This window comes from Nocardioides sp. SRI_004, assembly GCF_057586415.1.
This window is the reverse complement of record NZ_JBYCZV010000004.1, coordinates 165,491-220,750: the sequence shown is the minus strand read 5'-3', so window position 1 is coordinate 220,750 and position 55,260 is coordinate 165,491. Positions and strand designations below refer to the sequence as shown.

At 71.7% G+C, this 55,260-nt stretch carries 53 protein-coding genes and 1 tRNA gene (2 of these 54 only partly in view); 18 read left to right on the top strand and 36 right to left on the bottom strand.

The genetic code is table 11. The features are described from left to right. Nucleotides 1-288: the beginning of an FKBP-type peptidyl-prolyl cis-trans isomerase gene (locus tag AC2YHB_RS06955; RefSeq protein WP_179651296.1), read on the bottom strand. 828 nt of this gene lie to the left of the window's left edge; 288 of the gene's 1,116 nt are visible here — the first part of the coding sequence; the start codon lies at nt 286-288; its stop codon lies beyond the left edge, outside the window. A gap of 44 nt (nt 289-332) precedes the next feature. Continuing rightward, nucleotides 333-1,694: a Pup--protein ligase gene (gene pafA, locus AC2YHB_RS06950; RefSeq protein ID WP_487353694.1), complete on the bottom strand. Its 1,362-nt coding sequence runs from the start codon at nt 1,692-1,694 to the stop codon at nt 333-335. Nucleotides 1,695-1,738: 44 nt separating this feature from the next. Between pafA and AC2YHB_RS06945 the strand changes: the two genes are divergently transcribed. Further along, nucleotides 1,739-3,166 carry an FAD-dependent oxidoreductase gene (locus AC2YHB_RS06945; protein WP_487353693.1) on the top strand — a complete coding sequence of 476 codons (1,428 nt, stop codon included), beginning with the start codon at nt 1,739-1,741 and terminating at the stop codon, nt 3,164-3,166. A gap of 39 nt (nt 3,167-3,205) precedes the next feature. On the opposite strand, the gene prcA is transcribed toward AC2YHB_RS06945, so the two are convergent. The 4 genes from prcA to dop form a co-directional block, all read right to left on the bottom strand. Further along, nucleotides 3,206-4,039: a proteasome subunit alpha gene (gene prcA, locus AC2YHB_RS06940; RefSeq protein ID WP_179651300.1), complete on the bottom strand. Its 834-nt coding sequence runs from the start codon at nt 4,037-4,039 to the stop codon at nt 3,206-3,208. Then, a complete protein-coding gene (gene prcB / locus AC2YHB_RS06935) occupies nt 4,036-4,890 on the bottom strand; it encodes a proteasome subunit beta (RefSeq protein WP_036545746.1) in 855 nt (284 codons plus the stop codon). Before prcB ends, prcA begins: the two co-directional genes overlap by 4 nt. Nucleotides 4,891-4,896: 6 nt before the next feature. Continuing rightward, nucleotides 4,897-5,094 (bottom strand): ubiquitin-like protein Pup, encoded by a 198-nt coding sequence (locus AC2YHB_RS06930; RefSeq protein ID WP_036545748.1) that lies wholly within the window; start codon nt 5,092-5,094, stop codon nt 4,897-4,899. 92 nt (nt 5,095-5,186) lie between these two features. After that, the gene (dop, locus tag AC2YHB_RS06925; RefSeq protein ID WP_179651302.1) at nt 5,187-6,695 is read right to left on the bottom strand and encodes a depupylase/deamidase Dop; all 1,509 of its coding nucleotides are present in this window, start codon (nt 6,693-6,695) and stop codon (nt 5,187-5,189) included. 112 nt (nt 6,696-6,807) lie between these two features. Between dop and AC2YHB_RS06920 the strand changes: the two genes are divergently transcribed. Next, a complete protein-coding gene (locus AC2YHB_RS06920; protein WP_179651304.1) occupies nt 6,808-7,626 on the top strand; it encodes a DUF1206 domain-containing protein in 819 nt (272 codons plus the stop codon). Nucleotides 7,627-7,860: 234 nt separating this feature from the next. Here the strand turns inward: AC2YHB_RS06920 and arc are convergent, their stop codons facing one another. The 3 genes from arc to AC2YHB_RS06905 all read right to left on the bottom strand — a co-directional run bounded on the left by arc (nt 7,861) and on the right by AC2YHB_RS06905 (nt 11,926). Then, nucleotides 7,861-9,621 (bottom strand): proteasome ATPase, encoded by a 1,761-nt coding sequence (gene arc / locus AC2YHB_RS06915; protein ID WP_051932283.1) that lies wholly within the window; start codon nt 9,619-9,621, stop codon nt 7,861-7,863. 205 nt (nt 9,622-9,826) lie between these two features. Then, the gene (locus AC2YHB_RS06910) at nt 9,827-10,768 is read right to left on the bottom strand and encodes a tRNA (adenine-N1)-methyltransferase (RefSeq protein ID WP_277987704.1); all 942 of its coding nucleotides are present in this window, start codon (nt 10,766-10,768) and stop codon (nt 9,827-9,829) included. A 9-nt stretch (nt 10,769-10,777) separates the two neighbouring features. Further along, nucleotides 10,778-11,926 carry a site-2 protease family protein gene (locus tag AC2YHB_RS06905; protein WP_308645675.1) on the bottom strand — a complete coding sequence of 383 codons (1,149 nt, stop codon included), beginning with the start codon at nt 11,924-11,926 and terminating at the stop codon, nt 10,778-10,780. A gap of 82 nt (nt 11,927-12,008) precedes the next feature. Between AC2YHB_RS06905 and AC2YHB_RS06900 the strand changes: the two genes are divergently transcribed. Further along, nucleotides 12,009-12,908: a RecB family exonuclease gene (locus tag AC2YHB_RS06900; protein ID WP_179651306.1), complete on the top strand. Its 900-nt coding sequence runs from the start codon at nt 12,009-12,011 to the stop codon at nt 12,906-12,908. Here AC2YHB_RS06900 and AC2YHB_RS06895 read toward each other — a convergent pair. Together AC2YHB_RS06895 and metH are read right to left on the bottom strand one after the other, a co-directional pair. Next, nucleotides 12,880-13,521, bottom strand: a complete 642-nt coding sequence (locus AC2YHB_RS06895) for an HAD family hydrolase (RefSeq protein ID WP_308645676.1) — start codon at nt 13,519-13,521, stop codon at nt 12,880-12,882. The genes AC2YHB_RS06900 and AC2YHB_RS06895 overlap by 29 nt on opposite strands. A 95-nt stretch (nt 13,522-13,616) precedes the next feature. Further along, a complete protein-coding gene (metH, locus tag AC2YHB_RS06890) occupies nt 13,617-17,393 on the bottom strand; it encodes a methionine synthase (protein WP_179651308.1) in 3,777 nt (1,258 codons plus the stop codon). Nucleotides 17,394-17,534: 141 nt separating this feature from the next. Between metH and AC2YHB_RS06885 the strand changes: the two genes are divergently transcribed. Beyond that, nucleotides 17,535-18,380: a PAC2 family protein gene (locus AC2YHB_RS06885; RefSeq protein ID WP_218865313.1), complete on the top strand. Its 846-nt coding sequence runs from the start codon at nt 17,535-17,537 to the stop codon at nt 18,378-18,380. A 103-nt stretch (nt 18,381-18,483) separates the two neighbouring features. On the opposite strand, the gene mshC is transcribed toward AC2YHB_RS06885, so the two are convergent. The 4 genes from mshC to AC2YHB_RS06865 are packed head-to-tail and all read right to left on the bottom strand — an operon-like array spanning nt 18,484 to nt 21,806. Further along, nucleotides 18,484-19,722, bottom strand: coding sequence for a cysteine--1-D-myo-inosityl 2-amino-2-deoxy-alpha-D-glucopyranoside ligase (gene mshC / locus AC2YHB_RS06880; RefSeq protein ID WP_179651310.1), 1,239 nt, complete (start codon nt 19,720-19,722; stop codon nt 18,484-18,486). A 56-nt stretch (nt 19,723-19,778) separates the two neighbouring features. Further along, on the bottom strand, nt 19,779-20,522 hold the full coding sequence (locus tag AC2YHB_RS06875) for an SCO1664 family protein (RefSeq protein WP_179651312.1): 744 nt from the start codon (nt 20,520-20,522) through the stop codon (nt 19,779-19,781). Between the two features lie 7 nt (nt 20,523-20,529). Then, nucleotides 20,530-21,084, bottom strand: a complete 555-nt coding sequence (locus AC2YHB_RS06870; RefSeq protein WP_036545774.1) for a DUF3090 domain-containing protein — start codon at nt 21,082-21,084, stop codon at nt 20,530-20,532. Between the two features lie 23 nt (nt 21,085-21,107). Next, complete coding sequence (locus AC2YHB_RS06865) at nt 21,108-21,806, bottom strand: histidine phosphatase family protein (protein WP_179651314.1); 699 nt, start codon at nt 21,804-21,806, stop codon at nt 21,108-21,110. Between the two features lie 50 nt (nt 21,807-21,856). Here AC2YHB_RS06865 and corA point away from each other — a divergent pair, with 50 nt between their 5' ends. Further along, nucleotides 21,857-22,837, top strand: a complete 981-nt coding sequence (gene corA, locus AC2YHB_RS06860) for a magnesium/cobalt transporter CorA (protein WP_036545779.1) — start codon at nt 21,857-21,859, stop codon at nt 22,835-22,837. Between the two features lie 85 nt (nt 22,838-22,922). Here corA and AC2YHB_RS06855 read toward each other — a convergent pair whose 3' ends face one another. Then, entirely contained in the window at nt 22,923-23,765 is an 843-nt protein-coding gene (locus AC2YHB_RS06855; protein ID WP_179651316.1) for an undecaprenyl-diphosphate phosphatase, read from the bottom strand. Between the two features lie 90 nt (nt 23,766-23,855). Between AC2YHB_RS06855 and AC2YHB_RS06850 the strand changes: the two genes are divergently transcribed. Both AC2YHB_RS06850 and AC2YHB_RS06845 read left to right on the top strand, forming a co-directional pair. Further along, nucleotides 23,856-24,809, top strand: a complete 954-nt coding sequence (locus tag AC2YHB_RS06850; protein WP_179651318.1) for an aldo/keto reductase — start codon at nt 23,856-23,858, stop codon at nt 24,807-24,809. Further along, nucleotides 24,806-25,039 (top strand): DUF5703 family protein, encoded by a 234-nt coding sequence (locus AC2YHB_RS06845; protein WP_051932284.1) that lies wholly within the window; start codon nt 24,806-24,808, stop codon nt 25,037-25,039. Before AC2YHB_RS06850 ends, AC2YHB_RS06845 begins: the two co-directional genes overlap by 4 nt. Before the next feature lie 44 nt (nt 25,040-25,083). Here AC2YHB_RS06845 and AC2YHB_RS06840 read toward each other — a convergent pair whose 3' ends face one another. Next, nucleotides 25,084-26,385, bottom strand: a complete 1,302-nt coding sequence (locus AC2YHB_RS06840; protein ID WP_179651320.1) for a M20/M25/M40 family metallo-hydrolase — start codon at nt 26,383-26,385, stop codon at nt 25,084-25,086. A gap of 40 nt (nt 26,386-26,425) precedes the next feature. On the opposite strand from AC2YHB_RS06840, the gene AC2YHB_RS06835 reads away from it, so the two are divergent. After that, a complete protein-coding gene (locus tag AC2YHB_RS06835) occupies nt 26,426-27,091 on the top strand; it encodes a hypothetical protein (protein ID WP_179651322.1) in 666 nt (221 codons plus the stop codon). On the opposite strand, the gene AC2YHB_RS06830 is transcribed toward AC2YHB_RS06835, so the two are convergent. Both AC2YHB_RS06830 and AC2YHB_RS06825 read right to left on the bottom strand, forming a co-directional pair. Then, entirely contained in the window at nt 27,069-28,766 is a 1,698-nt protein-coding gene (locus tag AC2YHB_RS06830) for a GMC oxidoreductase (RefSeq protein ID WP_487353692.1), read from the bottom strand. The genes AC2YHB_RS06835 and AC2YHB_RS06830 overlap by 23 nt on opposite strands. Then, nucleotides 28,763-30,232, bottom strand: a complete 1,470-nt coding sequence (locus AC2YHB_RS06825; protein WP_487353691.1) for a flavin-containing monooxygenase — start codon at nt 30,230-30,232, stop codon at nt 28,763-28,765. Before AC2YHB_RS06825 ends, AC2YHB_RS06830 begins: the two co-directional genes overlap by 4 nt. 69 nt (nt 30,233-30,301) lie before the next feature. Here AC2YHB_RS06825 and AC2YHB_RS06820 point away from each other — a divergent pair, with 69 nt between their 5' ends. Then, complete coding sequence (locus AC2YHB_RS06820; protein WP_487353690.1) at nt 30,302-31,327, top strand: AraC family transcriptional regulator; 1,026 nt, start codon at nt 30,302-30,304, stop codon at nt 31,325-31,327. 3 nt (nt 31,328-31,330) lie between these two features. On the opposite strand, the gene AC2YHB_RS06815 is transcribed toward AC2YHB_RS06820, so the two are convergent. The 5 genes from AC2YHB_RS06815 to AC2YHB_RS06795 form a co-directional block, all read right to left on the bottom strand. Continuing rightward, nucleotides 31,331-31,810 (bottom strand): aminoacyl-tRNA deacylase, encoded by a 480-nt coding sequence (locus AC2YHB_RS06815; protein WP_487353689.1) that lies wholly within the window; start codon nt 31,808-31,810, stop codon nt 31,331-31,333. A 28-nt stretch (nt 31,811-31,838) separates the two neighbouring features. After that, nucleotides 31,839-32,831, bottom strand: a complete 993-nt coding sequence (locus tag AC2YHB_RS06810; RefSeq protein ID WP_487353688.1) for a hypothetical protein — start codon at nt 32,829-32,831, stop codon at nt 31,839-31,841. An 81-nt stretch (nt 32,832-32,912) separates the two neighbouring features. Continuing rightward, nucleotides 32,913-34,148 (bottom strand): phospholipase D-like domain-containing protein, encoded by a 1,236-nt coding sequence (locus AC2YHB_RS06805; protein WP_487353687.1) that lies wholly within the window; start codon nt 34,146-34,148, stop codon nt 32,913-32,915. 118 nt (nt 34,149-34,266) lie between these two features. Beyond that, nucleotides 34,267-36,681: a family 16 glycosylhydrolase gene (locus AC2YHB_RS06800; protein ID WP_487353686.1), complete on the bottom strand. Its 2,415-nt coding sequence runs from the start codon at nt 36,679-36,681 to the stop codon at nt 34,267-34,269. Between the two features lie 288 nt (nt 36,682-36,969). Beyond that, nucleotides 36,970-37,055: transfer RNA gene (locus AC2YHB_RS06795), tRNA-Leu, on the bottom strand. Nucleotides 37,056-37,249: 194 nt separating this feature from the next. On the opposite strand from AC2YHB_RS06795, the gene AC2YHB_RS06790 reads away from it, so the two are divergent. Beyond that, nucleotides 37,250-37,525, top strand: a complete 276-nt coding sequence (locus tag AC2YHB_RS06790; RefSeq protein WP_036545804.1) for a Fe-S cluster assembly protein HesB — start codon at nt 37,250-37,252, stop codon at nt 37,523-37,525. A gap of 79 nt (nt 37,526-37,604) precedes the next feature. After that, entirely contained in the window at nt 37,605-38,198 is a 594-nt protein-coding gene (locus AC2YHB_RS06785) for a LysR substrate-binding domain-containing protein (protein ID WP_487353685.1), read from the top strand. Between the two features lie 2 nt (nt 38,199-38,200). On the opposite strand, the gene AC2YHB_RS06780 is transcribed toward AC2YHB_RS06785, so the two are convergent. Further along, entirely contained in the window at nt 38,201-38,749 is a 549-nt protein-coding gene (locus tag AC2YHB_RS06780; protein ID WP_308645677.1) for a nucleosidase, read from the bottom strand. A gap of 131 nt (nt 38,750-38,880) precedes the next feature. Here AC2YHB_RS06780 and AC2YHB_RS06775 point away from each other — a divergent pair, with 131 nt between their 5' ends. Together AC2YHB_RS06775 and AC2YHB_RS06770 are read left to right on the top strand one after the other, a co-directional pair. Further along, entirely contained in the window at nt 38,881-39,525 is a 645-nt protein-coding gene (locus AC2YHB_RS06775; protein WP_487353684.1) for a hypothetical protein, read from the top strand. An 80-nt stretch (nt 39,526-39,605) separates the two neighbouring features. Then, nucleotides 39,606-40,628: a galactokinase gene (locus tag AC2YHB_RS06770; RefSeq protein WP_487353683.1), complete on the top strand. Its 1,023-nt coding sequence runs from the start codon at nt 39,606-39,608 to the stop codon at nt 40,626-40,628. 68 nt (nt 40,629-40,696) lie between these two features. Here AC2YHB_RS06770 and AC2YHB_RS06765 read toward each other — a convergent pair whose 3' ends face one another. Further along, entirely contained in the window at nt 40,697-41,914 is a 1,218-nt protein-coding gene (locus AC2YHB_RS06765) for an acyl-CoA dehydrogenase family protein (protein WP_036545814.1), read from the bottom strand. Continuing rightward, nucleotides 41,914-43,278 (bottom strand): acyl-CoA dehydrogenase family protein, encoded by a 1,365-nt coding sequence (locus tag AC2YHB_RS06760; protein WP_051932288.1) that lies wholly within the window; start codon nt 43,276-43,278, stop codon nt 41,914-41,916. The genes AC2YHB_RS06765 and AC2YHB_RS06760 overlap by 1 nt, the downstream gene beginning before the upstream one ends. Before the next feature lie 97 nt (nt 43,279-43,375). On the opposite strand from AC2YHB_RS06760, the gene def reads away from it, so the two are divergent. Together def and AC2YHB_RS06750 are read left to right on the top strand one after the other, a co-directional pair. Beyond that, nucleotides 43,376-43,996 (top strand): peptide deformylase, encoded by a 621-nt coding sequence (gene def / locus AC2YHB_RS06755; protein WP_487353682.1) that lies wholly within the window; start codon nt 43,376-43,378, stop codon nt 43,994-43,996. 29 nt (nt 43,997-44,025) lie between these two features. Continuing rightward, nucleotides 44,026-44,940 (top strand): alpha/beta hydrolase, encoded by a 915-nt coding sequence (locus AC2YHB_RS06750; RefSeq protein WP_487353681.1) that lies wholly within the window; start codon nt 44,026-44,028, stop codon nt 44,938-44,940. A 13-nt stretch (nt 44,941-44,953) separates the two neighbouring features. Here the strand turns inward: AC2YHB_RS06750 and AC2YHB_RS06745 are convergent, their stop codons facing one another. The 4 genes from AC2YHB_RS06745 to cobA all read right to left on the bottom strand — a co-directional run bounded on the left by AC2YHB_RS06745 (nt 44,954) and on the right by cobA (nt 48,700). Then, nucleotides 44,954-45,445, bottom strand: a complete 492-nt coding sequence (locus AC2YHB_RS06745; RefSeq protein ID WP_487353680.1) for a carboxymuconolactone decarboxylase family protein — start codon at nt 45,443-45,445, stop codon at nt 44,954-44,956. Nucleotides 45,446-45,450: 5 nt separating this feature from the next. Next, entirely contained in the window at nt 45,451-46,560 is a 1,110-nt protein-coding gene (locus AC2YHB_RS06740; protein WP_487353679.1) for an NAD(P)H-dependent amine dehydrogenase family protein, read from the bottom strand. A gap of 87 nt (nt 46,561-46,647) precedes the next feature. Then, nucleotides 46,648-47,451 carry a TrmH family RNA methyltransferase gene (locus AC2YHB_RS06735; RefSeq protein ID WP_179651345.1) on the bottom strand — a complete coding sequence of 268 codons (804 nt, stop codon included), beginning with the start codon at nt 47,449-47,451 and terminating at the stop codon, nt 46,648-46,650. Nucleotides 47,452-47,461: 10 nt separating this feature from the next. Further along, complete coding sequence (gene cobA / locus AC2YHB_RS06730; protein WP_179651347.1) at nt 47,462-48,700, bottom strand: uroporphyrinogen-III C-methyltransferase; 1,239 nt, start codon at nt 48,698-48,700, stop codon at nt 47,462-47,464. A gap of 70 nt (nt 48,701-48,770) precedes the next feature. On the opposite strand from cobA, the gene AC2YHB_RS06725 reads away from it, so the two are divergent. Further along, on the top strand, nt 48,771-49,298 hold the full coding sequence (locus AC2YHB_RS06725; protein ID WP_487353678.1) for a YbhB/YbcL family Raf kinase inhibitor-like protein: 528 nt from the start codon (nt 48,771-48,773) through the stop codon (nt 49,296-49,298). 119 nt (nt 49,299-49,417) lie between these two features. Here AC2YHB_RS06725 and AC2YHB_RS06720 read toward each other — a convergent pair whose 3' ends face one another. The 4 genes from AC2YHB_RS06720 to AC2YHB_RS06705 form a co-directional block, all read right to left on the bottom strand. Then, complete coding sequence (locus AC2YHB_RS06720; protein WP_036545829.1) at nt 49,418-50,569, bottom strand: acyl-CoA dehydrogenase family protein; 1,152 nt, start codon at nt 50,567-50,569, stop codon at nt 49,418-49,420. A 67-nt stretch (nt 50,570-50,636) separates the two neighbouring features. Then, nucleotides 50,637-51,287 (bottom strand): FMN reductase, encoded by a 651-nt coding sequence (locus AC2YHB_RS06715; protein ID WP_179651351.1) that lies wholly within the window; start codon nt 51,285-51,287, stop codon nt 50,637-50,639. Next, nucleotides 51,284-52,426, bottom strand: coding sequence for an LLM class flavin-dependent oxidoreductase (locus AC2YHB_RS06710; protein WP_179651353.1), 1,143 nt, complete (start codon nt 52,424-52,426; stop codon nt 51,284-51,286). The genes AC2YHB_RS06715 and AC2YHB_RS06710 overlap by 4 nt, the downstream gene beginning before the upstream one ends. A gap of 61 nt (nt 52,427-52,487) precedes the next feature. Further along, nucleotides 52,488-53,216 (bottom strand): PP2C family protein-serine/threonine phosphatase, encoded by a 729-nt coding sequence (locus AC2YHB_RS06705; RefSeq protein WP_487353677.1) that lies wholly within the window; start codon nt 53,214-53,216, stop codon nt 52,488-52,490. A gap of 110 nt (nt 53,217-53,326) precedes the next feature. Between AC2YHB_RS06705 and AC2YHB_RS06700 the strand changes: the two genes are divergently transcribed. Continuing rightward, nucleotides 53,327-54,304, top strand: coding sequence for an alpha/beta hydrolase (locus AC2YHB_RS06700; RefSeq protein WP_036545840.1), 978 nt, complete (start codon nt 53,327-53,329; stop codon nt 54,302-54,304). Nucleotides 54,305-54,313: 9 nt separating this feature from the next. Further along, on the top strand, nt 54,314-54,679 hold the full coding sequence (locus tag AC2YHB_RS06695) for a hypothetical protein (protein ID WP_179651357.1): 366 nt from the start codon (nt 54,314-54,316) through the stop codon (nt 54,677-54,679). A 27-nt stretch (nt 54,680-54,706) separates the two neighbouring features. On the opposite strand, the gene AC2YHB_RS06690 is transcribed toward AC2YHB_RS06695, so the two are convergent. Then, nucleotides 54,707-55,260 carry the 3' portion of a sulfite exporter TauE/SafE family protein gene (locus AC2YHB_RS06690; protein ID WP_179651359.1) on the bottom strand. The gene runs 250 nt beyond the window's last position, so the window shows 554 of its 804 coding nt (coding positions 251-804); its start codon lies off the right edge, out of view — the gene reads right to left on this strand; its stop codon occupies nt 54,707-54,709.

Below are 55,260 nucleotides of genomic sequence, written 5' to 3'. Positions count from 1 at the left end.
GTTGACCTTGTGGGTGTAGCCGTTGGCGATCGTGAAGTTCAGCAGGACCACGTCGTCCTTGGCGACCTCGTCGCCATCGCCCTTGGCGATGACCTTGCTGGTCGCGTCGCCCGGGGCGAGGGTGCCCTTCCAGTCGATCTTGGGCGCCTCACCCACGTCGCCGCTGACCGAGACGGCGTCGAAGCCCTTCAGCTCCTCGTCGCTGCTGCCGCAGGCGGCCAGCGTGAGGGAGGCCGGCAGCAGCGCGGTGACGAGCAGGGTCGCGGGACGAGGCAGGCGCTTCAGCACGCGCAAACCTTACCCAGTCGGCCTGAGCCCGGGTGTCAGGTGGGCTACATGCCGTCGATCAGGCGCTGGACCCGCTCGTCGTACGCGCGGAACGGGTCCTTGCAGAGAACGGTGCGCTGCGCCTGGTCGTTGAGCTTGAGGTGCACCCAGTCGACCGTGAAGTCGCGCCGGCGCTCCTGCGCCTTGCGGATGAACTCGCCGCGCAGTCGGGCGCGGGTGTTCTGGGGCGGCACCGACTTCGCCTCGAAGATCTTGAGGTCGCTGGTCACCCGGGTGACGGCGCCACGCTTCTCCAGGAGGTAGTAGAGCCCGCGGTTGCGGTGGATGTCGTGGTAGGCGAGGTCGAGCTGGGCGATGCGGGGGTGGCTCATCGGCAGGCCGTGCTTCGCGCGGTAGCGGTCGATCAGCTTCCACTTGATGACCCAGTCGATCTCCCGGTCGACGAGGCCCAGGTCGTCGGACTCGACCGCCTTGAGCGTGCGCTCCCACAGGTCGAGCGAGCGCTCGATCACGGGAGTGGCGATGCCGCGGCGGTCCACGAAGTCGCGTGCCTTGGTGAGGTACTCGGCCTGGATGTCGAGCGCGCTCGCCTCGCGGCCGTTGGCCAGCCGGACCTTGCGCCTGCCGGTGACGTCGTGGGAGATCTCGCGGATCGCCCTGATCGGGTTCTCAATCGTGAGGTCGCGCATCACCACGCCCTCCTCGATCATCCGGAGCACCAGGTCGCACGACGCGACCTTGAGCATCGTGGTCGTCTCGCTCATGTTCGAGTCGCCGACGATGACGTGGAGGCGGCGGTACTTCTCGGCGTCGGCGTGCGGCTCGTCGCGCGTGTTGATGATCGGGCGGCTGCGGGTGGTGGCGCTGGAGACGCCCTCCCAGATGTGCTCCGCGCGCTGGCTGACGGCGTACGACGTGCCGCGCGGCGTCTGCGTCACCTTGCCTGCACCGACGATGACCTGCCGGGTGACGAGGAACGGGATCAGGACGTCGGCGAGGCGGCTGAACTCCCCTGCCCTGCTGACCAGGTAGTTCTCGTGGCAGCCGTAGGAGTTGCCGGCCGAGTCGGTGTTGTTCTTGAACAGGTAGATCTCGCCGGCGATGCCCTCGTCGTGCAGCCGCTGCTCGGCGTCGAGCAGGAGGCCCTCGAGGACCCGCTCCCCCGCCTTGTCGTGGGTGACCAGGTCGACGACGTCGTCGCACTCCGGGGTGGCGTACTCCGGGTGGCTGCCGACGTCGAGGTAGAGCCGGGCACCGTTGCGCAGGAAGACGTTGCTGCTGCGTCCCCAGCTGACGACCTTGCGGAACAGGTAGCGCGCGACCTCGTCGGGGCTGAGCCGGCGCTGGCCGCGGAACGTGCAGGTGACGCCGTACTCGTTCTCGATACCGAAGATGCGCCGGTCCATGTATGCACATTACTGGCCCGGGCGGCATCGGGTACCGGACGCGCATGAACAGCTCCGCGAACTTCGCGACCCGACCCGCCGACAGCATGCCGGTGTGGTTCACCCGCGCACGCCCGGGGCCGTTCCCGCCCCCGCCCGGACGGTCGGTGTGTGACGTCGCGGTCGTCGGCGCAGGTGTGGCTGGGCTGCTCACCGCCCTGCTCCTGGCTCGGGCCGGACGGTCGGTCGTGGTGCTGGAGGCGCGCCGTGTCGGCGACGGGACGTCGGGGCACACGACCGGGAAGGTGAGCCTCCTGCAGGGCACCAAGCTCAGCCGGGTGCTGCGGTCCAACCCGCCGTCGGCGGCGCGAAGGTACGTCGAGGCGGGGCGCGAGGGCCAGGCGTGGCTGCGGCGGTACTGCGACGACCACGGACTGCTGGCCGAGAGTCGCCATGCGACGACGTACGCCGGCACCCGCGTCGGCGAGGTCCGGGCGCGGGCCGAACTGCTGGCCGCCCGTACGGCGGGGCTGCCGGTCGAGTGGACCAGCTCGGTCGAGCTCCCCTACGAGGTGCGCGGCGCCGTACGACTCGAGGACCAGTTCCAGGTCGACGCCATGGAGCTGCTCGCGGCCTTGACGGCCGACGTCGTCGCGGCCGGCGCCGGACTCCACGAGGGGGCGCGGGTGGCCACGGTGGTCCGCGACGGGGACGGGGTGACCCTGACGACGGACGCCGGCGCCGTGGTGGACGCCGGGCGGGTGGTGCTCGCGACGAACCAGCCGATCCTCGACCGCGGAGCGTTCTTCGCGCGCCTCCAGCCGCAGCGTTCGTACGCCGCCACGCTCACGTCGTCATGGCAGCCGGCCGGGATGCACCTGTCGGCCGACCACGCCGTCCGCTCGGTGCGGTCGGTCAGCGGCGCCGACGGAGAGGAGCTGCTGATGGTCGGCGGCTCGGGCCACGTCACCGGCCGCAGCACCCCGGAGCGGCACGTCGAACGGCTCCTGCAGTGGGCGGAGCACTGCTTCCCCGGCAGCGAGGTGCGGCACGTCTGGTCCGCCCAGGACCAGTCGCCCGTCACCGCGCTCCCCTACGTCGGCCCGCTCCTCCCCGGCGACCACCGCATCCAGGTCGTCACGGGCTTCGACAAGTGGGGGCTCAGCACCGCGCCCGCAGCGGCACTCGTGCTCGCGGCCGACATCCTCGGCGGCGCGGTACCGTCGTGGGGATCGGCGCTGCGCAGCTGGACGCCCCGCGAGGTGCTCGCCGCCGGCCGCGCCGCGCTGATCAACGCGGAGGTCGGCTGGCAGCTGGCCTGCGGGTACGCCGCCCGCCCGTTCCGTGACGACGCACCCCGCTGCACCCACCTCGGTGGGGTGCTGTCGTGGAACGGCGCCGATCAGTCGTGGGACTGCCCGCTGCACGGGTCGCGGTTCGGGGTGGATGGGGGTGTTCTGGAGGGGCCGGCGACGCGGTCGCTCGAGCCCTGAGTGCTGCGGTTCGGGCCGAACCGCAGCAATCCCAACCCGCTACAGCGGCGGCGCCACCGGCGGCTCGCCCGAACCGTTCCCACCGTTGTCGCCGGATGCCGGCGTGGGCGGGAGGTCGGTGGGCGTCTCGGAGGTGTGTGCCGCGGGGGCGGTCTCGGCCGGTCCCCGCTCGCCCAGCAGCTCCGCCAGCCGCGCCGGGAGGATCCGGCGGAACTTGCGGGGCTGGATGCGGGTGCGGTCGAGCACCGCGACCTCGAGGTCCTCGACCGGGATCACCCGGTCCTGGACCTGCCCACCGTCGGCGCTGTGCCCCAGGGCGGCCACCGCGACCTTGAGCGCGGAGGCGAGGTCGGCCCCCTCCGCGTAGTTGTCCCGGAGGTACGACGACACCGTCTCCGCGTCGCCGCCCATCACCGCGTAGCCGTGCTCGTCGGCGACACGGCCCTCGTAGGTGAGCCGGTAGATCTGGTCGTCGGCGGCGCTCTCGCCGATCTCGGCGACGAAGATCTCGACTTCGTAGGGCTTCTCGCCGCCCGAGGAGAAGATGGTGCCGAGGGTCTGGGCGTAGGCGTTGGCGAGGCCGCGGCCGGTCACGTCGCGACGGTCGTAGGCGTAGCCGCGCATGTCGGCGAGGCGGACCCCGGCGATGCGGAGGTTCTCGAACTCGTTGTAGCGGCCGACCGCGGCGAAGGCGAGGCGGTCGTAGAGCTCGGACACCTTGTGCAGCGCCTGCGAGGGGTTCTCGGTGACGAGGAGCACGCCGTCGGCGTACTGGACGGCTGCGAGGGACCGGCCGCGGGCGATGCCCTTGCGGGCGAAGTCGGCCCGGTCCTTCATCAGCTGCTCGGGCGAGACGTAGAACGGGGTGCTCATGCCTGGGCCTCCTCTCCGCCGCCGGGAAGCGGGGCCACCGGTCCGTCGGGCCTCACCATCCGGGCTCCGACGAGCTGGTCGGCGAGCGCGGACAGCGTCTCCTCGGGCAGGCGCAGGACGCCGTCGGCGGTGACCACCCACACGACCGGGAAGATCCGGCGGGTGAGGTCGGGTCCGCCGGTCGCGGAGTCGTCGTCCGCGGCGTCGTACAGGGCCTGGAGGCACACACGCACGGCGTCGTCCTGGCTGAGGTCGTCGCGGTAGAGCTTCTTCAGCGCACCGCGGGCGAAGAGGGACCCGGAGCCGACCGTGAAGAAGGACGCCTCCTCGTGGCGGCCGCCGGTCACGTCGTAGCCGAAGATCCGGCCGACGCCGCGGTCGAGGTCGTAGCCCGCGAACATCGGCACGACGGCGAGGCCCTGCATCGCCATCCCCAGGTTGGCGCGGATCAGCGCGGAGAGGCGGTTGGCCTTGCCGTCGAGGGACAGGATCGTGCCCTCGATCTTCTCGTAGTGCTCGAGCTCGACCTGGAAGAGGCGGACCATCTCGACGGCGAGCCCGGCCGTGCCGGCGATGCCGACCACGGAGTACTCGTCGGCCGGGAAGACCTTCTCGATGTCGCGCTGGGCGATCACGTTGCCCATCGTCGCGCGGCGGTCGCCCGCCATCACCAGGCCACCCGGGAAGGTGGCGGCGACGATGGTGGTGCCGTGTGGGGCGAGCTCGGCCGCGCTGCCCGCAGGGAGCGAGCGGCGCGCCGGGAGCAGGTCAGGGGCGTTCTCGGCGATGAAGTCGCTGAACGAGGAGGTGCCCGGGCGCAGGAACGCACCCGGGATGCGCGCGTCGTTCATGGGCGACTACTCGCCGCCCTTCTGGATGAACGACTTCACGAAGTCCTCGGCGTTGGACTCGAGGACGTCGTCGATCTCGTCGAGGATCGCGTCGACGTCCTCGTCGAGCCCTTCCTTGCGCTCGGCGACGTCGGACTCGGTGACGGCCTCGGTCGTCTCCTCGGTCTCCTCCGCCTTGCGCGGCTGCTTCTGCTCCTGGGCCATGACGCAACCCTATCCACTTGCTGGCTGTGCGCGAGTGACTTGTCAGGTCACGGTTTGGCCATCGGTACGACGACCGGCCGATCGGCCACCACTCAGCGGCTGAGCGCCCGGACCAGCTGCTCGGCGGTCTCGCACGAGTCGATCAGCTCGCCGACGTGCTTCTTCGTACCGCGCAGGGGGTCGATGGTCGGCACCCGTTGCAGCGACTCGCGGCCGGGAAGGTCGAAGATCACCGAGTCCCACGACGCGGCGGCGATGTCGGTGGCGTACTTCTCGAGGCAGCGGCCGCGGAAGTAGGCCCGCGTCTCCGTCGGCGGGTTCGTCATCGCCGACTCGACGTCGTCGTCGGTGAGGAGCCGCTGGATCCGGCCGGCCTTGACCAGGCGGTGGTAGAGGCCCTTCTCCGGCCGGATGTCGGAGTACTGGTAGTCGATGAGCTGCAGCTTCGCGTCGTCCCACGCGAGCCCGTCGCGCGAGCGGTACTGCTCGATCAGCTTCAGCTTCGCGACCCAGTCGAGCTGGTCGGCGAGCGACATCGGGTCGGACTCCAGCCGGTTCAGCACGTCCTCCCACCGGGCGAGGACGTCGACGGTCTGCGGGTCCGCATCGGAGCCATAGCGGTCCTCGACGTACTTCTTCGCGAGGTCGAGGTACTCCAGCTGCAGCTGGATCCCCGTCAGGTGCCGACCGTCGGCAAGGGTCACCTCGTGGCGCAGCGTCGGGTCGTGGGACACCGCGCGCAGCGAGGCGACCGGCAGGTCGACGGTGAGGTCGCGGGAGATGAACCGGTCCTCGATCATCGCCAGCACCAGCGAGGTGGTGCCGACCTTGAGGTAGGTCGCGATCTCGGCGAGGTTGGCGTCGCCGATGATCACGTGCAACCGGCGGTACTTCTCGGGGTCGGCGTGCGGCTCGTCGCGCGTGTTGATGATCGGTCGCTTGAGGGTGGTCTCGAGGCCCACCTCGACCTCGAAGAAGTCGGCGCGCTGGCTGATCTGGAAGCCCTGGCCGCGCCCGTCCTGGCCCTTGCCGACACGTCCGGCGCCGCAGAAGACCTGCCGGCTCACGAAGAACGGGGTGAGGTGCTTGACGATGTCGGCGAACGGCGTCGAGCGCCGCATCAGGTAGTTCTCGTGGGCGCCGTACGACGCACCCTTGTTGTCGGTGTTGTTCTTGTAGAGCACGATCCCGGGGTTGCCGGGCAGGTTCTGCGCCAGACGGGCGGCGTCGAGCATCACCTGCTCCCCCGCCTTGTCCCACCGCACGACGTCGAGTGGCGAGACCACCTCCGGCGTGGAGTACTCCGGGTGCGCGTGGTCGACGTAGAGCCGGGCACCGTTCGTGAGGATGACATTGGCCAGGCCGAGGTCTTCGTCGGTCAGCTGCGACGGGTCGGCTATCTGGCGCGACATGTCGAAGCCGCGGGCGTCGCGCAGCGGCGACTCCTCCTCGAAGTCCCACCGGGCACGCCGGGCACGCACGGTGGCGGTGGCGTACGCGTTGACGACCTGGGACGAGGCGACCATCGGGTTCGCGGTCGGCTGCCCCTGCACCGAGATGCCGTACTCGACCTCGGTGCCCATCACTCGGCGCACGCTCATGACTCCAGCCTACGGCGCAGGGCACGCGCCGCGCTGCTGCCCGTCCGGACGGGCAGCAGCGATCGGGCGGATGCCGGTGCCCCGCGCGGGTAGTGCAGGACGAGGAGGAGCGATGACGGCCACGGGGGAAGCCGCGGGGCGGGCGGCACGGGAGGTCCGCGACCATCCGGTGCTGGACCGGATGGCCCGCATCGGCCTGGTCGTGTACGGCGTCGTCTACGTCCTCATCGGATGGCTCGCCGCCGAGGCCGGCCTCGGCCACCCGTCCGGCTCCGCGTCCGGTTCCGGGGCGCTGGAGGAGATCGCGCAGAAGCCGCTCGGCTCGGCCCTGCTGTGGCTCGTCGCCGGCGGACTGGCTGCCCTGGTGGTCTGGCAGGTCTGCCAGGCGATCGGCGGACACCGCGACGACGACGGCGCCAAGCGCTGGCTCGCCCGGCTCGGCTCCGCCGGCCGCGCCGTCGTACTCGGGGTGCTGTCCGCTCTGGCCGTCCGGACCGCGCTGGGCGACGGTGGTGGCGGAGGAGGGGGTACGACGGGCTCCCTGTTGCGGCTCCCGTTCGGGACCCTCCTCGTGCTGGCTGCGGCGGCCGTCGTCATGGCCGTCGCAGTCACCAGCGCCTGGCGCGGGCTGACCGACCGCTGGCGCAAGGACGTCGAGGTCGAGGGACGCACGGGAGACGTGGGTCGGGTGGTCCAGGTGCTCGCCCGCGCTGGACACCTGAGCCGCGCCGCGGCGTTCGGCGTGATCGCCGTGCTCGTCGGCCGCGCGGCCCTCGAGCACGACTCGCAGCAGAAGGCCGGGCTCGACCAGGCCATCGTCCGGTTCCGCGACGAGCCGCTGGGGCCGTGGCTGATCGTGGTCGTGGCCGTCGGCCTGGCCTGCTACGGCGCGTACCAGCTCGTCCGGGCGTGGTACCTGCGCAGCTCCTGAGGCCGACCCGGCGTGCAGGGATCACGCCACGTCGCCGGGTACGACGACGCCCCGGCACGGAACCGTGCCGGGGCGTGCTGTCAGGGGTGCGTCAGCGGGACTTCGCGACCTTGACCGCGGCGGTGACGCCGAGCGCGACGAGGACGACGAGGGCGAGCTTCTTGACCACAGGGGGCTCCTTCGGGAGTTGTCGATTGCTTGCTGGCCCAGCCTCTCAGGCCGGACCAAGGATTGTCAGAGGTACTGGCCCGTGTCGGACACGGTGTCGATCGACCGGCCCGGCTCGGTGCCCTGCTTGCCGGTGATGAGCGTGCGGATGAAGACGATCCGCTCGCCCTTCTTGCCGGAGATCCGCGCCCAGTCGTCGGGGTTGGTCGTGTTGGGCAGGTCCTCGTTCTCCTTGAACTCGTCGACGCAGGCCTGGAGCAGGTGGGAGACCCGCAGGCCCTTCTGGTCGTGGTCGAGGAAGTCCTTGATGGCCATCTTCTTCGCCCGGTCGACGATGTTCTGGATCATGGCGCCGGAGTTGAAGTCCTTGAAGTACAGGACCTCCTTGTCGCCGTTGGCATAGGTCACCTCGAGGAAGCGGTTCTCCTCGGTCTCGGTGTACATCCGCTCGACGGTCGCCTGGATCATGCCGGCGACGGCGGCCTGCTTGTCGCCGCCGAACTCGGCGACGTCCTCGGTGTGCAGCGGCAGCGACGGCGTGAGGTACTTGCTGAAGATGTCACGCGCCGACTCCGCGTCCGGGCGCTCGATCTTGATCTTCACGTCGAGTCGGCCCGGGCGCAGGATGGCCGGGTCGATCATGTCCTCGCGGTTGGACGCACCGATCACGAGGACGTTCTCCAGCGTCTCGACGCCGTCGATCTCGCTGAGCAGCTGCGGGACGATGGTGTTCTCGACGTCGGAGGAGACCCCCGAGCCGCGGGTGCGGAACAGGGAGTCCATCTCGTCGAAGAACACGATGACCGGCGTACCCTGCGACGCCTTCTCGCGGGCCCGCTGGAAGACCAGCCGGATGTGCCGCTCGGTCTCGCCGACGTACTTGTTGAGCAGCTCGGGGCCCTTGATGTTGAGGAAGTACGACTTCCCCTCGGCGCCCGTCTTCGCGGCGACCTTCTTGGCCAGCGAGTTGGCGACGGCCTTGGCGATCAGGGTCTTGCCGCAGCCGGGCGGGCCATAGAGCAGGATGCCCTTCGGCGGCTTCAGCTCGTGCTCGGCGAACAGCTCCGGGTAGAGATAGGGCAGCTCGACGGCGTCCTGGATCATCTCGATCTGGTTGCCGAGACCGCCGATGGTCTCGTAGGTGATGTCGGGGACCTCCTCGAGGACGAGCTCCTCGACCTCCGACTTCGGGACCTTCTCGTAGACGTAGCCGGCCCGGGAGTCGAGCAGCAGCGAGTCGCCGGCCCGCAGGGTCTCGTCGAGCAGCGGCTCGGCGAGCTTGACCACCCGCTCCTCGTCGGCGTTGGCGATGACCAGGACGCGCTCGCCGTCGGCGAGCACCTCCTTCAGCATCACGACCTCGCCGACCGTCTCGTAGTCGAAGGCGGCGACGACGTTGAGCGCCTCGTTGAGCATGACCTCCTGGCCGCGGCGCAGCGTGTCGAGGTCGACCGCGGGGCTCACCGTCACCCGGAGCTTGCGGCCCCCGGTGAACACGTCGACCGAGTCGTCCTCGTTGCGCTGGAGGAAGGTGCCGAACCCGGCCGGCGGCTGGGCAAGGCGGTCGACCTCCTCCTTGAGCTTCATGATCTGGTCACGCGCGTCGCGCAACGTGCTCGCGAGCCGCTCGTTCTGCGCGGTCACCGCAGCCAGCGAACGCTGCGCGTCCGCGAGCCGCATCTCGAGGGATCGTCCGGCGCCTCCCGGTGCGTCGACCGCCCGGCGGCGCAGGTCGCGGACCTCGTCCTCGAGGTAGCGCACCTGCTCCTCCAGCTCCTCGCGACTCGGAGAGCGGTGGCTACCCGTGCCTTCACCCATGCTCGTCATGTGGCACACCTCCTGTCACGACCCTACTCGCGGGCGTGTTGCACGGAAGTGCTTCGCCACGCTTTCGATGCAACGTTTCGGTTGCGGTGTGCGAGGTCGCGGCCGGTGCCGGGGGTGTCGCGGGGAGTCGTCGGTGGGGCACGAACTGCAGGTGGCCGGCCCGGATCGTTGCGGTTTGGGACCAAACCGCAACACTCCGCGGCGGTCAGTCCTCGGCCGGAGCCTCCGGCACCCCGGGCGGCCGCGGACCCGCGTAGTCCGGTCCGTACGCCCCCGGCGCCGGGCGGCGCTTCTTGATCGGCGCCCGCTCCCCCGGCGCCATCCGCCGGGCGGTGACCAGGAACGCCGTGTGCCCGATCATCTTGTGGCCGGGCCGCACGGCCAGGCCCTCGACGTGCCAGTCGCGGACGAGGGACTCCCACGGCGCGGGCTCGGTGAACCCGCCGTGGACCCGCACGGCCTCGACGAACTTGGACAGCTGGGTCGTGGTGGCGACGTACGCGCAGACGATGCCGCCGGGCAGCAGGGCGTCGGCGGCCGCGTCGAGGCAGTCCCACGGCGCGAGCATGTCGAGGATGATCCGGTCGCACCGCTCGCCGGAGGCCGGCAGCGCCTCGGCCAGGTCGCCGAGCGTGAGCTGCCAGGCCGGGTGGTCGCCGCCGAAGAACTGGGTGACGTTGCGGCGGGCGACGTCGGCGAACTCCTCGCGGCGCTCGTACGACGACACCTTGCCGTGTGGCCCGACGGCCCTGAGCAGGGAGCAGGTCAGCGCACCGGAGCCGACGCCGGCCTCGACGACGTGGGCACCGGGGAAGATGTCGGCCATCGCGATGATCTGCGCGGAGTCCTTCGGGTAGACGACCGCCGCGCCGCGGGGCATCGACACGACGTACTCCGAGAGAAGCGGCCGGAAGACGAGGTACTCGCCGCCCACCGAGGAGGTGATCGTGAAGCCCTCCTCGCGACCGATCAGGTCGTCGTGCTCGAGGTGGCCCTTGTTGGAGAAGAAGCGCTTGCCGGGCTCGAGGGCGAAATTGTGCCGCCGGCCCTTGCCGTCCAGCAGTCGCACCCACTCCCCTGCGCGCAGCGGGCCGCGGTGCACGCCGGACCAGGCGTCCTCGGGTACGTCGGGAGTTGCGTCGTTCACCGGCGCAATCTATCGGTTGCGCATCGCCCGGACGATGTCGGCCGTCGCGAGCACGCCGTGGACGCTGCCGTCCTCGGCGAGCAGGACGTACTCCGACGCCGGAGTACGCCGCAGCGCCGCGAGCAGGTCCTCGCCCGTGATCCCCACCGGCAGGGCGCGGCCGCCGACGAGGCTGCGGGCGACGGTCGACACGGCCAGCCAGGGCATCCGCTCCTCGGGGACCGCGCGCACCGCCTCGTCGGAGACGACGCCGACCGGCCGTCCGTCCGACGTCGTGGTGACGATGCCGGTGGTGCTGCCGGGGACGGAGGCGGCGCCGGCACGTCGTACGGCCTCGGCCAGGGGCAGGTCCTCGGGAACGGTGATGGCGGGTCGGGCGAGCTCGCGCGCCACGACGCCGGACAGGCCCCGGACCACGCCGGCGGCGGCGATCGCCTGGCTCGCGCCGGTCCAGAGGAACATCGCGACGATGACGAGGACGACCGAGTTGACGACCGTGCCGTCGCGACTGCTGAGGAACGCCCAGACGACGACGGCGACCGCCGTGACCCGGCCGCCCCAGCCGGCGACCACGGTGCCGACGTAGACCTTGCCCGTGAGCGCCCACACGCCGGCCTTGAGCACCCGGCCGCCGTCGAGCGGGAGCCCGGGGACCAGGTTGAGCACACCGATGACCAGGTTGGAGCCGGCCAGGCCCTCGACGACCAGCAGGAGCAGGCCCTGCTCCTCGGGAATGGCGAACCAGAGGGCGACCGCCACGGCACCGACCGCCAGGGACGTGATCGGGCCGACCACCGCGATCCAGAACTCCTGCCGGGGTCGGCGGGCCTCGCCGTCGATCGTCGTGGCGCCGCCCAGGAAGTGCAGGGTGATCGCCTCGACGGTGAAGCCGAAGCGCCGTGCGACCAGCGCGTGCGAGGCCTCGTGGAGCAGGATCGCGAGGTAGAGCGCCATCGCGAAGGCGACCCCGACGACGTACTTCCAGGCGCCGAGCCCGGGCTGGACCTGGTCGACGCGCGGTCCCATGATCCAGGCGATCAGCGCGGCGACGAAGAACCACGAGGTCGAGACGAGCACGTCGCTGCCCGCGATCCGGCCGATGCGGACCATGCCGCGGGGCACGGGTGGCCGCTGGGGCGCGGGCGACGGGGAGGACACACGGCGAGGCTATCCGGGCCCCGGCTGTCCGGTGGCGCGTGGGCAGGACCGGAATGTCGGAGGGCTGGCCTACTGTCGTGACATGACCACCTCACCAGCACCCGCCGGCGTCGAGCCGGCCGACCCGGCCGAGCGCGGTGGCACCCGCGTCGACGGCGTCGAGGTGCTGGGCGCGTTGTCCCCGTCCCGGGTCGGCGACTTCCTCAACTGCCCGCTGCTCTACCGCTTCCGCAGCATCGACCGGCTCCCCGAGCCGCCGTCGCCCGCCGCGGTCCGCGGCACGGTGGTGCACCGTGTGCTGGAGCAGCTCTTCGACCTGCCGGCGGCCGAGCGCACCCCGGAGCAGGCCGACACGATGCTGGCGCCGGCCTGGGCGGAGCTGCAGGCGATCGAGCCGGCCGTCAGCTCGATGTTCCCGGCCGACGGTCCCGAGATCGTCGCCTGGCTGGCGTCGTGCAGCGAGGTGCTCGCACGCTACTTCGCCCTCGAGGACCCGCGCCGGCTCGAGCCCGCCGAGCGCGAGCTCTACGTGGAGACGCTGACCGAGAGCAAGCTGCTGCTGCGCGGGGTGATCGACCGGGTCGACATCGCTGCCGACGGCGCGATCCGCGTGGTCGACTACAAGACGGGCAACTCGCCCGTCGAGATGTTCGAGGGCAAGGCCCTGTTCCAGCTCAAGTTCTACGCGCTCGTGCTGTGGCGGATGCGCGGCGTGGTGCCGAAGATGGTCCAGCTGGTCTACCTCGGCAACAGCGAGGTGCTGCGCTACGAGCCAGATGAGCAGGACCTGCTCGCGACCGAGCGCAAGGTGCTCGCGGTGTGGGACGCCATCCGGGCGGCGACCGAGAGGCGGCAGTTCGAGCCGCGCAAGGGTGCCGGGTGCGCGTGGTGCGCCCACCAGGCCATCTGCCCGGCGTGGGGTGGCGAGGCCCCGCCGTACCCGGTCCCCGAGGTCAGAGAGCCCCCAGCTCCTCCGGACTGAGGCCCTCGAGCGACTCCCGGAACACCCGGTTCGGCCCGTCCGGCACCGGCACGTGGTTCGGTACGACGAGCACGCGACAGCCGGCGGCCTCCGCGGAGCGGGCTCCTGTCGGTGAGTCCTCGATGGCCACGCAGTCCGCCGGGTCGACGCCCAGCGCCGCAGCGGCCGTCAGGTAGGCCTCGGGATGCGGCTTGCCCTCGCTCACCATGTCGCCGGTCACGATCACCCGGAAGGTCTCCGGCGGCAGGTGCTCGAGGATCGGCGCCACGAAGCGCTGGTAGGACATCGTGACCAGGCCGCACGGCACCCCGGCCGCGTGCAGCGCCAGCAGCAGCTCGCGGGAGCCGGCACACCACGGCACCGAGTGACGGACCTGGGCGACGACGCCGTCGAGGAGCATCTCGACGACCTCCTCGGGCGACTGGTCCAGGCCGAGCTTGGTCTTGAGGTACGCACCCGACACGAGCAGGTCGTTGCCCACGAGGCTCATCGCGTCCTCGTGGGTCCAGGTGCCGCCGTACTGCTCGGCGATGGCGGTCTCGGTGGCCATCCAGTAGGGCTCGGTGTCGACGAGGGTTCCGTCCATGTCCCACAGGACCGCGGCAGGCTTCACGAAGGGATCCTTTCACGCCTCGCTCGTCGGTCCGCCAGGAGCCACGAGGGCCTCGGCCCCAGATGGAACCGAGGCCCTCGCCGCGTACGTCAGGCTCAGTCGTCCGGGTCGTAGCCGAGGTTCGGCGAGAGCCACTTCTCGGTCTCGACGACGCTCCACCCCTTGCGGGCGGCGTAGTCCTCGATCTGGTCGCGGCCGAGGCGGCCCACGACGAAGTACTGCGCCTCGGGGTGGCTGTAGTAGATGCCGGAGACCGAGGCACCGGGCCACATCGCCATCGACTCGGTGAGCTCCATGCCGGTGTTGGCCTGGACGTCGAGGAGCTCCCAGATGGTGCGCTTCTCGGTGTGGTCCGGGCAGGCGGGGTAACCGGGCGCGGGGCGGATGCCGGTGTACTTCTCGGCGATCAGGTCCTCGTTGGAGAGCTGCTCCTCCGGCACGTGTGCCCAGAACTCGGTGCGCACCCGCTGGTGCAGCCGCTCCGCGAACGCCTCGGCGAGCCGGTCGGCGAGCGCCTCGAGCAGGATCGCCGAGTAGTCGTCGAGCTCCTCCTTGAACGCCGTGATCCGCTCGGTGGTGCCGATCCCGGCCGTGACCGCGAAGGCACCGACCCAGTCGCCGCCACCCGGTGCGAGGTCGGCGCCGATCGGGGCGACGTAGTCAGCGAGCGACCGGTTGGGCACGCCCTCGCGGTGCTGTCCCTGCTGGCGCAGCTGGTGCAGCGTCGTGCGTACCACGGCCCGCGAGTCGTCCTCGTAGACGAGGACGTCCTCGCCGTTGCTGGCCGCCGGGAACAGGCCGTAGACGCCGTTGGCGGTGAGCCACTTCTCCTCGACCAGCCGGTCGAGCATGGCCTGCGCGTCGTCGTACAGCTTGCGGGCAGCCTCGCCGTGCGTGGGGCTGTTGAGGATGTCGGGGAACTTGCCCTTCATCTCCCAGGCGTTGAAGAACGGCTGCCAGTCGATGAAGTCGCGCAGCTCGGTGAGGTCGTAGTCGGCGAGGACGTGGACCCCGGGCGTGCGCGGCTGCGGCGGGGCGTAGCCGGTCCAGTCGATGGGCGACTTGTTGGCCTGCGCGTCCGCGAAGGACAGCTGCGGGCGCTCCGACTTCTGCGCGTGGCGGGCGCGGAGCGCGTCGTAGTCGGCCTGGGTGGCCTCCATCAGCTCGCCGCGCTGGCGCTCGTCGAGCAGGGCGGCGGCGGTCGGCACGGAGCGCGAGGCGTCCTTCACCCAGACGACGGGGCCGTCGTACTTCCGGTCGATCTTGACCGCCGTGTGCGCGCGCGAGGTCGTGGCGCCACCGATGAGCAGCGGGATCTCGAGGCCCAGGCGCTGCATCTCGGTGGCGAAGCCGACCATCTCGTCGAGGCTCGGCGTGATCAGGCCGGAGAGGCCGATGATGTCGGCACCGACCTCCTTGGCCGTGTCGAGGATCTTCTGCGCGGGCACCATCACGCCGAGGTCGATGACCTCGTAGTTGTTGCACGACAGCACGACGCCGACGATGTTCTTGCCGATGTCGTGGACGTCGCCCTTGACCGTCGCCAGGACGATCGTCCCGTTGGTGTCCTTCTGGGTGGCCAGCGCGGGGTTGCTCGCCTTCTCCTCCTCGATGAAGGGGATCAGGTAGGCCACGGCCTTCTTCATCACGCGGGCCGACTTCACGACCTGCGGGAGGAACATCTTGCCCGCGCCGAAGAGGTCGCCGACGACGTTCATGCCGTCCATCAGCGGGCCCTCGATGACCTCGATCGGACGCCCGCCGCGGGCGGCGATCTCCTGGCGCAGCTCCTCGGTGTCGGCCTCGACGAAGCCGTCGATGCCCTTGACCAGCGCGTGCGTGATCCGCTCCCCCACGGGCAGCGAACGCCACTCCTCCGCGGCCGCCTCGACCTTCTCACCCGTGCCGCGGTGCGCCTCGGCGAGCTCGAGCAGGCGCTCGGTCGCCGCCAGGGAGTCGTCGGTGCGGTTGAGGACGACGTCCTCGATCGCGTCACGCAGCTCCGGGTCGATCTCGCTGTAGGGCACCAGGGCACCGGCGTTGACGATGCCCATGTCGAGGCCGGCCTCGATGGCGTGGAACAGGAAGACGGCGTGGATCGCCTCGCGCACCGGGTTGTTGCCGCGGAAGCTGAAGCTCACGTTCGAGATGCCGCCGGAGACCTTCGCGCCGGGCAGGTTCTGCTTGATCCAGCGCGTCGCCTCGATGAAGTCGACGCCATAGGTGGCGTGCTCCTCGATGCCGGTCGCGACCGCGAAGACGTTGGGGTCGAAGATGATGTCCTCGGCCGGGAAGCCGACCTGGTCGACGAGGATCCGGTAGGCCCGCTCGCAGATCTGCTTGCGGCGCTCGAGGTTGTCGGCCTGGCCGTCCTCGTCGAAGGCCATCACGACCGCGGCCGCGCCGTACTTCTTGCAGAGCCGGGCCTGCTCGACGAACTTCTCCTCGCCCTCCTTCATGGAGATCGAGTTGACGATCGGCTTGCCCTGGACGCAGCGCAGGCCAGCCTCGATGACCTCCCACTTGGAGGAGTCGATCATCAGCGGGACCCGGCTGATGTCGGGCTCGCTGGCGATCAGCTTGACGAAGCGGTCCATCGCGGCGACGCCGTCGATCATGCCCTCGTCCATGTTGATGTCGATGACCTGGGCGCCGGCCTCGACCTGCTGCGCGGCGACGGACAGCGCGGTGTCGTAGTCGCCGTCCTTGATCAGGTTGCGGAAGCGCGCGGAGCCGGTGATGTTGGTGCGCTCCCCGACGTTGACGAACAGGCTGTCGTCGGTGATGGTGAACGGCTCGAGGCCCGAGAGGCGCATGGCCGGCTCGTTGACGACGGGCTCGCGCACGGCGCGGCCGTCCATCTGCTTCGCGATCTCCGCGATGTGCGCCGGCGTCGTGCCGCAGCAGCCGCCGACGATGTTGAGGAAGCCGGCGTCCGCGAACTCGACGAGCACCGCTGCCGTGTCCGTGGGCGCCTCGTCGTACTCGCCGAAGGCGTTGGGCAGCCCGGCGTTGGGGTACGCCGAGACGAACGAGTCCGCGAGCCGGGACAGCTCGGCGACGTACGGGCGCATCTCCTTGGCCCCGAGGGCGCAGTTGAGGCCGACGGCGAGTGGCTGGGCGTGGCGCACCGAGTCCCAGAAGGCCTCGGTGACCTGGCCCGACAGGGTGCGGCCGGACGCGTCGGTGATGGTGCCGGAGATGACGACCGGCCAGCGGCGGCCGGCCTCCTGGAACAGCGTCTCGACGGCGAAGATGGCCGCCTTCGCGTTCAGGGTGTCGAAGATGGTCTCGATGAACAGCAGGTCCGAACCGCCGTCGACCAGGCCTCGGGCGGCCTCCAGGTAGGCGTCGACGAGCTGCTCGTAGGACACGTTGCGCGCGCCGGGGTCGTTGACGTCGGGGCTGATCGAGGCCGTGCGCGTCGTGGGACCGAGCGCCCCGGCGACGTACCGCTTGCGGCCGGTCTCGGCGGCGACCTCGTCGGCGATGCGGCGGGCCAGGCGAGCCGACTCGAGGTTGAGCTCGTATGCCAGCGACTCCATGCCGTAGTCGGACAGCGAGACCGAGTTCGAGTTGAACGTGTTGGTCTCGATGATGTCGGCGCCGGCGTCGAGGTACTCGCGGTGGATGCCACCGATGATGGCCGGCTGCGTGATCGAGAGCAGGTCGTTGTTGCCCACGAGGTCCGAGGGCCACTCCTCGCGGCTGGCGAAGCGCTCGCCCCGGTAGCCGGCCTCGTCGGGCCGGTCCCGCTGGATGGCGGTGCCCATCGCGCCGTCGAGGATCACGATCCGCTCCCGCAGGAGCGCCGTGAGCTCGCCGGTCGCGTCAGGCTGCCACTGAGCGTCGTGCGACCTGTCGTGAGCCATCAACCCATCCTTCCAGTGAAATGGAAGGCGCCCTTGGTGTCCCGGCCGAGCGTGGCGGAGATCCCTGGACGGCCCTCCGTTGCAACGCCTCTCGGCTGTTGCACATGTTACTCGTGCTTCGCTGACTAGGCTGGCAGAGTGATGGAGATCGAGACGGTCACCGGTCTGGTGCGGCCCGTGGTCATCGCTGCGTTCGAGGGCTGGAACGACGCTGCCGAGTCGGCGACGGCCGTGGTGGACCACCTGATGAAGGCGTGGAACGCCCGGGTGGTGGCCGCGATCGACCCCGAGGAGTACTACGACTTCCAGGTCAACCGGCCCACCGTCGGCATCGACGAGAACGGCTTCCGCAAGCTGACCTGGCCCAGCACCCACGTCGCCGTCGCCTCACCCCCGAACCTCGACCGCGACGTCATCCTGATCCGCGGCATCGAGCCGAACATGCGCTGGCGGCAGTTCACGACCGAGCTGCTCGAGGTCATCGACGAGCTCGGTGGCGAGCTGCTGGTGACCCTCGGCGCACTGCTCTCGGACAGCCCGCACACCCGCCCGATCCCGGTGTCCGGCTCCTCGACCGAGCCCGACCTGCTGGACCGGCTCGACCTCGAGCAGTCGACCTACGAGGGCCCCACCGGCATCGTCGGCGTCCTCCAGGACGCGTGTACGACGGTCGACCTGCCCGCCGTGTCGTACTGGGCCGCCGTCCCGCACTACGTCGCGCAGCCGCCCTGCCCGAAGGCGACCCTGGCCCTGCTGAGCCGTCTCGACGACCTCTTCGACATCTCCCTGCCGCTCGGCGACCTCCCGGAGGAGGCGCGGGCGTGGGAGCGCGGTGTCGACGAGCTCGCCGAGGAGGACGAGGACATCGCCGACTACGTCCGTTCGCTGGAGGAGTCGCGCGACACCGCGGACCTCCCGGAGGCGTCGGGTGAGGCGATCGCGCGGGAGTTCGAGCGGTATCTCAAGCGGCGGCGCGACGACGACTGAGGCGCTGTCGGGGGTCCGGAATTGCTGCGGTTTGGTCCCAAACCGCAGGAATTCGGCTCCGGATGTTGCGGTTTGGGACCAAACCGCAACCGTCAGGCCGACCTCAGAGGCTGAGGCCGAGCGCAGCGTCGAGCACCGGCAGCAGCGTCACCGCAGCCTCGGCGTCGCTGGTGTCCGCCAGCCCGTCGGTCCCGAGCGTGGCCCGGACCCACCCGTCGACCGCGGCCGTGGCGCGCGGGGCATCCAGGTCGTCGGCGAGCGCCGCGAGGATCTCCTCCACGACCGGCGCGGCGGCGGCACCGGCACCCAGCGCGAGCGCCCGGCGCCAGTCGGCGAGGTCGTCGACGGCGGTCCACAGCTGGTCGTCGGTCCACTCCCAGTCGGTCCGGTAGTGGTGGCGCAGGAGGCTGAGCCGGATGGCCATCGGGTCGATGTCGCTGTTGCGCAGCGCTGAGACGAAGACGAGGTTGCCGAGCGACTTCGACATCTTCTCGCCGTCGTAGGCGACCATGCCGGCGTGCGAGTAGGCCTTCGCGAACGGCTCGCCCGTCGCGACCTGCACGTGGCCGGCGCACATCTCGTGGTGCGGGAAGACGAGGTCGCTGCCGCCGCCCTGGACGTCGAAGGCGCCGCCGAGCTCCTTCAGCGCGATCGCGGCGCACTCGATGTGCCAGCCCGGACGGCCCTTGCCCCACGGGCTGTCCCAGGACGGCTCGCCCTCGCGCTCGCCGCGCCACACGACGCAGTCCAGGGGGTCCTTCTTGCCGGCCCGGTCCGGGTCGCCGCCGCGCTCGCCGAAGAAGCGCAGCATGGTCTCGCGGTCGTAGCCCGACTCCTCACCGAACGCCGGGTCGGCGCTGACCGAGAAGTAGAGGTCGTCCTCGACCCGGTAGATCGCGCCGGCTGCCTCGAGGCGCTGGATCAGCTCGATGACGAGCGGGATCGACTCCACGGCACCGGTGTAGGCCACCGGCGGCAGCACCCGCAGCGCCTCCATGTCCTTGCGGAACAGCTCGGTCTCGCGCTCCGCCAGCTCGACCCAGTCGACGCCGACCTTCGTGGCGCGCTCCAGCAGCGGGTCGTCGACGTCGGTGACGTTCTGCACGAAGCGGACGTCGTGGCCCGCCGTGCGCCAGGCCCGGTTGAGCAGGTCGAAGGCGATGTAGGTGTTGGCGTGGCCGATGTGGGTGGCGTCGTACGGCGTGATGCCGCAGACGTAGAGGCGCGCCGTACCGCCCTCGGGCGAGGTCTCGACGGAGCCGCCCGTCGCGGTGTCGTGGAGGACGACGGGAGGACCGGTCACCGGCAGTACCGGGATCCCCGGGGCGTTCCATGCGCGCATGCCGACGATGCTAGTTGCTGGCGGTGAGACGGTGAGCCGGGAGGGTCCGGGTCGGGTCAGAACGGTGGCCAGGGAATCGGCGGCCAGCCGCCCTGCGGCCCGGGGAGCACGCCGGCGGCGAGCAGCCGTTCGGTACGACGCTCCAGGGCCGCGAGCTCGTGCTGGGCCAGGTGGAAGCCGAGCGCCTCCCCCAGCTCGCCCCGGACGGCGGCGAGCACGGTACGGACGGTCGCGGTCTCGTCGCCGGTCAGCGGCTTGCCCGCCCAGCCCCACAGGACGGTGCGGAGCTTGGGCTCGTGGTGGAACGCGATGCCGTGGTCCACGCCGTACCGGTGGCCTCCGGGCATCGCGAGCACGTGCCCGCCCTTGCGGTCGGCGTTGTTGACGAGGACGTCGAAGACGGCGAGGCGCCGCAGCTCGAGGGTGTCCTCGTGGACGAGGGTCACCGGGTGGTCGCGGTCGTCGAGGCCCTCGACGACCTCGAGCCAGCCCTCGGGCGTCGTACCGGATCGGACCAGGTCGACGGCGTCCTGGTCCGGGTCGACCTCACGCCACTCCTGGAGCATGCCGGGGCCGTGCGGTCCCTCGTCCCACCAGGTCCGGGGCACCAGGTCCCAGCCCGTCGCGGCAGAGACGAGGTACGCCGCCACCTCGCGGTCGGCCAGCGTGCCGTCCGGGAAGTCCCACAGCGGACGCTCGCCGGAGACCGGCTTGTAGACGACCTCGGTGCCGTCGAGGTCGGCCAGGAAGGTCGCATTCGAGGCCGGCATGATCCGGCCCTTGATCGTCAGCTCGGCCATGGGCGGCTCAGGGCTGGCGGCGCTTGAACCCGTTGGCGCGCACGCAGAGGTGGCCGTCGGGGTCGATCGGCTGGCCGCAGAACGGGCAGGACGGGCGGCCGGCACCGACGACGGCCTCGGCACGCTTCACGAACGCACGCGCCTGGCCGGGCTCGAGCCGGACCAGCAGCATCTCGGCCGGCTCCTCGCCGTCGGCGAGCTCGGCCGGCTCCTCCCCGACGGGGAACACCTCGATCACGACGCGCTCGTCACCGGGGTCCCACGACAGGGTCATCGTGCCGGCCCGGAACTCCTCCTCGATCGGCTGCGCCAACGGCGCGTCGTCGGCGAGGCCGAACGGCGCGATCGCGGGGATCACGCCCCGGGCGGTGCCGTCGGCGATCACCTCGTCGAGGAGCTCGTCCACCCGCTCCGACAGCGCCTCGACCTGCTGCTTCTCGAGGGCGACCGAGACCACGCGGTTGCCCTCGACGGCCTGGAGGAAGAACGTGCGGCTCCCGGGCTCGCCGACGGTGCCGGCGACGAAGCGCTCCGGCGGGTCGAATCCGTGGACGATCGGCATGCCGCCACCCTAGCGACGGGCGGCTAGGCCGGCCCGGCGCCTCCTCCGACGACCGCTCCCTTGGCCGTCGGCGGCTTGCGGAGCCAGGACAGGTCACCGTCGTGCGTGTTGCTCGCCAGGACGTAGGGCCGGTCGGCGGCGTACCGGATCACCGAGACCGACGCAGGGTCGACGTTGATCCGCTGGAACAGGTCGAGGTGCATCCCGAGCGCGTCGGCGAGCAGCGACTTGATGATGTCGCCGTGGCTGACCGCGACCCAGACCGCATCGGCGCCGTGCTCGGCGGTGACGGCGGCGTCGATGCGGCGTACGGCGGCCACCGCACGGTGCTGCATCGCCACCATCGACTCCCCGCCGGGGAACGTGACGGCCGACGGCTGCTGCTGCACGGTGCGCCACAGCGGCTCCTTGAGCAGCTTCTTGATCGGCTGGCCCTGCCAGTCGCCGTAGTCGCACTCCGCGAGCGCCTTCTCGGTCGTCGCGCGGGTGACGGTGTGACCGGCACCCCGCTGGCCGTCGGCGACCGCCTTCGCGGTCTGCTTGCAGCGCTCCTGCGGGCTGGTCACGAGGCGCGCGATCGGCACCGCCGCGATCCGTGCGCCCGTACGCGCCGCCTGCTCGGTGCCGGTGTCGTCGAGGAGCACCCCCGGCGTACGACCGGCGAGCACACCGGAGGCGTTGGCGGTGGTCCGACCGTGGCGGACCAGCAGCAGCGTTGCCATGGCGGCGAGCCTAGAGCAGGCGCGGTCGCCCGCACGCTTACCGTGGTGCTGTGATCGTCGACAGCGCCGTCTACCGCCACGGGGTCCGCCTCCCGGTCGACTGCTACCCGCACGACTACGCCGCGCTCCGCGAGGCCGCCAGCCGTGACCACGACTTCGTCTGGGTCGGGCTCTACGAGCCCAGCCACATCGAGCTGTCCGAGATCGCCCAGGCCTTCGAGCTCCACCCGCTCGCGGTCGAGGACGCGGTCGTCGCGCACCAGCGACCCAAGCTCGAGAAGTACGACAACAGCCTGTTCCTCGTCCTCAAGACACTCTGGTACGTCGACGAGGACGACGCTGTCGAGACCGGCGAGATCAACGTCTTCATCGGCCCCGACTTCGTGATCACGGTGCGTCACGGCCGCGGCTCGGCCCTCAGCAACGCCCGCCACGACCTCGAGCAGAAGCAGGCCGTCCTCGACCACGGCCCCTCCGCCGTCGTGTACGCCGTCTGCGACGCGGTCGTGGACGGCTACACCTCCGTCGTGGCCGAGCTGCAGACCGACGTCGACGAGGTCGAGACCTCGGTCTTCTCCGAGGAGCGGACCAACGACGGCAACCGCATCTACATCCTCAAGCGCGAGCTGTCCGAGGTACGCCGTGCCGTGCTCCCCCTGCGCGAGCCGATGCGCCGCTTCGCCACCGGGTCCGTCGACCTGATCGAGGCCGAGGCCGGGCCGTTCTTCCGTGACGTCAGCGACCACCTCTCGCAGGCCGCCGACGAGATCGACACCCTCGACGGCCTCCTGTCGACGGCCTTCGACGCCCACCTGGCCCGGATCGCCGTCCAGCAGAACGACGACATGCGCAAGATCTCCGCGGGGGCCGCGCTGGTCGTCGTACCCACGCTGATCGCGGGGATCTACGGCATGAACTTCACGCACATGCCCGAGCTGGACTGGACCTTCGGGTACCCATTCGCGTTGTTGCTGATGATCGGGACGGCGGGCGGGTTGTGGGTGCTGTTCAAGAAGTCGGGGTGGTTCTAGCCGCGCCGGAGTTGTTGCGGTTTGGGACCAAACCGCAACATCCAGGGCCCGCGAGCTGCAGTTCCTGCCCGATCGGCGGGGTCGTTCAGGCGGTGAGGACGCCGGCTGCGAGCAGCGCCAGCACCCCGCCGCCGAGCAGCACCCGGTAGACCACGAACGGCGTGTAGGACTTGGTGGAGACGTAACGCAGCAGCCAGGCGATGGCGGCGTACCCGACGACGAAGGACACGACCGTCGCGGTGATGGTCGGGCCCCAGCCGTAGTCGGCCTCGCCGGCGTGCGCCTGCCCGACGTTGCCGATCTCCTTGAGCTCGAAGACCCCGGCGCCGACGACGGCGGGGATGGCGAGCAGGAAGGCGAAGCGGGTGGCGGCCTCGCGGTCGTAGCCGAGGAAGCGGCCCATCGAGAGGGTGGCGCCCGAGCGGGAGACGCCCGGGACGAGGGCCAGGGCCTGCGCGCCACCCATCAGGGCGGCGTCGCGCAGGGTCATCTGCTTGATGACCTTGTCGGTGCGCCCGACGCGGTCCGCGATGCCCAGGACGATGCCGAGCACGATCAGGGTGCAGCCGATCAGCCACAGGTTGCGGAAGTGCTCCTCGATGACGTCCTTGAGCAGGACGCCGAGGATCACGATCGGCAGCGACCCGATGATGATGAACCAGCCCATCCGGGCGTCGAGCGCGCCGCGGTACTCCGGCTTGAAGAGCGACAGCACCCAGGCGCGGGCGATGCGCCAGATGTCCTTGCGGAAGTAGATGAGCACCGCGAGCTCGGTGCCGATCTGGATGACCGCGGTGAACGCGGCGCCGGCGTCGCCCCAGCCGAACAGCTCGGGGAAGATCCGCAGGTGCGCGCTGCTGGAGATCGGCAGGAACTCCGTCAGGCCCTGGAGGATGCCGAGGAACACTGCCTGAAGGTAGTCCGCCACGGGAGAGCATCCTAGGCAGAGGCTGGTTGTCGTCCGCGCATCGGCGTGGCCGGACCGGTTCGCTGCGGTGGGGCGGCTACCTTTTCCTCCATGCAGCAGCGGTACGTCGGAGCGAGCGGCCTCCAGGTGTCGCGGCTGGCCCTGGGCACGATGACCTGGGGCAAGGACACCGACGAGCACGAGGCGCGCGACCAGCTCACCGCCTTCGTCGAGGCCGGAGGTACGACGCTCGACACCGCCGCCGGCTACACCGACGGCCGCTCGGAGGAGCTCATCGGCGCGCTGCTCGGCGACGTGGTCCGCCGCGACGAGGTGGTCCTCGCGACGAAGGCCGGCATCTGGCGCCGCGGCGGCGAGCGGGTCACCGACACCTCGCGCGGCGCCCTCCTGCGGGGCCTCGACACCTCCCTCAAGCGGCTCGGCACCGACCACGTCGACCTGTGGCAGGTGCACATCTGGACCGACCAGGTGCCGCTCGAGGAGACGCTGGGAGCGCTCGACCACGCGGTCAGCAGCGGCCGGGCGTCGTACGTCGGCATCTCGAACTACACCGGCTGGCAGACCGCGCGCGCCGTCACGCTGCAGGAGGCGGCGCCGGGGCGGGCGCCGATCGTGTCCACGCAGGTGGAGTACTCACTGGTCAACCGCCGGATCGAGCGCGAGGTGCTGCCCGCGGTCGAGGCGCTCGGGCTCGGCGTCTTCCCGTGGTCGCCGCTGGGGCGGGGTGTGCTGACCGGCAAGTACCGCACCGGCACCCCGTCCGACTCCCGCGCCGCGTCGCCGGTCTTCTCCGGTTTCGTCGAGGCCTACCTCGACGATCACAGCCGCGGCATCGTCGAGGCGGTCTGCCGGGCTGCCGACGGCCTCGGCTGGACGCCGCTCGAGGTGGCGCTGGTCTGGGTGCGCGACTCCCCCGGCGTCACCGCGCCGGTCGTCGGCGCGCGCACCGCCGCCCAGCTCAAGGTCGCGCTCGGGAGCGAGGAGAAGGTCCTGCCCGCGGAGATCCGCGGCGCACTCGACGATGTGTCAGGAGGTGCGGCATGACGGTCTCGATGCTGCGGCCGGGCGTGATGCGCGGCCTGGGGCGCGGGGTGGAGTGGGAGTTCGAGCGGGTGACCTTCGACCGGGAGTTCTCCCGCAACATGGTCGCGAAGCTGCTCGTCGAGCGCGCCGAGCACGGTGGCTGGGAGCTCGACCGGGTGCAGATCGGTCCGGACGGCAAGCGGCGGGTCGTGCTGCGGCGGAAGATCATCCGGGCGGTTCGTACCGCCTGAAAGTGTTGCGGTTTGGGACCAAACCGCAGCAATTCCGGACCCGCTCAGACCTGGTCGAGGAACCGGTCCATCACCCGGGCCCCGAACTCCAGCGACTCCACCGGCACCCGCTCGTCGACCCCGTGGAAGAGCGCGGTGAAGTCGAGGTCCTCGGGCAGTCGCAGCGGCGCGAAGCCGTAGGAGCGCATGCCGAGCTTGGTGAAGTGCTTGGCGTCGGTGCCGCCGCTCATCAGGTACGGCGCCACCAGGGCGTCGGGGTCCTCGGCGAGGAGGCTGCGGGTCATCGCGTCGACCAGCGCGCCGTCGTACGGCATCTCCCACGGCGGCTGGTTGGAGACGTAGTCGATCTCGATGCCCTCGCCGGTCAGCTCGGCCAGGGTGGTGAAGAACTCGTCCTCGAAGCCGGGCAGGAAGCGGCCGTCGACATGGGCGGTGGCCTCGGTCGGGATGACGTTGACCTTGTAGCCGGCGCCGAGCATGGTCGGGTTGGTCGAGTTGCGCAGGACCGCGCCGAGCATGCGGGCCGCTCCCCCGAACTCCTCGACCAGCGCGGGCGCGTTCTCGGGGGTGGCCTCGGTGCCGACGAGCTCGGCGACCGCGGCCAGGAGGGTCTGCATGGTGGGCGTCAGCCGGACCGGCCACTCGTGGGCACCGAGCCGGGCGACCGCGGACGCGAGCCGGGTGACGGCGTTGTCGTCGTTGATCATCGAGCCGTGGCCGGCGCGGCCGCGGGCGGTGAGCCGCATCCAGGCCATGCCCTTCTCGGCAGCCTCGATGAGGTAGAGCCGTCGGCCGCGGACGGTGGTGCTGAAGCCGCCGACCTCGCCGACGGCCTCGGTGCAGCCCTCGAACCAGTCCGCGTGGTGCTTCACGAGCAGCTCGGCGCCCTGGTGGCCGCCGGCCTCCTCGTCGGCGGTGAAGCAGAGGACGACCGGCCGCTCGGGGACCCGCCCGGACCGCTGGCGGGCCCGGACGACCGACAGCAGCATCGCGTCGAAGTCCTTCATGTCGACCGCGCCGCGCCCCCACACGTAGCCGCCGTCGACCTCGCCGCTGAACGGGTCGACCTGCCAGTCCTCCGCAGCAGCGGGTACGACGTCGAGGTGGCCGTGCAGCAGGAGGGCGTCCTGCCGCCCGGACGCGCCGGTGCCGCCCCAGCGGGCGAGCACGTTGGCCCGTCCGGGGGCGGTCTCGATGACCTCGGCGGCGATGCCGACCTCGTCGAGGAGGCCGGCGACGTGCTCGGCGGCCTTGCGCTCGCCGGGCCCCTCCTCGCTGCCGTAGTTGCTGGTGTCGATCCGGATCAGCTCGCGGCACAGGTCGACGACCTCGGTGGATTCGGCCATGTCGCCATCGTTGCACGCCGCACGGCACTAGCCTCCGAACGTGGCTCCCCCGACCTGGAAGCGCTACCGGCCCGACCCGACGCCCGGCGGCGAGCCGGAGCCGGGCACGCCCACGTCGCCGCGGATCAAGGCCTACCAGCCACCGAAGCAGCCGAAGCCGGTCCGCTCCCTCGAGGAGCGCACGGTACGCCGCCGCGGCTGGAAGCTCCCCGCGGCCGGTGCGGTGGTGCTGGGCCTGGTGGTGTGGGGCGTGGTGGCGATCTTCCGCGGCGTCACGGCTCCCGACGAGCCGCAGACGGTCGAGGGCTACGCGGCGATGCTGGACGACCTGCAGGAGGAGACCGGTGGCACCCAGGCGTTCCGTGCGGTGCTCTACCCCGGCTACGCCGTCGTCGACGTGCCCTACGCGGACGACGAGCGGTCGTTGTCCTACTACTGGGACGGTGGGCTGGACGATCCCTCGAAGGGAACCAGCACCGAGACGCCCTTCGACCTCTCCGCGCTCGAGCCGGCGGACTTCGCCGGCATGTGCGAGGCCGTGCGCAGGACCGTCGAGGACCCGGAGACCTGCTACCTGATCCTGGAGAGGCCCGACGAGCCGGCCGGGGGCTGGATCTCGGCCTACACGAGCAACGAGTTCGGCCAGTCGTCGTACATCGTCTTCGACCTCGACGGCACCGAGGTCAGTCGCTACCCAGCCGAATGACGGGCAGGCGGTAGGCACCCGGGGCGGATTCCGGCACCACGGGCCGCAGCGGCGCGACCGGCTGGACGCGCTCGTAGGCACCACCGAGGGCTGGACGGGGGTCGGCATCGCCGCGGTTCGGCCACATCGCGACCGCGCGCTCGGCCATCGCCGTGATGGTGAGCGACGGGTTCAGGCCGAGGTTGGCAGCCACGGCCGACCCGTCGATGACGTGGAGGCCGTCGTACCCGTGCAGGCGGTGGTAGGGGTCGATCACCCCGTCGGTGGGCGACTCCCCGATCGGGCAGCCGCCGATCAGGTGGCCCGTCGCCGGGATGTTCACGAGGTCCGCCCAGGTGCCGCCGGGGATGCCGTCGACCTCTTCGCCGACGCGCCGGGCGACCTCGTGGCCCTGCGGGATCCAGACCGGGTTGGCCTCGCCGGTGCCCTGGCGGGTGGTGAGGGTCCGGCCCCACGGCCGCCTGCGGAGGTACGTCGTCAGGGAGTTGTCGAGGCTCTGCATGACCAGCAGCACGATGGTCTGCTCGGACCAGTGGCGCGGGTCGTGCAGGTGCGGCAGGTCGCGCCGCTGGCGCCACATCTCGCGCAGGCCGGCCACCAGCCGGGAGCGCCCGTCCGGCGGCGCGTCGGTCAGGGTCGCCATCAACAGGCCGAGCAGGTTGCTCCCGCGGCCGTAGCGGACCGGCTCGACGTGGGTGTGGTCGTCGACGTGGATCGACGACGTGATCGCGACGCCCTGCGAGTAGTCGACCTCGTCGCCGCGGGCCCGCACACCGAGGATCGCCTCGGAGTTGGTCCGGGTCAGCTCGCCGAGCCGCGGCGAGATCGCGGGCAGGCTGCCGCCGTCACGGAGCCGGTGCAGCAGGCGCTGCGTGCCCAGCGACGCGGCGCTGAACACGACCTGGTCGGCCGTGAACGTGCGTCGGCCGCGGCGGACCTTGCCCTCGGTGCGACGCGTCGTGACGTCGTACCCACCTCCGGGGCGGGGCCGGACGTCCGTCACCGTCGTCATCGGGTGCACGACCGCGCCCGCGCGTTCGGCGAGGTGCAGGTAGTTCTTCACGGTCGTGTTCTTCGCGCCGACGCGACAGCCGGTCATGCAGGCGCCGCAGTCGGTGCAGGTCGTGCGCGCCGGTCCGGCGCCGCCGAAGAACGGGTCGTCGACCCGCTCCCCCGGTCGCTCGCCGAAGAGCACGCCGACGTCCGTCGGCCCGAACGTGTCGCCCACCCCGAGGTCGTCGGCGACCGCCTTCATCACGTGGTCCGACGGCGACATCCGTGGGTACGACGTCACGCCGAGCATGCGCCGCGCCTGGTCGTAGTAGGGCGCGAGCTCGTCGGCCCAGTCGGTGATCCCGGCCCAGTGCGGGTCGTCGAAGAACGCCCGCGGCGGCTCGTAGAGGGTGTTGGCGTAGACCAGGGAACCGCCGCCCACCCCCGCTCCGGTGAGCACGAGGACGTCCTTCAGGAGGGTCATCCGGAGCAGCCCGTAGCAGCCGAGCGCCGGGTTGAAGACGTAGTCGCGGACCTTCCACGACGAGGTCGGCAGCTCGTCGTCGGCGAAGCGGCGGCCGGACTCGAGGACACCGACCCGGTAGCCCTTCTCGGACAGCCGGAGCGCGGTCACGCTGCCGCCGAAGCCCGAGCCGACGACCAGCACGTCGTAGTGGGTCATCGCGCCGCCACCGCCACGGTCTCGAAGTCGCTCGGGTCGAACGCGGAGGTCCGCTGCTGGTACTCCGCCACGGTGCCCGGCCAGTTCGTCGTGATCCGGCCGCCGGGCTCGCGGTACCAGCTCGTGCAGGAGCTCCACACGCTGCTGTCGAGACGACGCTGCATCTCCTCGTCGTACGCCGCCGCCCGGTCGGCACGCACGACCAGCGGCGCCCGGCGCGCGGCGGTCTCGAGGACCGCCCGGACGACGTACCCGGCCTGCGCCTCGAGCATCCCGATGATCGAGCTGCCGCCGAGGTTGGTGTTCGGGCCGTAGAGCACGTAGAAACCGGGGAAGTCGGGCACGGTGATCCCCAGGTGGGCGCGTGCCCCGCCCGCCCACGCCTCGGCCAGGCGACGTCCGCCGCGGCCGGTGATCTCCATCGGCGCGAGGAACTCGGTGGCGGCGAAGCCGGTGCCGAGGATGACCACGTCCAGCTCGTGCAGCGTGCCGTCCGCGGTGCGGATCCCGCCCGGCTCGACGCCGGCGACGCCGTCGGTCACGACGTCGACGTGGGGCTGGGCGAGCGTCGGGTACCAGTCGTTGGAGAACAGCAGCCGCTTGCAGCCCAGCGGGTAGTCCGGCACGAGCTTCGCGCGCAGGCCGTCGTCCTTGACGTGTCGGCGCAGGTTGAGCTGCCACGCCTTCTCGAGGACGACGGCGAGCCGGCCGTCCGAGTCGAGGGTCCTGTTGAGCTGCTCGGAGAGGTGGAAGACGCCGCGGCGGGTGAGGTGATGCAGTCGCGGGTGGTGGGCGAAGCGGCGCTGCTGGCGGGTGCTGTAGGCGCCGTCCGGCTTCGGGACGACGTACGGCGCCGAGCGCTGGAACACCGTCAGTGAGGCCACCTGACCAGCGATCGCCGGGACGAACTGGATCGCGCTGGCGCCGGTGCCGATGACGCCGACCCGCTTGCCCGTGAGGTCGACGTCGTGGTCCCAGGTCGCGGAGTGGAAGACCGGTCCGTCGAAGTCGTCGAGGCCGGGGATGCGCGGCACGGCCGGTCGGGAGAGCTGGCCGACCGCGGAGACGAGCACGTCGGAGGTGAGCTCCTCCCCGGTCGCGAGGGTGACGGTCCAGCGGGCCGTCGCGTCGTCCCACGCCGCCCCCGTGACCTCGGCGCCGGTCCGGACCAGGTCGCGCAGCCCGCTGCGGGCGGCGTGGTCGCGGATGTAGTCGAGGATCTCCGGCTGGCGGGCGTAGCGGTGCGACCAGTCGGACTTGCGGGCGAAGGACCACGAGTAGAGCACCGACGGCACGTCGCAGGCGGCGCCCGGGTAGGTGTTGTCGCGCCACACGCCGCCCACGTCGTCGGAGCGCTCGAGGAGGGTGATGTCGGTGATGCCGGCCGCGCGCAGGTGGTGGGCGACGGCGAGGCCGCCGAACCCGGCGCCGATCACGATGACACGAGGGGACGTGGGCTGCTCCATGGCAGGACTCTAGGAATCGCCGACGCGGGGATCGAGCGCCCAACGGCCAGAGGATCCATAATTCCGGACATGTTCGAGCCGCCGGTGACCCGCTCCTGGGACTTCCCGCGGCAGGTCGCCGGCACCGCGCTGCTCGTGGCGGCCGGCGCCGATGCCGGGGTCGCGCCGTCGGCGCTGCTGGACGGCAGCGGTCTCGGTCCCCGCGACCTGGCCGACCACCGGCGTGAGGTCACCGCCCAGCAGGAGCTCCGGGTGGTGCGCAACCTGCTCGCCGCGGCGCCCTCGATGACGGGGGTCCGCGTCGGCACCCGCTACCACGCCTCGACCTTCGGACCGCTCGGCTTCGCCCTGATGAGCAGCGCGACGCTCGGCGACGCGGCCAACCTGACCTTCCGCTTCCTCGACCTGAGCTTCACCTTCTGCGTGCCGACGGCCGGCACCGACGGCGACCAGGTCGTCATCGGTGTCGACGACGGAGGCCTGCCGGCGGACGTGCGGGGGTTCCTCGTGGAGCGCGACCTCACGGCGGTCTGGACCGTGCTGCGCGAGATCGCTGGCGGGGCGCCGCTGCTCACCTCGCTGACCCTGCCGTTCGCACCGGGCGAGTCCGGTGCCCTCCGGTCGGCGTTCGGGACCACTCCCTCGCCCGGGGACGGTCGGGCGGAGCTGCGCCTGGACGCCGCCTGGTTCGACCTGCCGCTCCCCCAGGCCAACCCCCACGCGTTCGCGATGGCCGAGGCGCTGTGCCGCGAGCTCGTGGCCAGCCGCCGCAGCCGGACCGGCGTGGTGGAGGAGGTCCGGGTCCTCGTCGCGCAACGGCTCGCCGACGGCGCCCCCATGGGCGCGGTCGCGGCGGTCCTCGGGCTCAGCGAGCGCTCACTCCGGCGCCACCTGACCGAGGCCGGGACGTCGTACCGCACCCTGCTGGACGAGGTACGCCGCAGCGCCGCCGAGGAGCTCCTCGCCCGTCCCGGCCTGAGCGTCGACGACGTCGCGCGGGAGCTGGGCTACGCGGAGGCGACCAGCTTCGGGGCGGCGTACCGGCGCTGGACGGGTCGCTCGCCGCGCGCCGGACGCACACGACCCGGCCGGTGAGGGTCAGGCGGCCGGGTCGGTGACGTCCGCGACCGTCGCGCCCAGCGCCGACACCAGGTCGGCGGCCTCCACGGTCAGCGCGACGCCGTGCGCCCCGCCGCCGATCGAGACCCGGCCCGCGACCCGCTCGTCGGCGATGACCGGCAGGGGCGCGAGCGAGCCCAGCGGCGTGATCGTTCCGCGCACGTAGCCGGTGACCTCGCGGGCCGCGTCCGCCGACGGCATCGAGAGCCGGTTGACGCCGAGCAGGGCGCGCAGCTTCGGCCAGGCGATCTCCCGGTCGCCGGGCACCAGCACGAACCGGTGGTCGCCCTCGGCCACCCGGACGACCATCGTCTTCACGATCTGCCGGGGCTCGACGCCGCGCGCCGCCGCGGCCTCCGCCAGCGAGCGCACCGGGCCGTGCCGGGTCTCGGTGAAGGTGAGGCCCAGGGCCTCGGCGGCCGCGATCGCGCGGGCTGACTGGTCCGTGGGGTCGTCCACGCCAGCAGCCTACGGGCGCCTCCTCGCCTCAGCGCACGGTGAACGAGGTGGTGGAGCTGGAGGCGGCGTAGGTGTTGTTCTGCAGGAAGACCATCCGGATCCGGTGCGTCCCACGGCTGAGGCCGCGCAGGGTGATCGCGCGTCGGCCACCGTCGATGTAGGAGCGGGTGAGCAGGCGCGAGCCGTCGTAGATCCGGACGTTGCCGTAGACCTGCGTCTGGTCGGCCTTGAAGAGGTCCGACCAGGCGTAGGAGACGGCGGTCAGGCGCAGCTGCCCCTTGGCCGGCGAGGTCCCGCGCAGGATCGACCGGGTGGCCCAGCGCACGGGCGGGACGACGCCCCCCACCTTGGCGACGGATCCCCACCGGCGGTCGATCGCGAGCACGTCGTTGGGCGCCGGGAACTGGTGGTAGGCCATGACCAGCAGCGTCACCGGCTTGCCGACGTCGGCAGGACGGGTGCGATAGGTCAGTCCCGTCTCACCGGCGATGTCGCGCATCTCGGAGGTGCCGACACGACCACGTCGCCACTGCGGCTCGACGTCCCAGTCGGAGGTCCAGGACCCGAGGGAGGCGGTCAGCAGCTGGCCGACGAGCGGCTTGCCGCTGATCACCGGCGTCCGCATCTGCCAGAGGATGAAGTTGGTGACGCCGGAGGAGCGCTCCTCGACGACATTGCCGTCCTCGACCGCACGGACCCGGACCTTGAGCCGGTGGTGGTGGTCGTCGGCCGTCATCGTGTAGGTGCTGTCCGTCGCCCCGGGGATCGCCTCGAAGCTGGACGGGGTGTTGTCGATGTCGCCGCGCAGCCACTGGTAGCGCAGCACCGTCCCTGCCGGTGGGGTGCCGTTGATGCCGACCGAGAAGTGGTAGCCGACGACCGGCCCGGCGTAGAGGTCCTCGTGGAGGAACACCACCGACCAGGTCGCCGCGGAGCTGGGGGCAGCGGTCGACAGCAGGCCCGCCACGAGGCCGGCGGCCGCGAGGAGGGCCAGGAGCCCGGTACGGAGACGCGTCATCACGCGTCGACGGTAACCGGAGAGCGGCCCAGGGCTGGTGTCAACGGCGGGCCCGCGGGACTTCGTCCCGGCAAGTCGAACCGGTCAGCCTTCCTTGGGCCGGCACGCGGCGTCGTACACGCCACCGGCGCGGGTGCGGAGGCGCTCGAAGTAGGCGAGGAAGCGGGCGTGCATCGGCCGGCTGCGGATGCCGAGCACCGCCTCGTCGGACGCCATGCCGTCGGTGGTCCAGTTGTCCGAGCCCACCCAGGTCCAGTACCGCCGCCGGCCGCCGGAGAGCCACGACGCCGACATGTCCTTGGAGTGCGTGTACGTGCCGTCGCGGAAGCAGCCGGCGTACACCGCGACCCCGCCGCTGCGCATCGTCGCGCGGACCTCGGGCGCCACCGTGGGACCGGCGACGAGCACCACCCGCGCCCCACGCCGCGCCATCGAGGCCAGCCGGTCGGCGATCCACAGCGCACGGGTGTCCCACATCGAGTACATCGCGATCCGGATGACGGTGCCGTCGCCGACCGGGATGCCCGCCAGGCGCCGCATCACCGGGTCACCGGCCGGCGTCCGTGCAGTGAGCGGCGAGAAGTACGCCGACCAGCCCGGACCACGGAAGGTCCGCAACCGAGGCGCCGCGTCGTGCATCCGCACCTGTGCGGCCCACACGCTCGCGAAGGCGTCGTACACGCCCTCGTCGACCCACTGCCACATCAGCGAGTGGGCGCGGGAGTCGGCGAGGTCGCTGGCGTTGTACGACCCGGTGACGGTGACGAACCGGGCCCCGCCAACCCGGCTGAACCGCCACGTCTTCTGGTGCATCGCGCCGCGGCTGGCACGCGTCGAGCCCGCGGTGAAGCGGACCCACGAGCGATCGGTCGAACGCCTGTCGAGGATCCGGCCGAGGGCGGTCCCCTCCTGGTGGTCCTCGCGGGTGTGCGCCTCGAAGACCGCCCGCACCTCGACGCCCCGGCGGAACGCGTCGACGAGCGCCGCCTCCAGCGCCGGTGAGCCGAGGAAGTAGGTCATCACCTCGATGCTCTCGCCGGGCGGCACGTTGTCGATCAGGCGGACCAGCTGGTCGGTGATCCGGTGCGGCGCCCGCACCGGGTCGCTGGCGATCAGCGTCGACCGCGGCGTGAACGTGTACGCCGCCCCGTCGGCTGCGCGATCGGTCGCGGACGCGGCCACGGTGGTCACGGCCGGCGGTGGAGCCGGCGGTGCGTCGTCATCGGTGAACGCCGAGAGCACCGGGGCCGCGACGAGCAGCAGGGCGACCAGGAGGGTGCGGACGGGACGGACGGGGTGGACCGGGCGGAGTGGACGCATGTCACCTCGGAGCGGGGTGCCGGCAGGGCGGCCTTCGTCGGGCGAGGTCCACGCTGCCCGGTCCCGGCCTACGCCAGGCTGCTCCGAGGTGACAGTGGGTGGTCAGGAAGCGGAACCCTCACGACCAGGCGCGCACGTAGTCCACCGTCATCGTGGCCGGCAGGGGCGTCCCGTCGACCAGCGTGTTGCCGGTCTGCGAGCCGAGGGCCTGGGTCAGCGCCATGATGTAGCGCTTCTTGAAGGCGTCGTTGCCGGAGGTGTTCACCAGGCAGGACCGCCCGTTCACGAAGACCTCGACCCGCTCGGGTGACCACTCGAGGGTGTAGGTGTTGAACTCGCCGCGGGGTGCGGTGCAGCTCCACGTCGTGTTGGCGTCGCTGCCGGTGAGGATCCCGCCGACCGTGTCGAGGGCGGTGTGCAGGTAGGGCACGACGAGGTCGGCGAACTTCGAGTAGGTCTCGGCGATGTCGATCTCACCGTTGGCCGGCCATTCCTGCTGGCCCTCGGGATACCGGTCGTCGGGCCACAGCCAGAAGGCCTCGTGCAGGCCGGGGCTCGTCGTCGCGGTGGTCTTCACCCGCGCCTCGAAGCGGCCGTACTGCTGCGACCACCGGTGGGCCGTCGTGACCATGCCGGAGGTGTACGGCGTCACCAGGCCGCCCTGGCCCTCGCAGGCCCGCCGCTCGCCCTTGCGGACCGTCAGGTGCAGCGCACCGTCGGACACGGCGACGTTGTCGGGTGAGTCGACGTAGCAGGCGACGCTGTCCTCGTGGCCGCTGGCGAAGATGGTCTGCACGTTCCACTTCGCCCGGTCGAGCGTCGTCCCGACGAAGTCGTCGGCGAAGGTGCAGCTCCACGGCGTGCCGTCCGCCTTGAGGACCGTCTCGCCGCAGGCTCCCGCCGCGGGCACCGGGCTGGTGTCGACCGACCAGGTGGCGGTGGCGGTGCTCGCCTGCTGCGTCGCGCTCGGGCGGTAGCGGACCTTGACCCCGAGGGCCCCGCCCACGCGGCTGCCGAGGGCGACCGTCGTACGACCGTCGGTCAGCGTGTGCGTGGTCTGCGCCCGGCCGTCGACCCAGAGGTCCACCGGGTTGGTGGTCGCGCTCCCGTTCGCGGCGACGACCTTGATCGTCGCCGTGCCGTCGGGCAGCACGCTCAGGGTGGTCGTCGTCGCCACCTGGTCGGCCGTCGTGACCGACCACGGCAGGCTCGCCTGGCTCGCGCCGCTGGTGCTGCTCGGGCGGTAGCGGACGGTGACGCGGTGGTCGCCGCCCGGCTGGGGCCCGAGGTCGAAGGTCGCCTGGCCGTTCGTCAGGGTGTACGCCCGCTGCCACGTGCTGTCGATCCACAGGTCGACGGGGTTGGCGAGTGACGCGGACGCGCCCCCGTCGGCGGTGACCTTGATGGTCCCGGTGCCGTCGGCGTTGAGGTCCAGGGTGGTCGTCGTGGGCACCTGCACCGTGCCCGGCGCCGTCCACATCAGCGACGCCTGGCTGGCTCCGGTCGTGGTGCTCGGTCGGTAGCGGACGGTGATCCGGTGGTCACCGAGTGCCTGGGTACCGAGGTTGACGGCCGCCTGCCCGTTGGTGAGCGTGTACGCCTTCTGCCAGGTGCTGTCGACCCACAGGTCGACCGGGTTCGTCGGCGTCGAGCCGCTGGCGGCCGTCACCTTGATCGTGCCCGTGCCGTCGGCGTTGAGCTGGAGCGTCGTGGTCGTGGGGACCTGCACGGTGCCGGGCGCGGTCCACGGGACGGTCACCTGGCTGGTGCCGCTGGTGGTGCTGGGCCGGTAGCGCACGGTGACCTTGTGGTCGCCCACCGCCTGGGTGCCCAGGTTGACCGCGGCCTGGCCGTTGGTCAGCGTGTACGCCTTCTGCCAGGTGCTGTCGACCCACAGGTCGACCGGGTTCGAGGGCGTCGGGCGGCTGGCCGCGATCACCTTGATCGTGCCGGTGCCGTTGGCGTTGAGCTGGAGCGTGGTGGTCGTGGGGACCTGCACGGTGCCGGGGGCGGTCCACGGAACGGTGACCTGGCTGGCCCCGCTGGTGCTGCTCGGACGGTGCCGGACGGTGACCTTGTGGTCGCCCGCGGTCTGGGTGCCCAGGTTGACCGCGGCCTGGCCGTTGGTCAGCGTGTACGCCTTCTGCCAAGTGCTGTCGACCCACAGGTCGACCGGGTTCGAGGGCGTCGGTCCGCTGGCCGCGGTCACCTTGATCGTGCCCGTGCCGTCGGCGTTGAGCTGCAGCGTCGTGGTGGTCGGGACCTGCACCGTCCCCGGTGCCGTCCACATGATCGACGCCTGGCTGGCCGCGTGGGTCGCGCTGTTGCGGTAGCGGACGGTGATCCGGTGGTCACCGGGCGTCTGCGCCCCGACGTCGATCGCGGCCCGGCCATCGGCGAGCGTGAACGTCTGCAACCAGGTGGTGTCGACCCACAGGTCGACCGGGTTCACCGGTGCCGAGCCGTCGGCGGCGTCGACCCGGACCGTCCCGGTGCCGTCGGCGTTCATCGTCAGCGTCGTCGTGGTGGCCACCGGGTCGACGGCAAGAGCCGGTCCCGAACCGGCCAACCCGGCAACGACGGTCAACAGCCCCACGACGACGATGGCCGAACGGCCAAGCGATCGAACCCGAGCACGCACGTATTCCACAGCGGCTCCCCCTCCCAGAAGTCCCACCCCTTGACGCTAGGCGCGCGGGGTGCCGCTGGGCATCGGTGGAAGGGGCGCACCCGGATGCCCACAAAGGACTAGTCCGCGGCGCCCTTCGGTCAACCGGCCGAAATGGCGAAAGGCCCCGGGGATCCCGGGGCCCTTCCTGTGTGTCCGAGGGGGGACTTGAACCCCCACGCCCTAATACGGGCACTAGCACCTCAAGCTAGCGCGTCTGCCAATTCCGCCACCCGGACGAGTGCGGAGAAACCGTAGCAAAGGGTGGCCCGAGATGCCGCATCGGGACCCCGATTCCCGCTCTGCGGCGCTCGGTCCGACGTGGCCCGGGCCCGCCGACCGGGAGACGGCGACACGCCGGGGCGCTTGAACGGGCCCAGCGCCCGTGCAACGGTCGGAAGGGTCACTGACCACGAGAACGAGAAGGCACATCATGCTCACCCTGACTGAGAACGCCTGCACGATCGTCAAGCAGATGACCGACACCCCCGATGCGGCCGAGTCTGCCGGCCTGCGCATCTCCGAGGCCGAGGCCGGCTTCGCCGTCACCGCGACCAACCAGCCACAGGCCGGGGACCAGGTCGTGGAACAGGACGGGGCCACCGTCTACCTCGACAACAACGCCGCCGAGAAGCTGGACACGATGATCCTCGACGCAGGAGTCGACGACGCCGGCGCCGTGCAGTTCGGGCTGCTGGCGCAGGCCTGACACCTCCCCCAGGGCGAAGCCCGGGCGCTGCGGCGCCCGGGCTTCGCCGTACCCGGGCACGGTCCGGGACACTGGTGCCATGGAGCAGCTGAGGATCGCGTTCGTCACGGGCGTCACGCCGGACAAGTGGGCGCGGGTGTGGCGCGAGCGCAACCCGCGGATCCGGCTCGAGCTGCTGCCGATCGAGCAGGCCGACCAGCGCGCGGTGCTCGACGAGGGCCTCGCCGACATGGTGCTGGCGCGACTCCCCGTCGACCTCGACTCCCCCACGCCCCTCCACTGCGTCCGCCTGTACGACGAGCTGCCGGTCGTGGTCGCCGGACGCGAGCACTTCGTGGCCGCCGTCGAGGAGCAGGACGTCGTCGCGCCCGACGACCTCGCCGACGAGCAGCTGGTGCTGCCGCACCCCAGCGGCTGGACGCCGGGCGTGCCGCAGCTCGACTTCCCGGCGATGACGGAGAAGGACGCGATCGAGGTGGCCGCCTCCGGCACCGGCGTGGTCATCGTCCCGATGTCGGTCGCCCGGCTGCACCACCGCAAGGACGTCGTGCACCGGGTCGTCGACCTGCCGCCGACCACGGTCGCCCTGCTCTGGCAGCGCGACGCCGACAGCCCGGTCCACCAGGACTTCGTCGGCGTCGTCCGCGGCCGGAAGCCCAGCAGCAGCCGCTGACCTCAGCCGAGGTTGGCCGCCACCCAGTCCCCGAGGACCCGGGCGCTGCGGTCGACCAGCGTCGCCCACTCGAGGGCGCCCTCGTCGGCGTTGTCGGAGACGTGCTTGACCAGCCGCACGGGCACCCCGAACTCGGCGGCGACGTAGGCGACCGCATAGCCCTCCATGTCGACCAGCTCGGCCTGCTCGGCCAGCCGCGCCCGGACGACCGGGTCGGTCACGAAGACGTCGCCCGTCGCGAGCACGGTGGCCGACGGTCCGACGGTGAGCCGCTCGCGCGGGTCGTAGCCGAGCGCGCGGATAGCGTCGGCGTTGATGTCGTGGTTGAGCACGGTGCCGACCTCGAACAGGCCGTCGACGTGGTCGTGCAGGGCACCGGCGGTGCCGATGTTGACGACCTCGAGGCCCGCCAGGTCGTCGTACGACGCCAGGCGGCGGGCCAGCGCCGTGGCGGCCGCGGTCTTCCCCATGCCGGTGACGAGGACGTCGAGACCGGCGGGCAGGTGGGCCGCCTCGGCCCGGGTGGCGGAGACGATCAGGTGGCGGGGCACGGGCGCCAACCTAGGGCACCGCGGCCCGTGACCTGATCCGGTAACAGTGTGACTCGATGTCGCATTCACCGTTGCACCCACGCAAGGAGGTTCCGTCTCGGGAACCATCACCTCGATGGAAGGACACATCCATGCGCACCATGAAGCGTGCCTCCGCAGCGGCGGCCGTCGCCCTGCTCGCCCTCGCCCTCGGCGCCTGCTCGGACGCCAAGGACGCCGCGGACAAGGCTGCGGACGACGCCAGGGAGAAGGCCGGCGAGGCCGGTTCCTCGCTCGCGGCCGACGCGTCGGACAAGGCCGAGAGCGCCCTCTCCGACGCGACCGCCGGGGACGACAGCTCGGCGACGTCCGGCACGGGCGGCTCCGGCGATGCAGCAGGAGCCGACGACTCCGACGGCTCGGCGGGCTCCGAGGGCTCGGACAGCGCTGACGGGTCCGGCGCGTCCGGCGACGTCGGAGGCGTCGCGCTCGACCTCGGTGAGTTCTCGAAGGACCCCTCGGCGAAGGCGGTCGGCGAGTTCTACAGCGCTCGCGAGGAGGTCCGCGGCGGGGGCGACAGCGCGGCCCTCGAGGCCGTCACCGGCGCCGACCACTTCCAGGACGTGCTGGCGTGGGCCGAGAGCCACCCGTCGACGGGATCCTTCAGCGTCGTCGTGACCGCGGTCGACGGCTCGTCGGTCAGCGCCTGCGTGGGCGAGGACGGCGAGGGCCCACGCGTCCTGACGGTCGAGGACGGCAAGGTCACCGGCAACGCCCGCGGCGACTTCGACTGCTGATCCCCCGACCGCGGCCCGTCACCTTCCTGCTGGTGGCGGGCCGCCGCCGTCGGTCCGCCGCGATCGGTGAGGATGGTCCGATGAGGACCGCACGTGCCGTAGCCCCCGGCCGGGTCAACCTGATCGGCGAGCACACCGACTACAACCGCGGCCTGTGCCTGCCGTTCGCGATCCCGCTCGCCACGACCGCCACGGTGAGCGCCCGGGACGACGACCGGCTGCGCATCGCGAGCGACCGCGGGGAGCCGTGGGAGGGCGTGCGCGGCGAGCGCCCGGCCGGCTGGGCGTCGTACGTCGCCGGGGTGCTGTGGGCGCTCGAGGAGGCCGGCTGGGAGCTTCCGGGCCTCGACATCTCGCTCTCCTCCACCATCCCGCTGGGTGGTGGCTTGTCCAGCTCCGCGGCGCTCGAGTGCGCGGTCGCCGTGGCCCTCGCCGGCCTGCTGCACGAACCGCTCGACCGGGCCGCGCGGCTCGACCTTGCCGAGGCCTGCCGCCGCGCCGAGACCGAGTACGTCGGCGCGCCGACCGGTGGCGTCGACCAGCTCGCCAGCCTCCTCGCCACCGAGGGACACGGCGTCCTCGTCGACTTCGCCGACCCCGCCGCGCCCGCGGCGACGAACGTCCCCCTCGACCTCGCCGCGGCGGGCCTCACGATCCTGGTCACCGACACCGGCGTGCGGCACTCGCTCGCAGACGGCGACGGCGGCTACGCGCAGCGCCGGGCGGAGGCGGAGGCGGGCGATCCGCGGCGGTGGCACCACATCGACTCCGAGAACGAGCGGGTCCGCGCCACCGTGCAGGCCGTCGAGACGGGTGACTGGGCGGCGGTCGGCCGGCTGCTGACGGCCTCCCACGTCTCCCTGCGCGACGACTACGAGGTGTCCTGCCGCGAGCTCGACGTCACCGTCGATGCCGCTCTCGCCGCCGGCGCGCTGGGCGCCCGGATGACCGGTGGTGGCTTCGGCGGCTGTGCGATCTCGCTGGTGCCGACCGGGGGCGCCGCGGCGCTCAGGGCTGCCGTCGACCGGGCCTATGCGGCCCAGGACTGGGCACCGCCGGTCCACCACGAGGTGCAGCCGTCCGCGGGCGCGCGCCTGCTCTGACCCGCGGGGCCCGACGCGAACGGGCCCGCCTCCGGTCGGAGACGGGCCCGTGCGGCGAGCGGGTCAGCTCACTTCAGCTCGGAGCTCGACAGGCCGAGGATCCGGCGCGCCACGATCAGCTGTTGAATCTGCTGGGTGCCCTCGAAGATGTCGAGGATCTTGGAGTCGCGGGCCCACTTCTCGAGCAGCTCCTCCTCGCTGTAGCCCACCGAGGCGCACAGCTCGACGCACGAGAGCGTCACGTCGGAGCCGACGCGGCCGGCCTTCGCCTTGGCCATCGAGGCCTCGAGCGAGTTGGGCTTGCGGTTGTCCGCCATCCACGCGGCCTGGAGGGTGAGCAGGCGGCCCGCCTCCCAGTCCGACTCCAGCTGGAGGAACTTCGCCGCGGCGGCGGACTGCAGGATCGCCGGCTTGTCGTAGTCGACCTCGACACCGGCCTCCTTGAGCAGGTCGCGGGTGAGGTCGAGGGACGCACGGGCGCAGCCCACGGCCATCGCGGCCACGAGCGGACGGGTGTTGTCGAAGGTCGCCATCGCGCCGGCGAAGCCCTGCTCGACGTTGATCTCCGGCGAGCCGAGGAGGTTCTCCTTCGGGACGCGGGCGTCGGTGAAGGTGATGACGGCGGTGTCGGAGGCCCGGATGCCGAGCTTCTCCTCGAGCCTCTCCACCTTCACGCCCGGCGTGCCTTTCTCGACCACAAACGACTTGATCGCCGCGCGGCCCAGGGACTTGTCGAGCGTCGCCCAGACCACGATGCAGTCGGAGCGCTCGCCGGAGGTGACGAAGATCTTCTCGCCGTTGATGACGTACTCGTCGCCGTCGAGCACCGCGGTGGTCGAGATGGCGGCCGAGTCGGAGCCGAACGACGGCTCGGTGATCGCCATCGAGGCCCAGCGGCCCTTGAAGCGCTCGAGCTGCTCGTCGTTGGCGACGGAGGCGATGGCGGAGTTGCCGAGGCCCTGGCGGGGCATCGACAGCAGCAGGCCGGTGTCGCCCCAGCACATCTCGGCGACCGAGGTCACGGACGCGAGGTTGGCGCCGTTCTTGACCTTGCCCTTCTCCTCGTCACCGGCGTCACGACGGACACCGGTCGCGCCGGCACCCTCGCTCGCGCCGGACTCGGAGAGCCCGTCGATCATCGCCGCGAGCATGTCGAGCTCCTTGGGGTACTCGTGCTCGGCGATGTCGTACTTGCGGGAGATCGGTCGCAGCATGTTCATCGCGACCTGGTGGGCCTGGTCGACCAGCGCCCGGTGCTTCTTGGGGACTTCCAGGTTGATCGCCATCAGACGAGCACCGTTCCTTCCATGATCCCGATGGCACGCAGGTCGCGGTACCACCGCTCGACCGGGTGCTCCTTGACGAACCCGTGGCCACCGAGCAGCTGAACGCCGTCGAGGCCGATCTGCATGCCCTTGTCGGTGCAGGCCTTGCGGGCCAGCGCGACCTCGCGCGAGAAGTCCTTGCCGGCCGCGGCGCGCGAGGCGGCGCGGTAGGTCAGCAGGCGCATGCCCTGCAGCTCGATCGCGATGTTGGCGACCATGAAGGCCACCGACTGGCGGTTGGCGATCGGCTCGCCGAACGCCTCGCGCTCCTTGACGTAGGGCGTCACGTAGTCGAGCACGGCCTGGCCGGTGCCGATCGCGAGCGCACACCACGCGAGGCGCGAGAGCCGCACGCACTCGGTGTACGTCGACCCGTCGGTCTCGCCGAGCACGGCGTCCGCCGGGACCTTCACGTCCTCGAGGACCAGCTTGGTCATCGACGCGGCGCGCACACCCATGGCCGGGTCGCCCTCGACGGACAGGCCCTCGGTCGAGGACTCCACGAGGAACAGGACCGGCTTGCCGTCGAGGCTCGCGCCCACGATGAACAGCTCGGCGTGGTCGCCGCGGGCGACCAGGCTCTTCGTGCCGTTGAGGACGTAGCCGTCGCCCGACTTCGTCGCGGTGGTCGACGGGCTGAGCACGTCGAAGAGCACGGTGGGCTCGTTGAGCGCCAGCGCGGCCGCCGGCACCTCGTCACCCGTGAACGCCGGCAGGTAGGTCTGCTGCTGGGCGTCGGTGCCCCACAGGCCGATCGCGGTGGCGACCGAGCCCGGGGCGAGCGTCGCCACGGCGAGACCCATGTCGCCCTTGGCGAGCGCCTCCGCGACGAGCGTGCCGGCCATGGCCGAGCGTTCCTCCGAGACACCGCCGAGCGACTCCGGCACGCCGAGGATCGGCAGGCCGATCTCGAGGCTGGCCTTGAGCAGGTCGTCGGGCGCGGAGCACGCCTTGTCGGCCTCGAACGCTGCGGGCCGCACGACCTCCTCGGCGAACTCGTTGACGACGTCGACGAGCATCTGCTCGTCCTCACCCGGGGTGAGGTCGAAGACGCCGCTCGCGGCGGCCGCGGTCGGGCGCGTGCCCGGCTGGCCCTTCTTGCCGGCCTTGGCGAAGGTCCGGCTCGCGTTGGTCATGGTCTTGAACCCGGTCCGGGTCACGGAGAAGACGGCCTGCTCGGCGGGCTTGCGGAGGCGGACCTTGTCGAGGAGGTCGGTCTGGGCGAGCCGGTTGAGGCCGGCCACCAGGTAGCCGATGGGGTCGCGGCTCTCGGAGCTCGGCACCCCGTGCTTGCCACCCGGCTTGAGGTTGCTGATCAGGGACATGCCCTAAATGTAACTGTGAGTTACACATTGCGCTACACGTGGGGTGACATCGATCCCTGTGATCTGCGTTGCGGCGCTCACACCTAGAGTTGGCGCCATGGCGTGGGGCAAGGCGGATGACCAGGGGACCGACGAGACGGGCGAGGTCGTCCACGCGCCGTACGGGCCTCTCCCCCGGGGCGGCAACGTCCGCCCGATGACCCGGTGGGGCACTCCGGTCATGCACCGGCCGCAGGCGAAGGTCACCGTGTTCGACGAGGCGCTGCGGGCGCTCGCCGCCGACATGGTCGCCACGATGTACGCCGCCGAGGGCGTGGGGCTCGCCGCGTGCCAGATCGGCGAGGACGTCGCCATATTCGTCATGGACTGTCCCGACGCGGCCGGCGAGCGCTGGATGGGCGTCGTGTGCAACCCCGTCGTCCACCTGCCCGAGGGCAGGGACCGGGTGCTCGACGACAGCCCGGAGGGCTGCCTGTCCTTCCCCGGGGCCTTCGTCGACTGCGCCCGCCCCGACCACGCCGTCGTCGAGGGCGTCGGCCTCGACGGCCAGCCGGTCCGCTTCGAGGGCGACGGGCTGCTGGCCAAGTGCCTGCAGCACGAGACCGACCACACGCTCGGCACGGTCTTCGGCGACCGGCTCTCGGCGCGCTCGATGAAGAAGCTGCGCAAGCAGCACGACGCCGCCGCGGAGGACTACCCCGCGGAGTGGCCGACCTGACGCACCCGCGCTGCGGGTAGCGTGCGGCCATGCCCGTGGACGCCCAGCTCGCTCCCCTCCTCCAGATGATCGAGGCGGGGACCCCCATGAACACGCTCACCCCGGCCGAGGCGCGCGACGCGTTCCGCAAGCTGACCGTCGACTTCCGCCCGCCGGGCACGCTGCCCGAGGTCGCGTCGGTCGCGGACGGCACGGTCGCGGGCGCGGAGGGTCCGCTCCCAGCCCGGGTCTACCGGCCGGCGGCCGAGGGACCGGTGCCGACGGTGGTCCTGCTCCACGGCGGCGGCTTCGTGATCGGCGACCTCGACACGCACGAGGCGATGGCCCGCGCGATCTGCAGGGGCACCGACTCCGTCGTCGTCGCGGTCGACTACCGCCTCGCGCCGGAGGCGAAGTTCCCTGCCGCCGCCGAGGACGCCATCGCCGCGGTCCGCGACGTCCAGGCCCGCATCGCCGAGTACGGCGGGAGCGACGTCCTCGCCGTCGCCGGCGACTCGGCCGGCGGCAACCTGTCGGCCGTGGCTACGCAGCACGTGCCCGGCATCGCCGCCCAGCTCCTCGTCTACCCGGCGACGGACGTGCTCGGCGCCTACGCTTCGCGCGACGAGAACGCGACCGGCTACTTCCTCGACCAGCCGACGCTGATCTGGTTCATCGGCCACTACGCCGACACCGCGGAGGACCTGAATGACCCGAAGATCTCCCCGCTGCACGGCACGCTCGAGGGTCAGCCGCCGGCGGTCGTGGTCACCGCCGAGTTCGACCCGCTCCGCGACGAGGGCATCGCGTACGCCGATGCGCTGGCGGCCGCAGGGGTGCCCGTGCGCCAGACGACGTACCCGGGACTGATCCACGGGTTCTTCGACATGGGTCCGTGGTCGGCCGCCTGCCAGCAGGCGATCGACGAGACGATCGCGCGGTTCCGGGAGCTGCTCCGCCCCTGACGGGTGGCGCTGCTCAGCCGCCGGCGGCGTGGCTGGGCAGCACGCAGGCCGCGTCGAGGCCGAGCACGCGGTTGAGCCTCCCGAAGGCCAGCCACGAGCCGAGGCACATCGACAGCTCCGCGATCTCGCGGTCCGAGTAGTGCGTGCGCATCCGCTGCCAGAAGCCGTCGTCGATGCCGTGGTGGTCGAGGGCGTAGCGCTCGGCGTACTCGGCAGCGAGGCGGGTGCGGTCGTCGAAGTCGCGGGTGGTGCGCCACTCGGCGACGGCCTGGTCGAAGGTGTCCTCGACCTTCTGCCCGTCGCGCTCGGTGCGCCAGTCCTGGCAGAAGAGGCATCCGTTGATCTGCGCGATCCGGAGCCGGGCGGCCTCGAACTCGCGCAGGCCGAGCGTGCTGTGCTCGTAGACGCTCATCGCCATCGCGGACGCGGCCGGCCCGATGCCGGGCACCAGCTCGCCCCAGACGTAGAGGATCGGGTCCTTGCCCTCGGGGATCTCGATGAACATCGCCGTCAGCCCTCCCGGCCGCTGAGATAGGTGCTCGGCACGAGCGGCACGTCCAGGCCGTCGTACAGGCCGGGGGTGGCGTCGCGGAGCCACGGGATGGCGTTGACGAGCCGGTTGGCGGCGGTGGCGTTGCCGCCGGCGGCCCGGTTGCCACCCTCGTCGGTGGCCTCGACGTTGATCTCGATGCGCGGGCGGCCCTCGATGATCACGCGGTGCGCGCCGTCACCGCCGTCGGGCGGCATCGGCCAGTCCTGCGCGCAGGCGCCGGTGATCCGGGTGACGTGCTCGATCACGATCCGGGGCTCGCCGCCGACGATGCCCTGCACCTCGAAGCGCAGCGCACCCTGGGTGCCGGCCTCGAAGTCACCGAGCGCGGTCGTGACGGTCGCGTCCAGCGCCCGACGCTCGACGGCCTCGCGGATCTCGTCGACCTCGACACCGAGGGCCCGGGCGATGAGCCGCACCTGGCCGCCCCACACCATCGACGGGATGCCCGGGGCCACCATCATCGGCTCGTAGTCCATGGGCTGGCCCATGCCGACGATGTAGCGGACCGAGTCCTCCGCGTCGTACGTCGAGTAGTCGAAGATCTCCTGGCAGCGCACCTGCTCGATCTCCGAGGCCAGTCCGCTCACCAGGGCCGGCAGGAGGTCGTTGCCCCACCCCGGGTCGATGCCGCTGACGAACAGCGCCGACGCCCCCTCGGCACAGGCCTTCTCCAGGGGCTCGCGCAGCTCCACGGGTGCGCTGCGGTGGTCGTAGAGCGCGTAGACCGACGGCGTCACCACCACCGCCCCGGCTGCGAGGACCCGGGCGAAGTCGGCGCAGGCCTCCTCCGGGCGCAGCTCGCCGGAGGCCATGTAGGCGACGGCTCCCCCACCGCCGAGCGTCGCCAGCGCAGCGTCCACGTCACGCGTCGCGAGCACGCCGGTGGACCGGCCCAGGTCGGCGAGCTCGCCGGCGTCCCGGCCCTCCTTCGCCTCGTCGCTGACGATCACCGCCGCCAGGGTCAGGCCCGGGTGGGCCGTCACCGCGCGGATGGACGCACGTCCCATGTTCCCGGTGCCCCACACCGCCACCGGGATCGTCGAATAGAACGTGTTCTCGTTCGTCATGGTGGGAGCGTAGGCCGACCCGCGCCATTGCGGTAGTGCGACACCGTGTCTTTTTGGTGAGGCCTTGATCTGCCGGCCGAGGGCGGCTCAGCGGCGCGCGGTCACGTAGCAGGCGACGGCGGTCGCGGCGGCGACGTTGAGCGAGTCGATGCCGGCCGACATCGGGATGATCGCGCGGCGGTCCGCGCTCTGCTCCCAGCGCGGCGAGAGACCGTGCCCCTCCGAGCCGAGCACGAGGGCCACCTTGTCGACGCCGGCCACCGCCTCCTCGATCGGTACGGCGTCCGGGGCCAGCGTGAGCGCCACGGTGGTGAAGCCGCGCGCACCGAGGTCGGGCAGGGCGTCGTACCAGTCGGGCAGGCGGGTCCACGGCAGGCTGAACACCGCTCCCATGGCCACCTTGATGGCACGGCGGTAGAGAGGGTCCGCGCAGCGCGGCGCCAGCAGCACGGCGTCGAAGCCGAGGGCGGCGCCGCTGCGCAGGATGGCACCGACGTTGGTGTGGTCGACGAGGTCCTCGAGCACCAGCACCGACCGGGCGCCGGCGAGCACCTCGTCGACCTCCGGCAGCGGTCGACGACGGAGCGAGGCGAGGGCGCCGCGGTGCACGTGGAAGCCGGTGACCTCCTCGGCGAGCACCTCGTCGATCACGTAGCAGGGCGCGTCGGAGCGGTCGAGCACGTCGGCCAGCCCGTCGAGCCAGCGCGGGGCCATGAGGAACGAGCGGGCGTCGTACCCGGCCTCGACGGCGCGGCGCACGACCTTCTCGCCCTCGGCGAGGAAGAGGCCGTGCTCGGCCTCGAGGGCCTTGCGGAGCTCGACGTCGCGCAGGTCGCGGTAGTCGGCCAGCCGGGGGTCGTCGGCCGACGCGATCTCGACGAGCTCCGCCATGCTCGCCGCCTCAGCCCTGGAAGGCGTCCGGGTGGGCGACCGCGACGACCTCGCCGACCACGATGATCGCGGGCGGCTTGACCTCCTCGGCCACGAGCTGCTCGGCCAGCGTGCCGAGGGTGGCGAGCACGGTGCGCTGCGTGGGCATCGTGCCGTCGCAGATGACCGCGACCGGCGTGGTCGCGGGGCGACCGCCCGCCACCAGCGCGTCCGCGATCCGCGGCGCGTTCTCGACGCCCATCATCACCACGACCGTGCCCTGCATCTTCCCGAGCGCGTCGTAGTTGACGAGCGACTCCGGGTGGCCCGGTGGGAGGTGGCCGGAGACGACGGTGAACTCGTGGGTGACGCCGCGGTGGGTGACCGGGATGCCGGCGATGCCCGGCACCGAGACCGGCGAGGTCAGGCCGGGGATGACGGTCACGGCGACGCCCGCCTCCCGGCAGGCGATGATCTCCTCGTACCCGCGCCCGAAGACGAAGTTGTCGCCGCCCTTGAACCGGACGACCCGCTTCCCCTCGAGGGCGCGCTCGACGATGATCCGGTTGATCTCCTCCTGCATCGCGGAGCGGCCGCGGGGCAGCTTCGCCACGTCGACCAGCTCGACGTCGGCGGGCAGGTCGCCGAGCAACTCACGCGGGGCGAGCCGGTCGGCGACGACCACGTCCGCCGACATCAGGGCCTTGTGGCCCGCGACCGAGATCAGCCCGGGGTCGCCGGGGCCGCCGCCGACGAGCGTGACGCCGGGCGTGCGCTCGGGGGTGGCCTCGCGGTGGTGGGGCGCCGCGATGGTGCCGTCGCGCAGGGCGGCGACGATCTCGTCGCGGACCGAGGCCGAGCGGCGCGGGTCGCGGTTGCCCACGACGGCCACGGTGATGCCGGCCTCCCGGCCCACCGCCGGGGTCCAGGCGGTGCCGAGGGTGGCGTCGTCGGAGCGGACGCAGAAGATCCGCTGCTGCTCGCACAGGTCCGACACGTGGTCGTTGACCTCGCGGTCGTCGGTGACGGCGATGACGTACCAGGTGCCATCGAGGTCGGCGTCCGCGAACGGGCGCTCGTGCCAGGTGATCTCACCCGATCCGACGAGGCCCTCGATGGCCGGGGTGACCTCCGGCGAGACGACGTGCACGTCCGCACCGACCGCGATCAGCTGCGGGACCCGCCGCTGGGCGACGTGACCACCACCGACGACGAGGACGCGGCGCCCGGCGAGGCGCAGACCGGAGGGGTACGGCGGGAAGTCACTCACCCGGACATTCTCCCGACATGCCCTCACCGGCCACTGACACGGGCCCACGGAGCGGACTAGCGTCGGTGACATGAGTCTCGATCGCCCGGTGACCCCGGACCCGTACCCGCTCCTGCCCGCCGCGCCGTCCTTCGGCGTCACCAGCGCGGACGTCACCGACGGCCAGCCGCTGAAGGACGACCAGGTCTACGCCCTCGGCAACACCTCGCCCCAGCTGACCTGGGAGCCCGGCCCGGAGGGCACCCAGAGCTATGTCGTGACCTGCTTCGACCCCGACGCCCCGATCCCGAGCGGGTTCTGGCACTGGGTCGTCGTCGACATCCCGGCCGACGTGACCAGCCTCGACACCGGTGCGGGCGCCTCCGACGCCACCCTGCCCGGCGGTGCGTTCCACGTCCGCAACGACTTCGGCACGCCGAACTACGGCGGCGCCGCCCCGCCCGAGGGCGACCAGGTGCACCGGTACTTCTTCGTGGTCCACGCGGTGAAGGAGCCCAGCCTCGGCGTCGACGGCTCGGTCTCCCCCGCCGTCGTCGGGTTCAACCTGGCGTTCAAGACGCTGGGGCGGGCGATCATCACGGGGACGTACCAGCACTGATCACTTGCTGCAGGAATCCCCGCTCGGCCGGGGATTCCTGCGCTTGTTGGGGTTTGCAACGGCCGACAAGTGCATGAATCCCCGGCCAGCCGGGGATTCATGCACGCCCGGGCCAGCCCTCAGAGCCCCATCGACTTCGCGAGGATCAGCTTCATCACCTCGGACGTGCCGCCGTAGATCCGGGTGACGCGGGTGTCGGCGTAGAGCCGGGCGATCGGGTACTCGTTCATGTAGCCGTAGCCGCCGTGCAGCTGGAGGCAGCGGTCGATGACGCGACCGGCGACCTCGGTGCAGAAGAGCTTGGCCGACGCCGCGTCGACCGGCGTGAGCTCGCCGGCGTCGTGCGCCTCCAGCGCCCGGTCGACGACGGCCTGCGCGGCGTCGACCTCGGCACGGCAGGCGGCCAGCTCGAACTTGGTGTTCTGGAAGGACGCCACCGGGGTGCCGAAGACCTGCCGCTCCTCGACGTACGCCTGCGTGAAGCGGATGGCCGCCTCGGCCTGGGCGTAGGCGCCGAAGGCGATGCCGAGGCGCTCCTGCGGGAGGTTCTGGCCGAGGTACGAGAAGCCCTCGTTCTCCTCGCCGAGCAGGTCGGTGGCGGGGACGCGGACGTCGGTGAAGGACAGCTCGGCGGTGTCCGAGGTGCGCAGCCCGATCTTGTCGAGCTTGCGGCCGACCTCGTAGCCCTCCGACTTCGTGTCGACGGCGAACAGCGAGATGCCGAAGCGCCGGTTGCTCTCCAGCGGCGGCGAGGTCCGGGCACAGACGATGACGCGGTCGGCGAGCACGCCGCCGGTGATGAAGGTCTTGGCGCCGTTGAGGACGTAGCTGTCGCCGTCGCGGCGCGCGGTCGACCGCATCCCGGCCAGGTCCGAGCCGGTCCCCGGCTCGGTCATCGCGATCGCCCACATCTCCTGGCCGGAGACGAAGCCCGGCATCCAGCGCTTCATCTGCTCCGGCGTCGCGAGCTTGAGCAGGTAGGGCAGGCAGAGCTCGAGGTGCACGCCGACGCCGCCGAGGTGGACGCCCGCCCGGGCCGTCTCCTCCGTCAGTACGGCCGAGAACTTGAACGAGTGGATCCCCGCGCCGCCGTACTCCTCGGGGACCTCGATGCCCAGGATGCCGAGGTCGCCGAGCTTGGTGTAGAGCTCGCGGTCGACGACACCGGCGTCGTACCACTCCTGGTAGTGCGGGACGACCTCCGACTCCAGGAAGGACCGGAAGGTCTTGCGGAAGTCCTCGTGCTCCTCGGTGAAGACGCTGCGGCGCATGGTGTTCCTCTCACGACGATGGGCGAAGCACCATCATGACACCATCACTGTCACGGTCGCCGCAGGGTCAGCGGACGGAGTCCCCGCCCGCCTCGCGGAGCAGCTGCTCGAAGGGCGTCGGCGCCGCGAACTCGTCCGCGACCGAGCGGCGCTGCGGCGCGGGAGCCGGGGCGCCCGAGCCGGCGCCGAGCAGGGCGGCGAGCTCCCCGGCCGCACGCTGGACGCGCTTGTCCAGACTGCCGTCATCGCTCGCACCGAAGTCCTCGCTGGCGGCGAAGACGCCGGTCGGGACGACCACGGCACGCAGGTAGGCGAACAGCGGCCGGAGCGCGTGGTCGAGCACCAGGCTGTGCCGGGCCGTGCCCGCGGTCGCGGCGATCACGACCGGCTTGCCGTCGAGGGTGCCCGGCTCCAGGACGTCGAAGAAGGTCTTGAAGAGCCCCGAGTACGACGCCGAGAACACCGGCGTGACGACGACGAGCGCGTCCGCGTGGCGGACCTGCTCGAGCGCGCCCGCGAGGTCGCCCGTCGGGAAGCCGGTGAGCAGGTGGTCGGCCAGCGCGTGGGCCAGCGGCCGGAGCTCGACGTGCTGGACGTCGACCTCCTGGCCGCGGGCGCCGACGGCCCGCTCGACCGCGTCGCCGAGCTTGTCGGCGAGCAGCTTCGTCGACGACGGGACGGAGAGTCCCGCCGAGACGACGACGATCCGCTTGGTCATGCGTCCACCTCCTCGCGGTCGGTCGTGCCGGTCATGGTGTCCTCGGCGTGCACGGTGCTGTCCTTCGCGCCACCAGCGGCCGCGACGAGCGAGGCGTGGGTGGGCGCGTCCGGGATGTCGGCCGGGCGTCCCTCGGCGAAGCCCTTGCGCATCTCGGGCAGGATCTCGCCGAGCAGGTCGAGCTGCTCCAGGACGGTCTTGAGCGGGAGTCCCGCGTGGTCGACCAGGAAGAGCTGGCGCTGGTAGTGGCCGGCGTACTCACGGAACGACAGGGTGCGCTCCAGGACCTGCTGCGGGGAGCCGACGGTGAGCGGCGTGTGCTCGGTGAACTCCTCCAGCGACGGGCCGTGGCCGTAGACCGGGGCGTTGTCGAAGTAGGGGCGGAACTGCCGGACGGCCTCCTGGCTGTCCTTGTGCATGAAGATCTGGCCACCGAGGCCGACGATCGCCTGGTCCGCACGGCCGTGGCCGTAGTGCTCGTAGCGCTCGCGGTAGAGGTTGACCATCTGCGCGGCGTGCGAGGGCGGCCAGAAGATGTGGTTGTGGAAGTAGCCGTCGCCGTAGTAGGCCGCCTGCTCGGCGATCTCGGGGCTGCGGATCGAGCCGTGCCACACGAACGGCGCGACACCGTCCAGCGGACGCGGCGTCGAGGTGTAGCCCTGGAGCGGCGTACGGAAGCGGCCCTCCCAGTCGACGACGTCCTCGTTCCACAGCCGGCGCAGCAGCGCGTAGTTCTCGATCGCCAGGTTGATGCCTTGGCGGATGTCCTTGCCGAACCACGGGTAGACGGGACCGGTGTTGCCGCGGCCCATCATCAGGTCGACGCGGCCGTCGGTGAGGTGCTGGATCTTGGCGTAGTCCTCGGCGATCAGCACGGGGTCGGTCGTGGTGATGAGGGTCGTCGCGGTCGAGAGGATGATGTTCTCGGTCTGCGCGCCGATGTAGGCCAGGGTCGCGGTCGGGTTGGACGCGATGAACGGCGGGTTGTGGTGCTCGCCGGTCGCGAAGACGTCCAGGCCGATCTCCTCGGCCTTCTTGGCGATCGCGACGGTCGCCTTGATCCGCTCGTGCTCCGTCGGGGTCCGGCCCGTGGTGGGGTCCGTGGTGACGTCGCCGACGGTGAAGATCCCGATCTGCATGGTGATCCGCTCCCTGGTGTGGTGGTGTCGCTGTCACCCCGCACAACGGGTGACATGTCAACTATATTCCACCGGGTGCCAGCCGTCGAACGATGAGCACCGCGCGGTCGTCGTCACCCCGGTCGACCTGCGCGATGAGCCGCTTCGCGGCCCCCTCCCAGCCGTCGAGCACTGCGGTGCGCGCAGCGGCGCGGAGCCAGGCGATGCCCTCGTCGATGTCGGCGGAGCGCGACTCGACGACGCCGTCGGTGTAGAACATCAGCGCCTCACCGGGCGTGAGCACGCCGGTCGTCTGGCCGAACTCCGGTGCGTCGCACACCCCCAGCGCGGTGCCGCGGGCGTTGTCGATCACCCACTCGGCCGTCGCGAGCGACCAGTGCAGGGCGGGCGGGTGGCCGGCGCTGCGGATCAGGTACTCCCCCGTGGCGAGGTCGAGCACGACCTGCACGGCCGTCGCCAGGTCCTCGTCGGACGGCTGGCGCTGGAGGTAGGCGTTGGCGGCGCCCAGCAGCGCGTCGTCCGGTACGGCGACGACGAGGCTCTCGAGCGCGCCGGCGAACCTCACCGCGGCCGGCACCGCCGACTCACCGCCGCCGCACACGTCGACGAGCACGGCCTGGAGCCGCTGCTGGTCGGCCGACAGGTCGCTCACGATGAAGTCGCCGCCGTACGCGAAACCGGAGGCGGCGAGCATCGCCGACTGGTGCGACCAGCCCGCGGGGAGCGCCGGCATGCGCCCGCGCGCGAGCAACCTGTCGCGCAATCTGGCCCATTCGGCGTGATCCTGCATGCCGACAGGGTAGGGCCGGGTAACCTTCCTTCGGGCCCGGTCCGGCCAACCCCCCTTGGTCGGACCGGGTTCCTCCGTCAGGCGTCCTCGCCGGCTCCTAGAATCGGGGCGTGAGCGAGCCGACCGACGTCGAGACCACCGTCGACATCCTGGGCGAGCCGTGGGTCGTGGAGACGATCCCGCTCGACGACGACTTCGAGGGCGAGGTCGTGGCCACCCTGGTCAGCCGCCGCGGTGACAGCCCGACCGAGCACGCCGTCCTGCACGTGCACGGGTTCTCCGACTACTTCTTCCACACCGAGTACGGCGAGTGGTGGCTCGAGCGCGAGCACGACGTCTACGGCCTCGACCTCCGCAAGTACGGCCGGTCGATCCGTCCGCACCAGTCCGCGACCTATGTCGCCGACCTGGAGGAGTACTTCGCGGACCTCGACGCGGCGTGGGAGCGGATCACCGTCCGCGACGGCCACACGAGGGTCGTCGTCTCCGGACACTCGACGGGCGGGCTGATCGTCGCGCTGTGGGCCGACGCCCGTCAGCCGGCGGAGCTCGCCGGGCTCCTGCTCAACTCCCCCTGGCTCGACCTCCAGGGCCGTCCCGCGCTGCGCACGCCGGTCGCCGGCCTGCTCATCGACCAGGTCGGCCGTCGCCAGCCGATGCGCTCGCTGCCGCGCGAGGTCAAGGGCCACTACGCGCGCAGCCTGCACCGCGACCACGAGGGCGAGTGGGACTTCGACCTCACCTGGAAGCCGGTCGAGTCGTTCCCCGTCCGGTTCGGCTGGTTGCGCGCCATCCGCAAGGGCCACGCCCGCCTGCAGGCGGGACTCTCGGTGGCGGCGCCCGTCCTGGTCCTCTCCTCCGACCGCAGCAGCTCGCCGTCGGCGATGGACGAGGACGTCTTCAGCACCGACATCGTGCTCGACGTCCGGCAGATCCGGCGCTGGTCGACCGCCGTCGGCCCGCACGTCACTTATGCGGCCGTCCCGGGAGCCGTCCACGACGTCGTGCTCTCGCGTCCGGAGCCCCGGGCACGGGCCTACGAGGAGATCCGACTCTGGTTGGACGCCTACGTCCTCCGCAGCCGCTAACCTCGCGCCATGGATCCCGTCACCGGACTCTCGCTCGGCCGCATCGTCATCGGCATCGGCTCCCTCGTCGCTCCCTCGGCCACGGCCCGGCTCTTCGGCATCGACCCCGCCGCCAACCCGAACATGGGTGTCATCAACCGGATGTTCGGCGCCCGCGAGATCGCGCTCGGCGCGGTCACGCTGGTCTCCAAGGGCTCGCTGCGCCGCAACCTGACCGTGGTCGGCATCGCCGTCGACGGCGCGGACGCCGCCAGCGGTGCGCTCGAGATCGCCGGCGGCGGCCTGCCCAAGCTGCAGGGCGGCGCGCTCGTCGGCATCGCCGCGGGCGCCGTCGGCTCGGGCATCGCCGCGCTGGTCCTCAGCCGCGGCAAGTGACGCGCGGGCGACCGGGCGCCCCCGGCGTCAGGTCGCCAGCATCACGGTGACGGCCACCAGGCCGACCACCACGATCGCGCCGCGCAGCACGAGCGGCGGCAGCTTGCGGCCCACCGCCGCGCCCAGGAAGCCGCCGATCACCGCACCGACGGCGATCACCGCCACGACCAGCCAGTCGACCTCGGCGTCGCTGCCGAGCAGGCCGAGCTCGGCCACCACGACGAAGATCAGCCCGGCCACGCCGTTGACGACGGCCACGAGCACGTTCTTCACGCCGTTGAGCCGCTGCAGGCCCTCGTTGACCCCGATCCCGAGCACGCCCATCAGGATCACGCCCTGGGCGGCGCCGAAGTAGCCGCCGTACACGCCGGTCAGGAAGGCGGCGGCCAGCACCCACGGCGGACCCGTGGGCGATTCCCTCGTCGCGTCGCCGGTACGACGCTCGGCCCGCGCGGCGACGTACCGCGACAACCGCGGCTGGACCACCACCAGCGTCACGCCCAGCAGGATGAGCACCGGTACGACGGCCTCGAAGGCCCCGGGAGGCAGCACGAGCAGCAGCACCGCCCCCAGCACGCCCC

What these genes read in the sequence shown, in the direction of transcription:
- pafA (WP_487353694.1), bottom strand. Translation starts at nt 1,694, where the DNA reads ATGGACCGGCGCATCTTCGGTATCGAGAACGAGTACGGCGTCACCTGC.
- AC2YHB_RS06945 (WP_487353693.1), top strand. Translation starts at nt 1,739, where the DNA reads ATGAACAGCTCCGCGAACTTCGCGACCCGACCCGCCGACAGCATGCCG.
- prcA (WP_179651300.1), bottom strand. Translation starts at nt 4,039, where the DNA reads ATGAGCACCCCGTTCTACGTCTCGCCCGAGCAGCTGATGAAGGACCGG.
- prcB (WP_036545746.1), bottom strand. Translation starts at nt 4,890, where the DNA reads ATGAACGACGCGCGCATCCCGGGTGCGTTCCTGCGCCCGGGCACCTCC.
- AC2YHB_RS06930 (WP_036545748.1), bottom strand. Translation starts at nt 5,094, where the DNA reads ATGGCCCAGGAGCAGAAGCAGCCGCGCAAGGCGGAGGAGACCGAGGAG.
- dop (WP_179651302.1), bottom strand. Translation starts at nt 6,695, where the DNA reads ATGAGCGTGCGCCGAGTGATGGGCACCGAGGTCGAGTACGGCATCTCG.
- AC2YHB_RS06920 (WP_179651304.1), top strand. Translation starts at nt 6,808, where the DNA reads ATGACGGCCACGGGGGAAGCCGCGGGGCGGGCGGCACGGGAGGTCCGC.
- arc (WP_051932283.1), bottom strand. Translation starts at nt 9,621, where the DNA reads ATGACGAGCATGGGTGAAGGCACGGGTAGCCACCGCTCTCCGAGTCGC.
- AC2YHB_RS06900 (WP_179651306.1), top strand. Translation starts at nt 12,009, where the DNA reads ATGACCACCTCACCAGCACCCGCCGGCGTCGAGCCGGCCGACCCGGCC.
- metH (WP_179651308.1), bottom strand. Translation starts at nt 17,393, where the DNA reads ATGGCTCACGACAGGTCGCACGACGCTCAGTGGCAGCCTGACGCGACC.
- AC2YHB_RS06885 (WP_218865313.1), top strand. Translation starts at nt 17,535, where the DNA reads ATGGAGATCGAGACGGTCACCGGTCTGGTGCGGCCCGTGGTCATCGCT.
- mshC (WP_179651310.1), bottom strand. Translation starts at nt 19,722, where the DNA reads ATGCGCGCATGGAACGCCCCGGGGATCCCGGTACTGCCGGTGACCGGT.
- AC2YHB_RS06875 (WP_179651312.1), bottom strand. Translation starts at nt 20,522, where the DNA reads ATGGCCGAGCTGACGATCAAGGGCCGGATCATGCCGGCCTCGAATGCG.
- AC2YHB_RS06870 (WP_036545774.1), bottom strand. Translation starts at nt 21,084, where the DNA reads ATGCCGATCGTCCACGGATTCGACCCGCCGGAGCGCTTCGTCGCCGGC.
- AC2YHB_RS06865 (WP_179651314.1), bottom strand. Translation starts at nt 21,806, where the DNA reads ATGGCAACGCTGCTGCTGGTCCGCCACGGTCGGACCACCGCCAACGCC.
- AC2YHB_RS06850 (WP_179651318.1), top strand. Translation starts at nt 23,856, where the DNA reads ATGCAGCAGCGGTACGTCGGAGCGAGCGGCCTCCAGGTGTCGCGGCTG.
- AC2YHB_RS06845 (WP_051932284.1), top strand. Translation starts at nt 24,806, where the DNA reads ATGACGGTCTCGATGCTGCGGCCGGGCGTGATGCGCGGCCTGGGGCGC.
- AC2YHB_RS06840 (WP_179651320.1), bottom strand. Translation starts at nt 26,385, where the DNA reads ATGGCCGAATCCACCGAGGTCGTCGACCTGTGCCGCGAGCTGATCCGG.
- AC2YHB_RS06830 (WP_487353692.1), bottom strand. Translation starts at nt 28,766, where the DNA reads ATGACCCACTACGACGTGCTGGTCGTCGGCTCGGGCTTCGGCGGCAGC.
- AC2YHB_RS06825 (WP_487353691.1), bottom strand. Translation starts at nt 30,232, where the DNA reads ATGGAGCAGCCCACGTCCCCTCGTGTCATCGTGATCGGCGCCGGGTTC.
- AC2YHB_RS06820 (WP_487353690.1), top strand. Translation starts at nt 30,302, where the DNA reads ATGTTCGAGCCGCCGGTGACCCGCTCCTGGGACTTCCCGCGGCAGGTC.
- AC2YHB_RS06805 (WP_487353687.1), bottom strand. Translation starts at nt 34,148, where the DNA reads ATGCGTCCACTCCGCCCGGTCCACCCCGTCCGTCCCGTCCGCACCCTC.
- AC2YHB_RS06790 (WP_036545804.1), top strand. Translation starts at nt 37,250, where the DNA reads ATGCTCACCCTGACTGAGAACGCCTGCACGATCGTCAAGCAGATGACC.
- AC2YHB_RS06785 (WP_487353685.1), top strand. Translation starts at nt 37,605, where the DNA reads ATGGAGCAGCTGAGGATCGCGTTCGTCACGGGCGTCACGCCGGACAAG.
- AC2YHB_RS06775 (WP_487353684.1), top strand. Translation starts at nt 38,881, where the DNA reads ATGCGCACCATGAAGCGTGCCTCCGCAGCGGCGGCCGTCGCCCTGCTC.
- AC2YHB_RS06770 (WP_487353683.1), top strand. Translation starts at nt 39,606, where the DNA reads ATGAGGACCGCACGTGCCGTAGCCCCCGGCCGGGTCAACCTGATCGGC.
- AC2YHB_RS06765 (WP_036545814.1), bottom strand. Translation starts at nt 41,914, where the DNA reads ATGGCGATCAACCTGGAAGTCCCCAAGAAGCACCGGGCGCTGGTCGAC.
- AC2YHB_RS06760 (WP_051932288.1), bottom strand. Translation starts at nt 43,278, where the DNA reads ATGTCCCTGATCAGCAACCTCAAGCCGGGTGGCAAGCACGGGGTGCCG.
- def (WP_487353682.1), top strand. Translation starts at nt 43,376, where the DNA reads ATGGCGTGGGGCAAGGCGGATGACCAGGGGACCGACGAGACGGGCGAG.
- AC2YHB_RS06750 (WP_487353681.1), top strand. Translation starts at nt 44,026, where the DNA reads ATGCCCGTGGACGCCCAGCTCGCTCCCCTCCTCCAGATGATCGAGGCG.
- AC2YHB_RS06745 (WP_487353680.1), bottom strand. Translation starts at nt 45,445, where the DNA reads ATGTTCATCGAGATCCCCGAGGGCAAGGACCCGATCCTCTACGTCTGG.
- AC2YHB_RS06740 (WP_487353679.1), bottom strand. Translation starts at nt 46,560, where the DNA reads ATGACGAACGAGAACACGTTCTATTCGACGATCCCGGTGGCGGTGTGG.
- AC2YHB_RS06735 (WP_179651345.1), bottom strand. Translation starts at nt 47,451, where the DNA reads ATGGCGGAGCTCGTCGAGATCGCGTCGGCCGACGACCCCCGGCTGGCC.
- AC2YHB_RS06725 (WP_487353678.1), top strand. Translation starts at nt 48,771, where the DNA reads ATGAGTCTCGATCGCCCGGTGACCCCGGACCCGTACCCGCTCCTGCCC.
- AC2YHB_RS06720 (WP_036545829.1), bottom strand. Translation starts at nt 50,569, where the DNA reads ATGCGCCGCAGCGTCTTCACCGAGGAGCACGAGGACTTCCGCAAGACC.
- AC2YHB_RS06715 (WP_179651351.1), bottom strand. Translation starts at nt 51,287, where the DNA reads ATGACCAAGCGGATCGTCGTCGTCTCGGCGGGACTCTCCGTCCCGTCG.
- AC2YHB_RS06710 (WP_179651353.1), bottom strand. Translation starts at nt 52,426, where the DNA reads ATGCAGATCGGGATCTTCACCGTCGGCGACGTCACCACGGACCCCACC.
- AC2YHB_RS06705 (WP_487353677.1), bottom strand. Translation starts at nt 53,216, where the DNA reads ATGCAGGATCACGCCGAATGGGCCAGATTGCGCGACAGGTTGCTCGCG.
- AC2YHB_RS06695 (WP_179651357.1), top strand. Translation starts at nt 54,314, where the DNA reads ATGGATCCCGTCACCGGACTCTCGCTCGGCCGCATCGTCATCGGCATC.